The 55,859-nt window shown below is 65.2% G+C and carries 55 protein-coding genes and 1 tRNA gene (1 of these 56 running past the window's edge); 10 read left to right on the top strand and 46 right to left on the bottom strand.

Features of this window, described 5'->3' with window-relative positions:
- The 5 genes in view from EYE42_RS14755 to EYE42_RS14735 are tightly spaced (at most 32 nt apart) and all read left to right on the top strand, a layout consistent with a single transcriptional unit that may run on beyond the window.
- Positions 1-3,137 carry the 3' portion of a DUF6079 family protein gene (locus tag EYE42_RS14755; protein ID WP_211657955.1) on the top strand. Its footprint begins 595 nt before the window's first position, so the window shows 3,137 of its 3,732 coding nt (coding positions 596-3,732); its start codon lies beyond the left edge, outside the window; its stop codon occupies positions 3,135-3,137.
- 32 nt (positions 3,138-3,169) lie between these two features.
- Positions 3,170-5,965 carry a DNA methyltransferase gene (locus EYE42_RS14750; RefSeq protein ID WP_130992082.1) on the top strand — a complete coding sequence of 932 codons (2,796 nt, stop codon included), beginning with the start codon at positions 3,170-3,172 and terminating at the stop codon, positions 5,963-5,965.
- A complete protein-coding gene (locus EYE42_RS14745) occupies positions 5,962-8,775 on the top strand; it encodes a DEAD/DEAH box helicase (protein ID WP_130992081.1) in 2,814 nt (937 codons plus the stop codon). Before EYE42_RS14750 ends, EYE42_RS14745 begins: the two co-directional genes overlap by 4 nt.
- Positions 8,772-10,769 (top strand): BREX-3 system phosphatase PglZ, encoded by a 1,998-nt coding sequence (pglZ, locus tag EYE42_RS14740; RefSeq protein ID WP_130992080.1) that lies wholly within the window; start codon positions 8,772-8,774, stop codon positions 10,767-10,769. Before EYE42_RS14745 ends, pglZ begins: the two co-directional genes overlap by 4 nt.
- Positions 10,766-11,482, top strand: a complete 717-nt coding sequence (locus tag EYE42_RS14735; protein WP_130992079.1) for a hypothetical protein — start codon at positions 10,766-10,768, stop codon at positions 11,480-11,482. The genes pglZ and EYE42_RS14735 overlap by 4 nt, the downstream gene beginning before the upstream one ends.
- Positions 11,483-11,493: 11 nt before the next feature.
- Here EYE42_RS14735 and EYE42_RS14730 read toward each other — a convergent pair whose 3' ends face one another.
- The 19 genes from EYE42_RS14730 to EYE42_RS14650 form a co-directional block, all read right to left on the bottom strand.
- A complete protein-coding gene (locus EYE42_RS14730; protein ID WP_130992078.1) occupies positions 11,494-12,570 on the bottom strand; it encodes a DUF2793 domain-containing protein in 1,077 nt (358 codons plus the stop codon).
- A gap of 10 nt (positions 12,571-12,580) precedes the next feature.
- Entirely contained in the window at positions 12,581-16,546 is a 3,966-nt protein-coding gene (locus EYE42_RS14725) for a baseplate multidomain protein megatron (protein WP_130992077.1), read from the bottom strand.
- 9 nt (positions 16,547-16,555) lie between these two features.
- Positions 16,556-16,990, bottom strand: a complete 435-nt coding sequence (locus EYE42_RS14720; RefSeq protein ID WP_130992076.1) for a C40 family peptidase — start codon at positions 16,988-16,990, stop codon at positions 16,556-16,558.
- Entirely contained in the window at positions 16,987-17,871 is an 885-nt protein-coding gene (locus EYE42_RS14715) for a DUF2163 domain-containing protein (protein ID WP_130992075.1), read from the bottom strand. The genes EYE42_RS14720 and EYE42_RS14715 overlap by 4 nt, the downstream gene beginning before the upstream one ends.
- On the bottom strand, positions 17,868-18,011 hold the full coding sequence (locus tag EYE42_RS16050) for a hypothetical protein (RefSeq protein ID WP_165455809.1): 144 nt from the start codon (positions 18,009-18,011) through the stop codon (positions 17,868-17,870). The genes EYE42_RS14715 and EYE42_RS16050 overlap by 4 nt, the downstream gene beginning before the upstream one ends.
- The gene (locus EYE42_RS14710; protein ID WP_130992074.1) at positions 17,998-18,228 is read right to left on the bottom strand and encodes a hypothetical protein; all 231 of its coding nucleotides are present in this window, start codon (positions 18,226-18,228) and stop codon (positions 17,998-18,000) included. Before EYE42_RS14710 ends, EYE42_RS16050 begins: the two co-directional genes overlap by 14 nt.
- On the bottom strand, positions 18,221-18,322 hold the full coding sequence (locus EYE42_RS16610) for a DUF3789 domain-containing protein (protein ID WP_130992073.1): 102 nt from the start codon (positions 18,320-18,322) through the stop codon (positions 18,221-18,223). Before EYE42_RS16610 ends, EYE42_RS14710 begins: the two co-directional genes overlap by 8 nt.
- Complete coding sequence (locus tag EYE42_RS14700) at positions 18,315-18,545, bottom strand: hypothetical protein (protein WP_115395219.1); 231 nt, start codon at positions 18,543-18,545, stop codon at positions 18,315-18,317. The genes EYE42_RS16610 and EYE42_RS14700 overlap by 8 nt, the downstream gene beginning before the upstream one ends.
- A 3-nt stretch (positions 18,546-18,548) precedes the next feature.
- Positions 18,549-19,208, bottom strand: a complete 660-nt coding sequence (locus tag EYE42_RS14695) for a lysozyme (RefSeq protein ID WP_130992072.1) — start codon at positions 19,206-19,208, stop codon at positions 18,549-18,551.
- A gap of 4 nt (positions 19,209-19,212) precedes the next feature.
- Entirely contained in the window at positions 19,213-19,344 is a 132-nt protein-coding gene (locus EYE42_RS16510; protein WP_281277823.1) for a hypothetical protein, read from the bottom strand.
- Complete coding sequence (locus EYE42_RS14690) at positions 19,337-19,687, bottom strand: hypothetical protein (RefSeq protein WP_028720235.1); 351 nt, start codon at positions 19,685-19,687, stop codon at positions 19,337-19,339. Before EYE42_RS14690 ends, EYE42_RS16510 begins: the two co-directional genes overlap by 8 nt.
- Complete coding sequence (locus tag EYE42_RS14685) at positions 19,684-20,310, bottom strand: DUF2460 domain-containing protein (RefSeq protein WP_130992071.1); 627 nt, start codon at positions 20,308-20,310, stop codon at positions 19,684-19,686. The genes EYE42_RS14690 and EYE42_RS14685 overlap by 4 nt, the downstream gene beginning before the upstream one ends.
- A complete protein-coding gene (locus EYE42_RS14680; protein ID WP_130992070.1) occupies positions 20,310-22,727 on the bottom strand; it encodes a phage tail tape measure C-terminal domain-containing protein in 2,418 nt (805 codons plus the stop codon). The genes EYE42_RS14685 and EYE42_RS14680 overlap by 1 nt, the downstream gene beginning before the upstream one ends.
- Positions 22,720-22,863, bottom strand: coding sequence for a DUF7697 family protein (locus tag EYE42_RS16430; RefSeq protein ID WP_246020835.1), 144 nt, complete (start codon positions 22,861-22,863; stop codon positions 22,720-22,722). Before EYE42_RS16430 ends, EYE42_RS14680 begins: the two co-directional genes overlap by 8 nt.
- Before the next feature lie 83 nt (positions 22,864-22,946).
- Entirely contained in the window at positions 22,947-23,402 is a 456-nt protein-coding gene (locus EYE42_RS14670; protein WP_130992068.1) for a hypothetical protein, read from the bottom strand.
- A gap of 2 nt (positions 23,403-23,404) precedes the next feature.
- Positions 23,405-24,346 (bottom strand): phage tail tube protein, encoded by a 942-nt coding sequence (locus EYE42_RS14665; RefSeq protein ID WP_130992067.1) that lies wholly within the window; start codon positions 24,344-24,346, stop codon positions 23,405-23,407.
- 24 nt (positions 24,347-24,370) lie between these two features.
- A complete protein-coding gene (locus EYE42_RS14660) occupies positions 24,371-24,790 on the bottom strand; it encodes an acyl-CoA transferase (protein WP_130992066.1) in 420 nt (139 codons plus the stop codon).
- A gap of 48 nt (positions 24,791-24,838) precedes the next feature.
- On the bottom strand, positions 24,839-25,249 hold the full coding sequence (locus tag EYE42_RS14655) for a hypothetical protein (RefSeq protein ID WP_130992065.1): 411 nt from the start codon (positions 25,247-25,249) through the stop codon (positions 24,839-24,841).
- A gap of 197 nt (positions 25,250-25,446) precedes the next feature.
- On the bottom strand, positions 25,447-26,091 hold the full coding sequence (locus EYE42_RS14650) for a DUF6441 family protein (RefSeq protein ID WP_130992064.1): 645 nt from the start codon (positions 26,089-26,091) through the stop codon (positions 25,447-25,449).
- 218 nt (positions 26,092-26,309) lie between these two features.
- Between EYE42_RS14650 and EYE42_RS14645 the strand changes: the two genes are divergently transcribed.
- Positions 26,310-27,482: an IS110 family RNA-guided transposase gene (locus tag EYE42_RS14645; RefSeq protein WP_130992063.1), complete on the top strand. Its 1,173-nt coding sequence runs from the start codon at positions 26,310-26,312 to the stop codon at positions 27,480-27,482.
- 65 nt (positions 27,483-27,547) lie between these two features.
- Here the strand turns inward: EYE42_RS14645 and EYE42_RS14640 are convergent, their stop codons facing one another.
- The 7 genes from EYE42_RS14640 to EYE42_RS14610 all read right to left on the bottom strand — a co-directional run bounded on the left by EYE42_RS14640 (position 27,548) and on the right by EYE42_RS14610 (position 34,659).
- Positions 27,548-27,859, bottom strand: a complete 312-nt coding sequence (locus EYE42_RS14640; protein ID WP_130992062.1) for a head-tail joining protein — start codon at positions 27,857-27,859, stop codon at positions 27,548-27,550.
- Positions 27,859-28,194 carry a DUF2190 family protein gene (locus EYE42_RS14635; protein ID WP_130992061.1) on the bottom strand — a complete coding sequence of 112 codons (336 nt, stop codon included), beginning with the start codon at positions 28,192-28,194 and terminating at the stop codon, positions 27,859-27,861. Before EYE42_RS14635 ends, EYE42_RS14640 begins: the two co-directional genes overlap by 1 nt.
- A gap of 77 nt (positions 28,195-28,271) precedes the next feature.
- A complete protein-coding gene (locus tag EYE42_RS14630; protein ID WP_130992060.1) occupies positions 28,272-30,335 on the bottom strand; it encodes a prohead protease/major capsid protein fusion protein in 2,064 nt (687 codons plus the stop codon).
- Positions 30,336-30,340: 5 nt separating this feature from the next.
- Complete coding sequence (locus EYE42_RS14625; protein ID WP_130992059.1) at positions 30,341-31,900, bottom strand: phage portal protein; 1,560 nt, start codon at positions 31,898-31,900, stop codon at positions 30,341-30,343.
- Positions 31,900-32,109: a phage head-tail joining protein gene (locus EYE42_RS14620; protein ID WP_130992058.1), complete on the bottom strand. Its 210-nt coding sequence runs from the start codon at positions 32,107-32,109 to the stop codon at positions 31,900-31,902. The genes EYE42_RS14625 and EYE42_RS14620 overlap by 1 nt, the downstream gene beginning before the upstream one ends.
- Positions 32,110-32,111: 2 nt before the next feature.
- Positions 32,112-34,115 (bottom strand): phage terminase large subunit family protein, encoded by a 2,004-nt coding sequence (locus EYE42_RS14615; protein ID WP_130992057.1) that lies wholly within the window; start codon positions 34,113-34,115, stop codon positions 32,112-32,114.
- On the bottom strand, positions 34,063-34,659 hold the full coding sequence (locus EYE42_RS14610) for a hypothetical protein (RefSeq protein WP_130992056.1): 597 nt from the start codon (positions 34,657-34,659) through the stop codon (positions 34,063-34,065). Before EYE42_RS14610 ends, EYE42_RS14615 begins: the two co-directional genes overlap by 53 nt.
- Before the next feature lie 111 nt (positions 34,660-34,770).
- On the opposite strand from EYE42_RS14610, the gene EYE42_RS14605 reads away from it, so the two are divergent.
- Positions 34,771-35,043, top strand: a complete 273-nt coding sequence (locus EYE42_RS14605; RefSeq protein WP_130992055.1) for a hypothetical protein — start codon at positions 34,771-34,773, stop codon at positions 35,041-35,043.
- Positions 35,044-35,139: 96 nt separating this feature from the next.
- Positions 35,140-35,661, top strand: a complete 522-nt coding sequence (locus EYE42_RS14600; RefSeq protein WP_130992054.1) for a DUF3489 domain-containing protein — start codon at positions 35,140-35,142, stop codon at positions 35,659-35,661.
- Here EYE42_RS14600 and EYE42_RS14595 read toward each other — a convergent pair.
- The 18 genes from EYE42_RS14595 to EYE42_RS14505 all read right to left on the bottom strand — a co-directional run bounded on the left by EYE42_RS14595 (position 35,658) and on the right by EYE42_RS14505 (position 51,331).
- Entirely contained in the window at positions 35,658-36,605 is a 948-nt protein-coding gene (locus EYE42_RS14595; protein ID WP_130992053.1) for a DUF2726 domain-containing protein, read from the bottom strand. The two genes, EYE42_RS14600 and EYE42_RS14595, sit on opposite strands and share 4 nt — an antisense overlap.
- 101 nt (positions 36,606-36,706) lie before the next feature.
- Entirely contained in the window at positions 36,707-36,937 is a 231-nt protein-coding gene (locus tag EYE42_RS14590; RefSeq protein ID WP_130992052.1) for a DUF7220 family protein, read from the bottom strand.
- Positions 36,934-38,298 (bottom strand): site-specific DNA-methyltransferase, encoded by a 1,365-nt coding sequence (locus EYE42_RS14585; protein WP_130992051.1) that lies wholly within the window; start codon positions 38,296-38,298, stop codon positions 36,934-36,936. Before EYE42_RS14585 ends, EYE42_RS14590 begins: the two co-directional genes overlap by 4 nt.
- A gap of 460 nt (positions 38,299-38,758) precedes the next feature.
- On the bottom strand, positions 38,759-39,187 hold the full coding sequence (locus tag EYE42_RS14580; RefSeq protein ID WP_130992050.1) for a DUF6362 family protein: 429 nt from the start codon (positions 39,185-39,187) through the stop codon (positions 38,759-38,761).
- Between the two features lie 189 nt (positions 39,188-39,376).
- Positions 39,377-40,279 carry a crossover junction endodeoxyribonuclease RuvC gene (locus tag EYE42_RS16600; protein WP_425466572.1) on the bottom strand — a complete coding sequence of 301 codons (903 nt, stop codon included), beginning with the start codon at positions 40,277-40,279 and terminating at the stop codon, positions 39,377-39,379.
- An 11-nt stretch (positions 40,280-40,290) separates the two neighbouring features.
- Positions 40,291-42,576 carry a PriCT-2 domain-containing protein gene (locus EYE42_RS14565; protein WP_130992047.1) on the bottom strand — a complete coding sequence of 762 codons (2,286 nt, stop codon included), beginning with the start codon at positions 42,574-42,576 and terminating at the stop codon, positions 40,291-40,293.
- The gene (locus EYE42_RS14560) at positions 42,576-42,800 is read right to left on the bottom strand and encodes a DUF6511 domain-containing protein (RefSeq protein ID WP_028030858.1); all 225 of its coding nucleotides are present in this window, start codon (positions 42,798-42,800) and stop codon (positions 42,576-42,578) included. Before EYE42_RS14560 ends, EYE42_RS14565 begins: the two co-directional genes overlap by 1 nt.
- Positions 42,797-44,536 carry a DEAD/DEAH box helicase gene (locus EYE42_RS14555; RefSeq protein ID WP_130992046.1) on the bottom strand — a complete coding sequence of 580 codons (1,740 nt, stop codon included), beginning with the start codon at positions 44,534-44,536 and terminating at the stop codon, positions 42,797-42,799. Before EYE42_RS14555 ends, EYE42_RS14560 begins: the two co-directional genes overlap by 4 nt.
- Positions 44,530-45,480, bottom strand: coding sequence for a PD-(D/E)XK nuclease family protein (locus EYE42_RS14550; protein ID WP_211657954.1), 951 nt, complete (start codon positions 45,478-45,480; stop codon positions 44,530-44,532). Before EYE42_RS14550 ends, EYE42_RS14555 begins: the two co-directional genes overlap by 7 nt.
- On the bottom strand, positions 45,474-45,839 hold the full coding sequence (locus EYE42_RS14545) for a hypothetical protein (RefSeq protein WP_130992045.1): 366 nt from the start codon (positions 45,837-45,839) through the stop codon (positions 45,474-45,476). Before EYE42_RS14545 ends, EYE42_RS14550 begins: the two co-directional genes overlap by 7 nt.
- Before the next feature lie 67 nt (positions 45,840-45,906).
- Positions 45,907-46,413, bottom strand: coding sequence for a DUF669 domain-containing protein (locus tag EYE42_RS14540; protein ID WP_130992044.1), 507 nt, complete (start codon positions 46,411-46,413; stop codon positions 45,907-45,909).
- 22 nt (positions 46,414-46,435) lie between these two features.
- Positions 46,436-47,182: an ATP-binding protein gene (locus EYE42_RS14535; RefSeq protein WP_130992043.1), complete on the bottom strand. Its 747-nt coding sequence runs from the start codon at positions 47,180-47,182 to the stop codon at positions 46,436-46,438.
- On the bottom strand, positions 47,182-47,667 hold the full coding sequence (locus EYE42_RS14530; RefSeq protein WP_130992042.1) for a hypothetical protein: 486 nt from the start codon (positions 47,665-47,667) through the stop codon (positions 47,182-47,184). The genes EYE42_RS14535 and EYE42_RS14530 overlap by 1 nt, the downstream gene beginning before the upstream one ends.
- A 10-nt stretch (positions 47,668-47,677) precedes the next feature.
- Positions 47,678-47,887: a helix-turn-helix transcriptional regulator gene (locus EYE42_RS14525; protein WP_021096360.1), complete on the bottom strand. Its 210-nt coding sequence runs from the start codon at positions 47,885-47,887 to the stop codon at positions 47,678-47,680.
- Positions 47,888-48,057: 170 nt separating this feature from the next.
- A complete protein-coding gene (locus tag EYE42_RS14520; RefSeq protein WP_130992041.1) occupies positions 48,058-49,002 on the bottom strand; it encodes a hypothetical protein in 945 nt (314 codons plus the stop codon).
- Positions 48,977-50,164 carry a hypothetical protein gene (locus tag EYE42_RS14515; RefSeq protein ID WP_130992040.1) on the bottom strand — a complete coding sequence of 396 codons (1,188 nt, stop codon included), beginning with the start codon at positions 50,162-50,164 and terminating at the stop codon, positions 48,977-48,979. The genes EYE42_RS14520 and EYE42_RS14515 overlap by 26 nt, the downstream gene beginning before the upstream one ends.
- Positions 50,165-50,271: 107 nt before the next feature.
- Positions 50,272-50,994: an ImmA/IrrE family metallo-endopeptidase gene (locus EYE42_RS14510; protein WP_130992039.1), complete on the bottom strand. Its 723-nt coding sequence runs from the start codon at positions 50,992-50,994 to the stop codon at positions 50,272-50,274.
- A 10-nt stretch (positions 50,995-51,004) separates the two neighbouring features.
- On the bottom strand, positions 51,005-51,331 hold the full coding sequence (locus EYE42_RS14505; protein WP_130992038.1) for a helix-turn-helix domain-containing protein: 327 nt from the start codon (positions 51,329-51,331) through the stop codon (positions 51,005-51,007).
- A 332-nt stretch (positions 51,332-51,663) separates the two neighbouring features.
- Here EYE42_RS14505 and EYE42_RS14500 point away from each other — a divergent pair, with 332 nt between their 5' ends.
- Both EYE42_RS14500 and EYE42_RS14495 read left to right on the top strand, forming a co-directional pair.
- Positions 51,664-51,870 carry a hypothetical protein gene (locus tag EYE42_RS14500; RefSeq protein WP_130992037.1) on the top strand — a complete coding sequence of 69 codons (207 nt, stop codon included), beginning with the start codon at positions 51,664-51,666 and terminating at the stop codon, positions 51,868-51,870.
- A gap of 27 nt (positions 51,871-51,897) precedes the next feature.
- A complete protein-coding gene (locus EYE42_RS14495; protein ID WP_130992036.1) occupies positions 51,898-54,651 on the top strand; it encodes a hypothetical protein in 2,754 nt (917 codons plus the stop codon).
- Between the two features lie 55 nt (positions 54,652-54,706).
- On the opposite strand, the gene EYE42_RS14490 is transcribed toward EYE42_RS14495, so the two are convergent.
- Both EYE42_RS14490 and EYE42_RS14485 read right to left on the bottom strand, forming a co-directional pair.
- Positions 54,707-55,327, bottom strand: coding sequence for a hypothetical protein (locus EYE42_RS14490; RefSeq protein WP_130992035.1), 621 nt, complete (start codon positions 55,325-55,327; stop codon positions 54,707-54,709).
- Positions 55,328-55,739: 412 nt separating this feature from the next.
- Positions 55,740-55,816 (bottom strand) — tRNA-Met (locus EYE42_RS14485).
- Positions 55,817-55,859: the final 43 nt, after the last annotated feature.

Raw genomic sequence — 55,859 nt, 5'->3', positions numbered from 1 at the left:
TCCTGCGCGAGATTGGTGAGGTCACCAAGCACCTCCGCTTCCGCTTCGTCGCAGGCGTTCAAGAGGCCATCTTCGACAGCAGCCGCTTCCAGCATGTTGCGGATAGTCTTCGTAGAGTGAAGGATCGGTTCACGCAGGTGCTACTTGCTCGGCAAGACGTCAGCTTCGTCGTGGCCGAACGGCTCCTGAAGAAGACGTCGGATCAGCAAAACAAGATCCGCGCGTACCTCACGCCGTTCTCCAAGTTCTACGGATCCATGAACGAGCGCATGGACGAGTACGTTCGGCTGTTTCCGGTCCATCCTGACTACATCGGAACATTCGAGAGACTTGTCTTCACCGAGAAGCGCGGCGCCCTCGTCACACTCCGAGACCAGATTCAAGCTGTGCTCGATCAGGAAGTTCCTGAGGATCGGCCAGGCCTGATTGGCTACGACAAGTTCTGGGATACAGTAACGTCAAACTCGGTTCTACGAGCTGATGCGAACATCGGACCCGTGCTCAAAGTATCGGAAGTCCTGTCAGAACGGGTGAAGAAGGCTTTCACGCGTCCTGCCTATAAGGCAATGGCCTTGAGGATCATTGATGGTCTCTCAGTCCATCGCTTGACCACAGGCGGTGACATCTACGTGCCTGTCGGCCCAACGGCTGAAGAACTTCGAGACACGTTGTGCTTGTTCCAGCCTGGCATTGAAGACATGGGAGGTGATCCGTCCGATGATCTGTTGACCGCCGTGCAGACCACACTCCGGGAGACGCTGAAAACGGTCAACGGGCAGTTCATCTCGAAGGCTCCCGACACTGAGCAGTACTATCTCGATCTGAAAAAGGACGTCGATTACGACGCTCAGATCGAGAAGCGCGCCGAAGCGCTGTCAGAGGACTCGCTTGATCGTGCCTACTTCGGTGCCATCCGCCAGCTCATGGAGCGGACAGACGAGTCCAGTTATGTGACCGGTCACCAGATCTGGCAGTATCAGATCGAGTGGCAGGAGCACCGGGTCGAGCGTATAGGTTACCTCTTTTTCGGCGCGCCGAATGATCGACCAACGGCCCAGCCAGAACGCGACTTCTACCTCTATTTCATTCAGCCGTTCGATCCGCCCCGCTTCCGTGATGACGACAAAGCGGATGAAGTCTTCTTCCGGCTGAAGGAGCCCGACGACAGCATAAGGCGCCTTCTCAGGTTCTATGCAGCTGCGCAGGAATTGGCGTCGACCGCGAGCGGAGGCGCGAAGTCGGTATATCTCGACAAGGCCCGAGATGCCTTGCGCGACATGAGCAAATGGCTTCAGGAGAAACAGCTCGAAGCCTTCGAGGTCACCTACCAAGGCAAGTCGAAGTCGCTGCGCGACTGGACGAAAGGCATCTCCCTTCGAGAGAAGGCGCGTTTGGGGCCGGACGAGCGCATCAACTTCCGGGATGTGGTCAACGTCATTGCTGGGGTCGCTCTGAATAGCCGCTTTGCCGATATGGCGCCCCAGTATCCGACCTTCTCTGCATTGATCACCGAGGCCAACAGAAAGCAGCTGGTCGGAAACGCGCTTCGTGCGCTGGCCGGCGGCACGAGAACAAAGGACGCCGTCGTCATCCTCGACGGTCTCGAAATGCTCGACGGGGATCGCATCGATCCGACCCAGTCTCGATATGCCCAGGACGTGCTCGCTCGCCTCAAGGCCAAGGGGCATGGGCAGGTACTGAACCGCGGCGAACTCCTGAGCGGCGATGCCGACGTCGAGTACTTTGCGCCGGTCAAATATCGCATGGAATCCGACCTGCTGGTCACCGTGCTTGGCGGGCTCGTCTATTCGGGCGATATCGTGCTCGCGATCACAGGCGATAAGATCGACTCCAGTAAGATCACGCTGCTGGCCGAGCGCCCGCTCGACGATCTGCGGCATTTCAAGCACGTCGAAGCGCCAAAAGAGATCAACGTCGCGGTCCTTCGATCACTGTTCCAGCTCCTGGAACTTCCGCCTGGCCTCGCGCAGCAGGCGACGCAGGGATCCGATGAGCCCGTCAAGGCGCTGCAGGAGGAAGTCAACAAGCTGACAAAGCGCGTCCTCGGCGCGACGACCGACATGGCAAACCGCCTCAGCTTCTGGGGTCAGCCCCTGCTCCGCGAGGAGGAGATCCGTGACTGGCGCACAAAGCTCGACGCGCTCAAGGCATTCTCCGAGAGCCTGGCACCCTACAACACCGTCGGCAAACTGAAAAACCTGCGCATCGGGTCCGACGACATCGCGGCGCAGAAGAAAAACCTCGAGGTGCTGGCCTCGGCCGAGGGCCTGATGACCCTGATCGGCGAACTGGGCAGCACCGCGAGCTATCTCGGCCAAGCGGAGATGGTGCTGCCCGCCGACCATGCGTGGGTGAGGCAGGCGCAGGGAACGCGCAAGCAGGTGCTCGACAAGCTCGCCGCCGAACGAACGGACCAGAACGCGGCCGAGTACCGCCAGACGCTCAACCAGCTGAAGAAGGACTACGTGAAGGCCTACGTCGCGCTGCACAGCAAGGCGCGGCTCGGCGTCTCGGAGGACAAGACCAAGAACGCCATGCGTAAGGATCCGCGCCTCGTCGCGATGCGGGCGCTGGCCGGCATTTCGCTGATGCCGACCAGCCAGCTCACGAGCTTCGAAGAGAAACTCGACAAGCTGAAGAGCTGCGCCTCGCTGGTCGACTCCGAACTCTCGGCGTCACCTGTCTGTCCGCACTGCAACTTCCGCCCGGCGAACGAACAGGGCGACCTGCTTCCGGCAGCCAACATCCTCAAGCAGCTCGACGACGAACTCGACCGGCTGCTCGAAGGCTGGGTGCAGACGCTCGTCGACAACCTCGAGGATCCGATCATCCAGTCGAACTTCGAACTGCTGAAGGACTTGTCGCGCAAGATCGTCACCGGCTTCGCCGAGACAAAGACCCTGCCCGAGATGGTGACGCCCGAGTTCATCGCTGCCGTTCAGGAGGCGCTGTCGGGGCTGGAAAAGATCAGCGTTGCCCAAGAGGACATCAGGAAGGCGCTGCTCCAAGGCGGATCGCCGGCTACGCCCGAGGATTTGCGCAAACGCTTCGAGTCGTTCCTGAACGACCGCTGCAAGGGCAAGGACACCACTAAGCTGCGTTTTGTGGTCGAGTGATGGCCCGCCACCCCTTTTCCGGAGAAGAACCGATGAACGATCAACTGAAGATGGACAGCGGGAAGAGCGGTGGCGCGGTCGAGTGCCTTGGCATCACCTTCCCTAGCGAGGATGCGCGGCGGAAGTACTTTCTGGGGCTGTTGGCCGAGAAGTTGAAGGATCCGGCCTTCCGGAACCAGGAGGGGTTTCCGCAAGGGTCGGATGACGCGATCCTGGCGATGTCAGATCCACCGTACTACACAGCTTGCCCGAACCCTTGGTTCATCGATTACGTTAAGCACTACGGGACCCCCTATAGCCCGGGAGACCGAATGGCTAAGGAGCCTTTTGCATTTGACGTAAGTGAGGGAAGAAGTGGCATTTTCTATGATGCGCACAGCTACCACACAAAAGTTCCACATAAGGCAATCATGCGCTACGTGTTATACTACACAAAGCCCGGTGATTTGGTTGCTGACACCTTTTGTGGCACCGGCATGACTGGGGTGGCAGCGCAACTTTGCGGCAACAGAAAAGCCGTCGAGGAATTGGGTTATCGAGTCGATCAAGCTGGTACGATTTTCGAGCCCACTAAGGTTATGGGACGAGTTGAATGGAGGGAATTTTCGAGGCTCGGAGAAAGAAAGGCCATCTTAAATGATCTTTCTCCAGCCGCGGCATTTATTGCTGCCAACTACAACACCAAAATTGACGTAGTGCGCTTTAAGCAAGAGGCGCTTAGACTGCTCGATGAAGCTGAGCGCGAGTTGGGCTGGATTTATGAAACCAGCCATAAGGGCTCAACGATACGAGGTAAAATCAATTATATCATTTGGTCGGACGTCTTTACATGCCCAGAATGCACCGGCGAAATTACCTTCTGGGAGTCCGCAGTTGATCATGTCGCTGGGTCTGTTCGAGAGCAAATTGAGTGCCCTCATTGCTCTGCAGAAGTCACAAAAAGGACACTTGATCGTTGCTGGACGACCTTCAATGATCAAAAACTCGAACAGCCGGTGCGAATTGCCAAGCAAGTGCCGGTTCTCATAAATTATTCAGTTGGCAAATCGAGATACGAGAAGAAGCCTGACAGCCACGATTTGGCCGTATCTGAGCGCTGCCTTCAAGAACTCATAAAGTACGATTATCCAACCAATAAATTACCTGATGGCGAAAAAACTGGCGAGCCAATTCGCATGGGCATCAACTTTGTCCATCATTTCTACACACATCGCAATCTCTTAGCGCTTGCATTTCTTCGACAGCACGTGAAGAGGAAAAGTCATGGGAAAGCACTTGATTTCTTGATAAACTCCTATGACTTGACCCACAGCACAATGATGAGCCGCGTGATATTCAAAGGCGGCGGAAAGAAGCCAGTCTTGACGGGGTATCAGTCAGGTACGCTATATTTTTCTTCCTTGCCCGTAGAGAAAAACATCTTTGAAGGAATAAGGAAGCAAAAGCTGAAGATAATAGTTGATTCATTGGCATTGGTGTCCTCCTCCCAAGCAATTCAGACGGGAAGCGCCAGTCACGTTAAGGTGCCCGACTCATCAATTGACTATCTTTTCATAGATCCCCCTTTCGGTGCCAACATAATGTATTCTGAGTTAAATTTCCTCGCCGAGATGTGGTCGGGCGTAAAAACAAACACTGCATCAGAGGCTATTGAGAGTAGATCCCAAGGAAAACAACTTGATGACTATCGCCGACTGATGAGCGTAAGTTTTTCTGAGGCATATAGAATACTTAAGCCTGGGCGTTGGATGACAGTTGAGTTTTCAAATACAAAAGCATCAGTTTGGAATAGTATTCAAACCAGTTTGCAGGAGGCGGGTTTTGTCGTCGCTAACGTGTCTGCCCTGAATAAGAAGCAAGGCAGCTTCAATGCGGTGAACAATAAGACTTCAGTCAAGCAGGATCTAGTGATTTCGGCCTATAAGCCGAATGGCGGCCTTGAAGAACGCTTCTTGAAAACTGGTGGAAGCGAGGAATCGGCTTGGGATTTCGTGAGAACCCACCTGAGCTATCTGCCTGTCGTAAAATCCAAATCGGATGAACTTACCTACATACCCGAACGTGATCCAAGAATTATCTTTGACCGGATGGTGGCTTGGTTTGTACGGCATAATGTGCCTGTGCCGCTCTCAAGCCAAGAGTTCCAAGAGGGACTTCGCTTGCGATTTTCAGAGCGCGACGGCATGGCGTTTCTACCTGAGCAAGTCGCGGAGTACGACCGAAAGCGGGCCCAAGCCGCGCAGGCACCGCAAATGGAGCTGTTCGTCTCGGACGAACGCTCGGCCATCGACTGGCTGACGGACTTCCTGCGCAAGCGACCCTCAACCTATCAGGAGGTGCATCCGGAGTTCACGACCCAGCTTGGCGCCGGCTGGCGGAAGCACGAAGAAAAGCCAGAGCTCTCGGCGCTACTCGCCGACAACTTCCTCCGCTACGATGGCAACGGCGACGTGCCCAGCCAGATCCACAGCTACCTGTCCACGAATTTCAAGGATCTGCGCGGGCTGGAGAAGGACGACCTGCGGCTGAAGGCCAAGGCGAAGGACCGTTGGTTCGTGCCTGATCCGAGCAAGGCAAAGGACCTGGAGCAGAAGCGCGAGCGGTCGCTGCTGAAGGAGTTCGAGAGCTACAAGTCCGCACCCGGCCGGAAGCTCAAGGAGTTCCGGCTCGAAGTGCTGCGCGCAGGCTTCAAGACCGCGTGGGGTGCGAAGGACTACAAGACCATCATCAGTATCGCCCAGAAGATCCCCGAGGAGGCGTTGCAGGAGGATGAGAAGCTGCTGCTCTGGTACGACCAGGCGCTCACCCGCATGGAGGCCAATGCGTGACGCATGCAGACGGCGGACATGGCATCGGCGCGTGGTGCTGGCATGAGAGGCATGCCGCGCCCTGCCGTGTCGTTGATCGGGAGGAGATCTGGGGCGAGACCGCCTATCGGGTCTGGCTGCCCGGTAAGGACGCTGTCGTCCGCGCCCGCGCGCGCGATCTGAGCCCGCTCGACGCCGTCCAGCCGACGGTCGAGCACATCCTGCACACTGCCGCGGCGGCGAAGCTTCTGGACGCGCTGGAGGACAACCTCCTGCTGGCGCCGATCCAGTCGAGCGTCGTGCCGCTTCCCCACCAGCTCTACGCGCTCAACCGCGCCATGAGCCGGGACCGGATCCGTTATCTGCTCGCGGACGAGGTAGGACTCGGCAAGACGATCGAGGCTGGCCTCATCCTTCGCGAGCTGAAGCTGCGCGGGATGGCCAAGCGGATCCTCGTCGTGGCGCCGAAGGGGCTGGTCCGGCAATGGCAGGCCGAGATGCGGCTGCATTTCGGCGAGAACTTCCAGTTCATCGAGCCCGCCGAACTCTCCGCCTTCCGCCAATGGCGAAGCGACGAGGAAAACCTCTGGCGACTGCATGATCAGGTGATCTGCTCGCTCGACTCCGTGAAGCCGCTTGATGGGCGTCGCGGCTGGAGCCTCGAGCAGCTCAGCACCTACAACCGCGAGCGTTTCGAGGACCTGATTTCGGCATCTTGGGATCTGGTCATCATCGACGAGGCGCACCGCATGGGCGGGAGCACGGACCAGGTCGCGCGTTACAAGCTGGGCGCCGCACTGGCGGAGGCGGCGCCATACCTGCTTCTGCTGTCCGCGACACCCCACCAGGGCAAGACCGACCAGTTCCATCGGCTGATGCAGCTGCTCGACCGGGATTCCTTCCCCGACGAGAGCAGCGTGTCGAGCGAGCGGGTTCGCCCCTTCGTCGTACGGACGGAAAAACGCGTCTCCATCGACGCCGAAGGCAAACCGCTGTTCAAGCCGCGCATGACCCGGCTGCATCCGGTGGCATGGCAGGACCGCCATGCAAGCCAGCAAAAGCTATACGAAGCCGTCACCGACTATGTCCGCCACGGGTACAACCAGGCCATGGCGGCGAAGCAGCGCCACATCGGGTTTCTGATGATCCTGATGCAAAGGCTTGTCACATCCAGCACGGCCGCCATCCGGGCGACCCTCGAAAAGCGTCAAGCGCTCCTGGATGAGCCCCAACTACAGCCATCCCTCTTCGAAAAGGCGGACGTTGACGCATGGGCCGAGCTGGACGGACAGACCCAGGTGGATATCGCGGTCCAGGCCAAGGGCTGGGAGTTGGAGAAGGCCGAAGTCGACACGCTTCTCGAGCTTGCCCGATCGACAGAGGCACAGGGAACCGATGCCAAGGCCGAGGCGCTTCTGGAGCTGATCTACAAGCTGCAGCAGGAGGAGAACGATCCCGAGCTGAAGGTTCTCGTCTTCACTGAATTTGTGCCCACGCAGGCAATGCTCGCGGATTTCCTCGAAGGCCGCGGCTTCTCGGTCGCTACACTGAACGGGAGCATGGATCTCGAAGCACGCGCGCGGGCCCAAGGAGTTTTCTCCCGCGATGTCCGCATTCTGATCTCGACCGATGCAGGTGGCGAGGGCCTGAACCTTCAATTCTGCCACGTTATCGTCAACTTCGACATGCCGTGGAATCCCATGCGCGTCGAACAGCGCATCGGCCGCGTCGACCGGATCGGGCAGCCGCACATCGTGCGCGCGATCAACTTCGTCTTGGAAGATACGGTCGAGCATCGTGTGCGTGAGGTTCTCGAAACCAAGCTGGCCGTCATCGCAGAAGAGTTCGGCGTGGACAAGGCCGCCGACGTGATGGACTCCGTCGAGACGGAGCCGCTGTTCGATGAACTGTTCGTTCAAGGGCTCCAGAACCCTGACACGATCGAAAATGAATGCGACGCGGTTGTATCGCAGCTTCGGTCGACCATCGCGGAAAGCCGAAAGAGCAGCGAGCTCTTGTCCGATGGCCACGATTTGGATGCGGACGAGGCGCGGAAATGGAGAGATCATCCCGCGCAGTTCTGGTTGGAACGCGCAATCACGACCGGACTACCCGCGCGCGGTGGGGAAGCTGTAAAGGAAGCCGATGTTTGGCGGGTTCGTTGGGCGGACGGCAGTGAGTCAGCCAAGGTCTGCTTCGACGCTAGAACGGCCGAGGAGCGGCCCGACGTCGAATGGGTGACGCTTGAAGATCCACGCGCTCGGGCGGTTATCAGCGATCTGCCGCGCTGCGTTTCGGGCCAACCCCTCCCCACTGCGCGGATAACCGGACTTCCCGCGAGTGTCCGGGGCGTATGGTCGCTCTGGGAGATTAGCCTGTCCGCCGATGATTTTAGCCGGCGGCGATTCCTTTCCGTCTTTGTGAACGACGAAGGGCGGACCTTCCTGCCGACAGCCAAGCGGGTCTGGGATCTTCTCCTGACAGAACGTGTCGAGACGGTCGGAGCAGTTACTGCCGACGATGCCAGCTACTGCTTTGATCGCTCAAGAAATGCTGCTCTCGCTCAAGGAGAACGCATTTTTGCAGATCTGGTTGAGGAGCACAGGGCCCGAATTGAGGAAGAGCGCGAACGAGCCAAGTACGCCTACGATGCGCGACATCAGGCTATTGGACGGGTTGGGCTCCAGACAGTCCGGGACTACCGTCGCAAGCGTCTGCGTGCCGACCATGACGCCCGCATGGCGCGTCTGGATGCCGCGGAAGCATACACGCCCGATCTGAACGCCGTTCTCATATTGCGAGTCGGCGAACCGGGACCGGCTGCATCATGAGTGCCTGGACCGATCGCATCCTGCAGGAGTTTCCTGCCGATCTTTCCCGCTTCTGGATCGCCTGCGATCCGGATGATCTCCTGTTGGATGAGCGCATCTTGCACGGTCTTCGGGAACGAGGTTTCGAAGTACTGCCCTTCGAGGACCCTGTCGCCTTTAGAACAGAGTACGAAGAGCGCTACCGGGCGGCTTGGGATCGCGGCGAGGAAGGAACGTCGAAGGCGCTCGTCCTTCAACTGCGTGGAACTGATCTGAACACGCTGCCATGGGACTATGTCCGCATGGGACGCAAGGTCAGCCTGAGCCTGGCCGACCTGTTTCCGAGGTTGAGCTATGGCGTAATCCGGCAAGTGGACTCGGAGCACCACGAAGCCCTCTTTCTGGCGCACAACAAGCACGCCACTCAGCCGCTCGGGGAAGGCGCGACCAAGGACTTCATCCTGACCCACATCTTCCGCATCAGCCCTTACCTGCTCGGTGGGTCGGAGGACTTCTGGCGAGAGGTTTTGCGGCTCCATTACCGCGGGGCTGGGCTGCCCAATCTGCTCGCAAAGCATGTTGCGGCGATCTTGAATGACACGCCCCTTGGAGATCTGCCCATCGCAGAGCTGCTGTCGTCCAAGAATTACACGGTGCGCGCCGTGCAGGATGCTTGGGGCCGTTTCCTTGCGCAGTATGGGATTCAGAGCGATCGCACTTCGAACGACGACAGCGCAGAAGCATTGCCAGAGGTTTCAGTACCGTTTGAACATCCTGATGTGAGGCTCATCACCGACACGATGTTCCTTGAAGGCACCCTTCAGCCCGTCGCTACATCAAGTTCCGCGGCTGACCTGCCCGACTGGGTCAGGGTCGGTGTTGTGGCTGATCCTCAATCCTTTGGAACCCTCGTATCTGAAGGTGCCAAGAAGATAGCCGCCGACCTGCCGACAGTAGAAGCGACGCACCGTGACTGGGTGGAAACAGCTCGCCGGCTGGGAGAGGTCATTTCCCGACTCAACGGTCTGAGCACTGCGCTCGCCGAGCCCATACAGCCCCAGGTGCGCGCTTTGCAGCGCGAGGCGGATGAGAGGCTGAAGGACTGGATAGTCCGACATTATGCGGATCTGTCGTCTCTTCCGGCTGCGAAAGGGCCGGTAATGGTCCATCACGTTCCCCGTTATCTCGCTCTGCGGCGAAGCGCCGGTGAGGATCGAGTGGCGCTTCTTGTATTCGATGGCCTTGCAATGGATCAGTGGGTTCAGATCCGAGAGCATCTCGCCGACAGCATTCCCAGCTTCTCCTCTGATGACAGCGGGTGCTTCGCTTGGCTGCCCACACTCACGTCTGTCTCACGCCAAGCTCTATTCTCCGGCCTCAAGCCCCGCGAGTTCGCCAACTCAATCGAGGTGACATCAAAAGAGCCATCCCTCTGGGCGCGCTTCTGGCAAGATCACGGCCTTCGCCCATCGGAAATCTATTTCCAGAAAGGCTTGAAGAATACGGGTCAGCTGATCGAGCTTGAGGAAGTGATATCAAGACCGTCGACGAAGGTCGTCGGCCTGGTCGTAGACATGATCGATGAAATCGTCCACGGGGCCATGTTGGGAAAGCGTGGAATTGCCGGGCAGATCAAGGCATGGTGCGAAACTGGTTTCGTTGAAAAGCTTGTGCGGCTCTTCGCCGATCACGGGTATCAAATTTACCTTACAGCGGACCACGGGAACGTTGACGCCGAAGGGATCGGACGCCTCAACCAAGGCGCAGTCTCCGAGGTCCGGGGCGAACGGGTACGAACCTATCGCAGCGAAAGCTTGGCAGCGTCTGTTCCTGCCGAGATTGACGCGTTTCGGTTCGATAGTGCTGGACTACCGCCCGACTTCCTCCCGGTATATGCCGACACGCGCGGTGCGTTCGTTCCGAAAGGAGATCAGATCGTTGCACACGGTGGGGCTTCTGTCGAAGAATTGATCGTTCCGTTCGTAAAAATTACGATGACGAGAACGGCAACATGAAATCTCTATCCCCTCAGATTGGCTTTGACCGCTTCATTCAACTTGAGTGGGCAAGGGTAGCGCTGCGCGTCAGAGCTGGCATGGCGAGTATTGAGGAGCTGACAGAGCTCCTCGACGCTGCTCACTCAGGGTCCGCCGCCAAGAAGAAGACCCGCACTGTGCTTAATCGCCTGTGGCTGGAACCGCTCCCGGAATTGGTCAGTCTCGCGGATCGTGGCGTTCGGATTTACCGGGATGCGCCTGAGTCTTCTGTTTCCGCTCTCACTTGGGGCATGGCACTGGCGTGCTATCCATTCTTTGGACGGGTTGCGGAAATTGTTGGCCGATTGACGGCACTGCAGGGCGAATGCACCTCGGCCGAAGTGCATAGACGGATGGCGGAGGTCTATGGGGAGCGAGAGGGAACGCGCCGCATGACCAATATGGTTTTGCAATCACAAGCAGATTGGGGCGCCATCGACAGACCGAGTAAGGGGAAGCAGATTGTTCGAAAGTCGCCCATTGATCTCGAAGGATCATCAGTGGTTTCGTGGCTAGTTGAGGCCTGTCTCCGCCACGCAGGTCGAGCCCTATCCGTCGCGACCATTGAGGCCAACCCTCTGCTTTTTCCATTCCGGCTGGGAGGATCTCTTTCGTATATTTTGTCCGGATGCGAAACGCTAGACATTCGCGTTGACAGCGCAGGCAACCAAGTCGTTACGATTTCAGGCTGAACTAAAGCCGCTCAGCCGATCTTGCAGCCCCAGAAGGACGTGTGATCGGCGGCGAAGTAGCCGTCCGCGACCCGGAAGTATCCCTGCAGCTCCACGGTATCGCCCGCGGTGAGCGGCACCATGGTCTGCAGCCAGATGGCGGTGGCGAGCGAGACGTGGGTGGCGGAGATTTCGCCGAGGGAGCCGCGGATTTCGGTCGTGCCGTTCAGGACGAGCCGCCCGCGCATGCGGGCCGTGGCGCTGGCGTTGATCTTGTAGAGCAGCGTCGCGCCGAAGATGTAGGTGCCGTCGACCGGGGCCACGAAATGGTTGTTCGCGGCGTCGAACGCGCCTTGATCGTTATAGTCGGTGTTGTTCAGACCGATCTTCGTCCAGGTCCCGACGCCGACATAGTTGTCGTAGTTGGTGTACGCCTTGAAGCGCGGCAGCCGGGGCTGATCGACGATGCCGTTGGCGTTGTCGACGCTCAGCCCGTCGAAGAAGGTGCTGCCGTCGGCCGAGACCGCGAGCCGGAAGCGGTCGGAGCCGAAGAGCCCGACCAGCGCCTTGGTCACGAAGCCGGTCTGCAGCGTCAGCCCGAGATCGTCGCCCGCAGCCTCCTTGTTCATGGTGTAGAACAGATCGCCGGTCCCACCCTCGACCACGGTCTTCGCGGTCCAGAGCGCAGCGTTGAGTTTGGCGGAGAATGGGTTCGAGGCATCCGCCGTCGTGCCGAGCCCGAGCAGCGCCATATTCTGCAACTCGCTGGGCGTGGTGCCGACCCAGCCCGCGCCATCGTAGACCAGCAGCAGGCCCTCGTCCTCGACCCAAGCCCGCCACCCGGTGCGTGGCGGCAGACGCAGCCAGGCGCCATCGGTCCAGAGCGCGACGTTCAGGTCCCAGCCCGCCCAGTCGCCGGTCGCGCCCGAGGCGACGATGTAGCGGTCGCCATCCGCGGGGCTGCTAGGCGGCGCAGTCAGGTCCCGGTCGAGGACGGAGAGCTGGACAAGCCCGTCGAGGATCCGCAGCGCCTCGTTGTGAGTGACATGCTTCTGGGCCTGCGCCGCCAGGATGTAGGGCAGCAGAAGATGGGTCGTGGCGTCGGACATGGGATGGCCTTCAGAGTATCAGCGTGACGGTTTTCGGCGCACCTCGCCCCACAAGGGCGGAGAGCTGGAAGATGCGGATGTCGAGCATGTCGCCGGGGCCGAGCGGCGCGCCCCAATCGGCGCTCTGCTGGGCGGCGGTGTAGGCCGCGCTGGTCGTGGTCGCGCTCAGCACCCGCTTCACGGTGGCGCCGTCCAGGATCTCGACCTCGTAGGCCTCCAGTTCCTCGGCCAGCGGCACTTCGAGCCCGCCCCAGCTGTCGGCGGACAGCGCGCGTGACCGGCGCGTCCAGCGGATGGTGAGATCGCCGGGCGAGCGCGGCCTGCGCCAAGGCTGCTCGACATGGGCGACCGAGAACGGCCGCAGCCCGACGCCTGCTGGCGTGATGGCTTGCGCGACAAAGGTCTCGTCGGTGACCGGTCGGCTGGCAGGGCCGATGCGCCAGTTCCACGGGATGCCGAGATCGGCCTCGGCGATCGGCAGGGACGCCAGCGCGGTGTCCAGCACCACGACCCGCGCCCCCGCAGGCGCCGGATTGCCCATGGCGCCCTCGGTCCCGCGCTGGCCCCGCAGCAAGTGGGTCAGTTTATAGCGGCCGGGTGCCATTAGCTCGGCCGCGCCCGCCTGCACGATCTCCCAGACACCGGGCGAGGTTTCCACCGCCAGTGCGTTGGCGCCGCCGAACAGGGTCAGGTCCGTTACGCTTTCCAGCGTGCCGGTCAGCAGATCGACGACCAGCGCATTGCCGAGGTCGAAGCGAGAGGTGGGGCCCGCGTAGAGGTCGGAGACCAGCGTGCCGATCCGGGCGCGGCTGCCGAGCATGGTCAGCAGCTCGAAGCCATCGGTCGAGGGGCTGCGGAAGACCGCCATCTCGCCGGGCCAGGGAACCGCGTGCGCGGCGACCAGCGGCCGGTGCGCGGGCTGATCCTCGGTCAGCTGCGGCAGGTCCATCAGCACCGCATCCGGCGCGCCGAACACGACCGCCCGCGTCAGCGACGCCGCGCGAGGGTCTCCGGGCGGTAGGTCGTAGGTCGCCCTGTCCTGCCGGATCGTCTCGATACCGCGCGCCTCGGCGTCGGCAATGGAGATGAGCCGCAGGTCGACCAGCCGCCCGTCATGCGCGAGGCGGATCGCGTCAGCCGGGTCCAGCGCCAACCGCGAGGGCGGCAGACGGAACGCCGCCGTCTCGCGCCCCACCCACGCCTCCATCAGCGCGCGGCGGCAGCGGCGCTCGGCTTCCTCGGGCGGCACGGCCATGGGGAAGGACTCCGAGGCGATCCGTGTCGTGTCCACGGTGATGCGTCGCGCCTCGACGAGGGCCGCGTCGTAGTCCTCGTCGGCGCGGGCGATCTGCCATTTCAAGGCCTGCGGCAGTTCGGTCTCCTGGCCGCGCGTGAGCTCGATAATGTCGCCTTCACGACCGGCCACCAGATCGTCGGGTGCGAGGGTGGCGACGGAGGCCCGACCACGCATGATGAAACGGATCACGCCCTCGGTCTCCACGGCGTCGAAGCCGAAGTGGCGCGACAGCGTGGTGATCGACGCGCGCGGACTCTCCAGCGCCGTGATGGCGTAGCCCTCGACCGCGCCCCAGAGGCCGATGACGTCGATCCGCGCCTCGGGCAGCCCGGCGCGCAGGCAGAGGTGCCGCACGAGGGCCGCCAGCGACACAGCGCCGAGCCGCCCCGTCAGCCAGTGGCCGAGCCGCCAGTTCGCGCCGTCCGTCCAGACGTCGGTCAGCGCCGGGAAGAAGGGATAGGGCCGCGCGTCCCAGTTCCATGCGGCGCTTTCGGGGACGTGCACCATCCGGCCGCCGTAGACCGATGACAGCGGGTTGTTCGCGGCCTCGCCCCACCAGAGGTACGTCGCCTCGAGATAGGCGCGCTGGATAGCGTCATCCCGCCAGCCCCGCGAGAAATGCGGCGTGAAGCTTTCCGAGGACTTCGGGTCGAAGAAGACGTTGGGCTGGTTGGTGCCCCGGTCGATGGCGGGACAGCCCAACTCGGTGAACCAGATCGGCTTGGATTGCGGCGCCCACGCCGTCGGCGTCCCGCTCTCCACCCCACCGGGGCGGTCGTAGTGCGGGTTCGACCACCAGGCTCGCAGATCCTTGTAGCGGAAGACCCAAGGCTTGCCCGCAGCACCATCGGTGATCGGGGTGCGGACCTGCGCCGAACGGTCGGCGGCGCTGGCGTAGAACCAGTCGAAGCCTTCGCCGCCCGCGATGTTCGTCTGAAGATAGGCCCGGTCATGGATCGCGGGCCAACCCTCGGTCGCATCCGCGTGCTCGAACCCGTCGCGCCAATCCGACAGCGGCATGTAGTTGTCGATCCCGACGAAATCGATCTCCGGATCGGCCCAGAGCGGATCGAGATGAAAGAACACGTCGCCCGAGCCATCGCCCGGCTGGTGCCCGAAATACTCCGACCAGTCGGCGGCGTAGCCGATCCTGGTCCCCGACCCGAGGATCGAGCGCACGTCCGCGAGCAGGTCCCGATAGGCCTGCACCGCAGGATAGCTGCTGGCACCCGACCGGATGGTGGTCAGCCCCGGCATCTCGGTCCCGATCAGGAACGCATCGACCCCGCCCGCCGCCGCGCAGAGATGGGCATAGTGCAGCACCATGCGCCGCAGGCCCCAGTCTCCGGGCGTGCCGGTCCAGGAGACGGACTGACCCGAAACGCTGAAGCTGGCGGGTGTGGCCGCGCCGAACAGCGCCGCGACCTGCGCAGCCGCCGTGGCGGTCTTGTCCACCGTCCCCGCGAAACCGGCCGCAGGCGAACAGGTGATCCGCCCCCGCCAGGGGAATACGGGCTGGCCCGTCTCCGCGGCGTTTTCGGAATACGGGTTCGGCAGGCTGTTGCCGGGCGGCACGTCCATCAGGATGAAGGGATAGAAGGTCACGCGCAGTCCGCGCGCCTTCATCTCCTGGATCGCCTGTACCACGGCGAAGTCGGACGGCGTGCCGCCATAGACCGGGCGGTCCTGGTCGTCGCGGCTGACGAGGAAAGCACTGGCCCGGCTGACGCCATTCACCGACCAGCTGGCGGGCGTGGTGGATTTGGCGGAGACCTCGACGCCCGGCCGCACCTTGCAGGATCCCGCGCGCAGGTCGTCGCCGAACCAGGCCACGACGAGGCTGACGCTCTCGACCGCCGGGGCCATGGCCCGCAGCCGGTCGAGCGCCTCTACCATGTCGGTGGAGTCGGCGAGCGCATTCAGGTTCTCGGGCACCGTCGCGCCGCCATCGGTCTTGCGGATCGCCTGCGTCGCATAGGTGAACTCGCCCGAGGCCGGGATCATGGTGACAGCGCGGGTCAGCCCCTCGGCGGTGTCGGGGTCAGCCAGCGGCCGGAACACCTCGAAGGACAGCTGCGGCAGGCGGTTGCCATAGGTCGAGAGCGCCAGTTCCTCGAAGACCACATAGGCGGTGCCGCGATATGCGGGCGTGCTGGCCGCGCCCATCCTGGCCGCGATGAACGGGTCCGCCGTCTGCGCCTCGTCGCCGGGATACCAGCGCCAGGTGACGCCGGAGAGGTCCATGGGCTTGCCGTCGGCCCAGATGCGCCCGATGCCGGTGATCAGTCCCTCGCAGAGCGCCACGGCGAAGGAGGCGTAGTAGAGATACTCGGTGGTCTTGACCTTGCCGCCCCCGCCACCCTTGCCGCCGCCCTGCGTGGTGGTCTTCGTCTCCTCGCGGAAATCCGTCGCCCAGATGATGTTGCCGCCCATGCGCATGCGGCCGTAGAGCCGCGGGATGACCGCGCCCTCGGTGGCAGAGGTGATGCGCAGCGTGTCGAGCCGCGCGCCCTCGATGCGCTGCGTGGGCGCCAGCGACGAGATGATCCAGCTGTCGACGACCGAGCCGATGCTGGAGCCGATGAAGCCGCCGATGGTGGCGGCGCTGACGCCGAGGATCGAACCGCCGATCGAACCGCCAATGGCGGCGCCAGCGGCACCGAGAACGAGGGTGGCCATTTCGGAGTCTCAGCGTTGCGGGAACAGGAAGGCGAAGGCGATGCGCCGCCGCCAGGCTTGCGTCAGCGGTTCCTCGATCACGCCGAGCCGCTCGTAGGCATGGAGGAAGCTGTCGGGTGCGGTCAGGATCCCGACATGCTTGGCGATGGCGCGGGGCTTCATGCGGAAGAGCACCAGCGCACCGGGCCCGCCCTCGGCGGGCGACACCTCGATCATCATGCGCCGCGCGCCCTCGGCCAGCACCTCGCGCGGGCCCGTCTCGCCCCAGTCGCGGCTGTAGGGCGGGATCGGGAACGGCTCGGGACCGACGACCTCGCACCAGACCCCTCGGGCGAGACCGAGACAGTCGCAGCCGACGCCGCGCAGGCTGGCCTGGTCGTGATACGGCGTGCCGAGCCAGGAGCGCGCAACGGCGATGACGCGCGTGAGGTCGGCGGCTTTCACAGCACGCCGCCCTCGTGCCCGCCATCCTTCGTGGCGTAGCGCAGCACGGCGTCCTGGCCGGGGATGTGCGGGAAACCGCGGAAGTTCGCGGTGTTCGCGAACTTCGCCCCGCAGGTCTCCATGCGCTTGTCGCAGCCCGCGCGGATGGTGAAGGCATCGCCCTCGGCGATCGCGCGCACCGGTGCCTCGAGCAGGGTCAGGATCGCCACGCCGTCGGTCACCTCATGGCCGAGCACCTCGGTGCGCCGCCCCGCGTTCGCGCCGTTGGTCCATTCGAGTGTGCCGAAGGTGAACCAGCCCGCCTCGAACCCGCCGAGGCCCGAGGCAGTGAAGGCCCGGTCGCGCAAGAGATCGATGACGGCGCCCGTGCCCTTGTAGGCCGGATCCTCGAGATCGACGCTACAGCGCGCGTCCCCGAGCGCGGCGTCGCAGGTCGCCTGGAAGGTCCGTCCCACCGTCTGGCCGAGCACATGGGCAAGCGAGCGGACCTCGGCGACGAAAGCGAGCCGCCCGCGCCGGATCTGGCCGATGGCGCCGCGCCGCATCAGCACGCGCTGGCTCGTGTCGGCCCAGTTCACCCGCCAGACCTCGACCTCGGCGTTGTCCCAGCGGCCGTCTAGGATGTCGGTCTCGGTGATCCGATCCGAGGTCAGCACGCCCTCGGCATCTTGCGCGTCGACGGACAGGTCCGAACCGGAGCGCACCTCGGAGGCCGTCAGCCCGCTTTCCGGCTCAAAATCGGTCCCCTCGAAGCTGAGTGTCCGGTCGTGGTCGGTGAAGCCGAAGGTGACGCCGTCGGCGCGGGCAATCCGCCAGCACCAGGCGAGCGTGGTCGTCCCCTCGTCGAGATGGGCCTGCAGCGAGGGCGAGAGGGATTTCATCGGCAGGTTCCCGTCATCCGGTCATCGAGATCGGCGATCCAGTCCGCCCAGTCCGGCGGAACCCCCGCGACGGTCTCGGCAGCCGGCCGGGCGAGGCGCGCCTCGGCATAGGAGGCGCAGCCGGCGTCACCAGCGCTCATCGTTGCGGCGCAGCCGGTCAGCGAGATCGCCAGCGCGGCGGCCGTCACGAACCGCGTCGCGACCGCGCTCGACGCGCTCGCTCTTGTCTTCGATCGCATCGTGTTCCGCCTCCTTTTTGCCCACGTGCTCCCCTTCCACGCGCCCCCAGACCCGGCCGAGGATGACACCCCCGGCGGCGCCCAGAGCCGCGACCAGCCAGATCAGGAGATCAGCCATCGTCCCGCTCCCCGTGCGCGGCGGCGACGCAGAGGGCGACGACGAAGACCCCGAGGCAGCCGCCCACGACCACACCTGCAAAGAACTCAAGCATCGCCGCGGAACCCGCGCTCGATACGGTCGCGCAGGCCGATCAGGCCGAGACCGAGGAACATGAGGCCAGCGGGAGAGGCATCGCCCGAGCCAGCAAGCAGTGCGACGAGGCGGGAGAGTTCCCCAAGCGGCCCGGTGGAAGGCAATGCGAGGGAGGCGATGCCAGTGAGCATGGCGAGCAGTCCCGCCCACCAGGTGAGCGAGTTGGGTCGGACGTAGCGCATGAGTCAGGCCCTCCGGATCAGGGTGGAGAAGAAGGCGGCAAGCCGGGCGAGCCAGCCGGTCGGCACGTCGGGCACAGGATCGAGGGCCAGTGGCCTCGGCAACGGCGACGGCCGCAGCAGCGCCAGAGCCTCATCCTCGGTCAGGCGACGGATCGGCCGCGAAAAGTCCACGCGGCCCGTGCGGTCCACGGACCAGACCGGGATCGTGCCGCCGGGATAGCGGCCATGGCGGAACAGGTCGCGCTCGGCTTCTCGCCGCGGGATGATCGAGGCCGGTCGCCGCCAGTTTAGAAACGCGTCGGCGGCTGCAACGCGATTGCCGGCGTTGAGGTGTCGCGTCAGCGCAGCCTTCGCGATGCCGCCGGTATTGTAGTGGAAGCTGACCAGCGCATCGAACTCGTGCAGCGCCAGCGGCACCTTTATGGCGCGCAGCACAGTGGCCTCGTAGCGCGCGAGATCGGCCCGGAAAACTCGGAACGCCTCAAGGAGCCCGGCCTCGAGATCGGCGGGCATGCCGCGCGGCATGGTGGCGGGATCGGGCGGCCCGGCCGCGGCCGTGTGGCCGATGCCGAAGGTCCAGACCTGTTTCACATCGAGATAGGGTCCGGGCACGATTCCTTCGTGCCGGACGAGGGCCAGAAGGCCCCGGTCGGTCATGTGCATGGGATTACCTCAGAAGCGAGAGGATCAGGATCAGTGCTGCGATGGCGAGGCCGATGCGCAGGCGATGGGCGAAGGCCTGCCGAGGGTCGGCAGGGTCGCAGCGGAAGGAGCGCGCGAGGCGGAGAAGTTCATTCATCGCCGGCGCCTTCGTTAGCGCGGCGCAGGCGGGCGAGCAGCATCTCGATGAAGGCCGGGCCGAAGACGCCGACGAGATAGGCCGCCGATCCTGCCGCCCCGCCCGCCGGGATCGCCTCGGGCGGCAGGCTGAGCCAGGCGGTGATCACGGCCATGGAAAGGCTGCCCATCCCGGCTGCGATCAGGCCGCCGAGGAGGATGTGCCGGAGCGCGTCGCGCAGGCGCATCTTCGTGGTCAGCGCGTTGGTCGCGCCGCCGAGCGCGCCCCAGGCGGCGAGGATCACCGCCGTCGAGGCCGCGAGTTCGCGCAGCACGGCCGCAACGAAGCTGCCGGTGTCGTTCATCGCCGGATCTCCAGAAGCGGAATGGAAGTGATCGAGCCGAGCCGCTCGAGATCGAGCGTCACGTCGAGCACGTCGGTGTCGAAGCGGACGGGCACATCGAAATCGAACCCTGCGGTGATGGCGACGCCGGAGCCCGGCGCGGCGCTGAAGGTGACGACACCAGTGGCGGTGTCGACCGACCAGCCGGAGGGCTGCTCGATCCCGGCCAGCGCGATGCGCACGGTGCCCGTCACCGGCTTTGTGATGGCGCGCGTCCAGGATTGCGCCCCCGAGGCGTAGCGCTTGACCAGCTGGAAGGTGGTCGCAGCCCCGTCGCCTATGCCGATCGCCTGGTCTGTGGGCGATGGCACGCCCGAAGGCTGGCAGGACTTGTGGTCGCCCCAGTCCTTGAACCGGAATCCATGCAGGCGGCCGTTGCGCGCCTCGAAGAAGGCGACGACCGCCGCGAGATCGTCGGCGCGGCGGATGCCGTAGGCGACGTCGTAGCGGCGGCGCGAGTTAGCCCAGCTGGCGTTGCGCTCCTCGTCGCCCGAGGCGAGCTCGACGATCTGGGTGCGCCGCTCCGGGCCGCCCCGCGCGCCGCGGCTGATGTTGTCGGGAAAGCGGACTTCGTGAAACGCCATCACATGCCTCTCCGCCCGAGCGAGACGGCGCGGGCGATATCCGCCGCGACCTGCGTGCGGGATTGCCGGAAGCTTTCGGCGTCGCGCGCCATGATCGTGACGTTGACCCCGCCGCCTCCGCCGTAGCTCTGCGCCTCGCGCCGCGACAGCACGCGCTCGCCGCGTTGCAGGATCGCGGGCACCTCGTCGTGGCGAAGTCCGGCCATGCCGCCGCCATGCATCCGGGGCGCAGCGGCGAAGGCCATCGCCGGGACCATGCGCGAGGGCCCCGCGGACCCCACCATCCCGCCCGCATGCAGGACGTTGGCGAAGATGCCGCCCGCGCCGGAGAACACGCCCGAGAGCGCATTGGCGATCGGCCCGAGGATAAACCGCCGCGCCGCCAGCTGGGCGAGGTCGGCCAGCAGCGAGGTGACCAGATCGCGAAAGTTCAGCTTGCCGGTCTTCACGAACTCGCCCACGGCGTTCTCGGCCGACTGGAAGGCGCCGACAAGGCTCTGGCCGATATCGCCGCCAATCTCGCGGGCCTTGCTGGCGTAGTCCGACAGCGCTGCCGTGACCGCCTGCCAACCGGTGACGGCAGCCTCGGTCGCGGGCTCCGCCGCAGCGGCGGCGGCTCCGGCCGCCGCACCAGCGCCTGTTGCGGCGCGCCCGGCATCGCTAAGCGCCGTCTCCAGCCGCTCGGCCGCGCCGGTGGCCTCGGTCAGCGCATCCGCGCTCGCCTCGTCGGTGCCGCGCACCGCAGCGCGCAGCGCCTGCCAGCTTTCGAGGGGCGCGCGGGCACCTTCCGCCAGATCGCGCGCCGCGCCACGATAGAGGTTCGCGGACTCGAGTGCCCGGTTTGCCGCCTCTGTCAGGCCGAGATCGGGCGCGGTCAGAGGATTGTCCTCTAAGGCCCGCTCGAACGCCGCCTGCGCGGCGGTGGTTGCGGCGGTCGCCGCCCCCTCGAAGCGATTCTCGATCTCGCCCAGATCCAGATCGGGTATGACGGAAATCCGCCGCTCCGACCCGAGGGCTTCGAGCCCCTGGTTGATGCCGCCGATGAAGCCGTTGATGCGCGAGACCACGCCGTTCAGCATCGCCTCGACACCGTCGACCAGGCTGTTGGCCGCCTGGAACGCGAGATCGCCGATGGCGGCCGGCAGCAGGCCCCAGATCGACTTGATCGCCTCGTAGGCGCCTTCGAACGTGTTCGCGGCCGTGTTGCCGAAACCGACGACACTCTCGATGGCGCTCTGCATCCCTGAGGCTGCGTCCGCCTTCAGGTCGAAGAACATCGCCGTGGCGGCTGCGCCCGCCGCAGCCGCACCCATCCGGATCCGCTCCCAGACCTCGACCGCGACGTCCTTCAGGAGCGACATGGCTTCACCGAAGCCACCCGCACCGGAGACGAGACGGGTGAACTGGTAGACGAGCTCGCCCGCGCCGACGACGAGCGCGCCGATGCCGGTCCGGATCAACGCGCCCCTCAGCACGACGAGAGCGGTGGCGAGGCCACGGACCGAGAGCGCGGCGGCGGCTATGCCGGCCACCCAGCGGCCTGCGAGGAAGGCGGCGAAGGTCGCGGCATAGGTGGTCAGGCGACCGATGTTGTCGAAGAGACCGCGGATCGCGATGCCGAGCGGGCCCGTGCGGCTGGCGACCGCCGCCATGGCGTTGGCGACGGCTTCCAGCGCGGGGGCTGCGGCGACAGCGAGCTGGTTCGAGAGGCCGCGCCAGATCAGCCCGAGCCGGGAGATCGCATCGTTCGTCCGCTCGATCTGGTCGGCGTCCTGCTCGGAGACGACAACGCCGAAGGCGAGGACGTCCTCGGTCGCCTGGCGCAGCGTCGCGGTGTCGATCCGCGACATGGCGATGGAGCCTTCCTCGCCGAAGAGCTGGCCCGCGACCGCCGCGCGCTCGGCGGCAGGCACGAAGCTCTCGATCGCCGCGTTGATCGCGCCCACGCGCTGGTCCAGCGGCAAGGCGATCAGCTCACTTGCTGAGAGCCCCAGCCGGTCGAGCGCGTCGGCAGCGGGGCCGGTCCCGGCGGCCGCCTGACTGAGACGGCGCGTCAGATCCTTGGTGGCCTGCTCGATGCCGGACATCGACACGCCCGCCAGCTCGCCCGCGCGCTCAAGCGTCTGGATCGAGGCCACCGTGGTGCCGAGGGACTGCGCGAGCTTGGCCTGCGCATCGACAGTCTGCAGCCCAGACCGGATCATCGCCACACCCGCGGCGGCAGCGGCGGCCACGGCAGCGGCGGCTGCTACCGCAACACGTCGCGAGAAGGCCGCCAGCCGGGTGTTCGCCGCTTCCATCTCCCGGCTCAGCCGTCCGAAGCCGCGCGACCCGGCCTCGCCGACGCCTTCCAGCTCGGCGCGCACCTGTCGGCCTCCGACCGCGGCGAGGCGGACGGATACACGCTTTTCAGCCATCGGGGCGTTCCATCTGTTCGTTGAGTTTGGCCACCATCACCGCCTCGATGACGGGCAGCAGTTCGGCCGTGACGAGCGGCGGCACGCCGAGGGCGTCGCCGAGTGCCAGCGCCGACAACATGTCCCAGCCGATCACCGCGCCCGGCAGTACGCGGAGCTGGCCGCCAAGACGACCGACGAGATCCCAGACCTGCCAACCCTCTGGAGTTTCCGGACGGTTCAGCCGCGCCGGGCAGTCCGGGCAGGCTTGCTCGCGGCCCTCGTAGGGTGCGCAGGCTTGGCAGTATCGCTCGCCCCCGCCGAAGGACCATTCGGCGAGGGCGCGGAGGCGTTTTTTTCCTGTTCCAGCAGCAGGCCCTTGGAGACGTAGGTCAGCTGGAAGGCCTCGAAGATCGGCCAGACGTCGAGCAGCGCGTCGATGGCCTCGGAGTTGGGATCGATCGCGTTACCGTCGGCATCGCCGATGCCCTCCCAGGCGAGCACGGCCCGCCGCGCCAGTGTCTTGGCGAAGGCGACGGCGCGCTCCTCGTCGGAAGCCTCCTCGGGCACGGCCTCGACGGCCGGGTCGCTGCGTGTCGCCACCATCAGCGCGGTCGTCAGCGGTCGCAGCTGCACCCGGACGCCGGGCGCGAGGTCATGCCAGCGGGGCGCGTTCGTCAGGTCGAGCGTGAGCATCGTCAGTACACCTCGATATCGTTGATCAGGGTTGCGGTGCACATCCGGCCGACAGTGCTGTCGCGGGCGGCCTGCCAGTCGAAGGTCGCCTGGACGCCCTGCGGCCCGGCGATCTCGATCCGCGGGCGCGGCAGGTAGACAGCGTGCACTGTGAAGGTGAAGCTCTCGCCCGAGGGCAGGACGTAGGCGAATTCCATCTCGCAGGCCTCGCCGTTGATCGCCTGCGTCACCAGCGTCTGGTCGGCGAAGCGCACCTCGATCCGGCCGGTCAGCGCGGCGATTGACGGGTCCGCCCCGTCGATGCGGCCGTCCGAGCGGATCGTCTCGATCCGGTCGAGGTTGTTGGCATAGGTGATCTCGGCCGAGACCACATTGCCGAGAGCCGAGCCGTTGCGCGTGATCGCCCCGTTGAAATGGCCGAAACGCTTCAGTTCCAGCGCGGCGGGTGTCCCGGCGCTGGTCGTGGTCCCGACCGTCTCGCCCTGCGCCACCAGCCGCGCCGTCGCCGTCAGCAGGCCGGACCGCTGCATCTGCCAGGTGATCTGGTCGAGCACGCAGCCGGAATACATCGCGTAGCGCGGGACCTCCGGCATGCCGGTCTCGATCGACATGCTGGGCAGCGTCCAGGACCCCGACTGGAACTCGTGGCTGTACGGGGCTTCCGCGCCGGTGGTCGTGGGCGCGCCGAAGGCCGCCTTCAGCCAGAAGCCGAAGGCCTCGGCGTCGAGTGGCACGACGACGTCGCCGTCGGCCGTGACCGCATCCTTGATCGGCGCCAGCGGATCGCGGCCGTAGCCGAGCAGCTCCGAGTTCAGCAGCGGCTGTTCCGCGCCGAGCGAGGTGCTGGCGAAGGGCATCTTCGTGAAGCCGCTCGCGGGCGGCGTGCCATAGACGGTCTCGAACGCAAGCGCCATCTGCGCCCGCGCCCCCTGGGCTCGTGCCATCGTGTTCTCCTGTTGTCGGTGGGGTCAGGCCAGCGGGTCGGCCGTGGTGTAGTGCAGCACCACCGGGATCACGGCGGCCTTCAGGCTCGCCGCGCCCTCGACCGGCAGATCGACCGCTCGCGGCGCTTCCGCCTCGACCCAGTCGCAGAGCCCGCCCAGCGTGCGGTCGTCAGCAAGCGTGGCGCCGATGCTGGCGGTCAGCGTGTCGAAAGCGGTGTCACGGTCGGCGCCCTGCACGACCGCCTCGATCTCGGCGCGGTGCTGGTAGTGGTAGCGCAGGGGCGACAACGTCACCTCCGGCTCCCCGGGCTCGCCATCGCGCAGGATCAGCAATCCCTCGGCCGACACGCGCTCGGGCAGCACCTCGCCGCGCAGGACCGTGGCGGGCAGCGCCGAAAGCCGCGCGTGTAGCGCGGCGAGGATGGTTTCGCGAGGGGTGGGCATGTTGAGGTCACTTACCGGGGTTGCCTGCAATAGGGCGACCAATCGGTCCTATGACACCGATGCCCAGCCCAGATTTGCCTCTATCGCACGTCGATAGTTGGTATCAATTTGAATTGGAGTTCGGCGTATGTATTGTTCTGCAGTATCTCGGGCCGCTCCTCGCAATCCTGCGAGATAGCCTATGACTTGAGGCTCGGTCGGAAATTCTTCGATCTCGCCGAACTTGGGTGGAAGCGCAGTCCAGACAACTGCATCCAGTTGCTTACTCTCCAACCATTCCGCGCAGCCTGCCAAGTGTGCTGGAGCATCGCCACCGCGTTCTAGGCATCCGATAAACTCGGTTCTCTTCTTCGGCACACCTTCACGAGCACGAAGCGCTTCCCGAGCGTCGTCAATTTCCGCACAATCCATTAATGCCCATAGAGAGCGAACAAGCGTACCGCGGTCGGTAAGGACCAACGTTATGCGTCCATCCTGTGACTGGCGCGCGAACTCAACACAGACCAGCGGTCCGTCCTCGAACCAAGAACCTCTAATCGGCAATTCACGCGGATCCCAGACTAACGAACCCCATCCAAGACACGCGATCCGCATTGGGATCCTCCTCGCTGTCGTCTGGCTACGTGTTGTAGTTCTCTCGTTGCCCGTCGAATAGCTCAAATACGATCATCTACCCAGTTCGCCACAATCAGCCCCGGCACGCCGTCCAAAGCCCGGTCCGCGTCCCGCGCCAGATCCAGCCGCTTCGGCAGCTTGACCTGCGGCACCAGCAGGAAGATCGGCGCGGTAACCTTGCCGCGCCCGGTCTTCGAACGCGACACCACCGCCTGGCCCTTCGTGTTCAGCCGTCCCTCCGCCACCAGCAGGCTCGGCCCCGTACGGCGATAGACGAAGCGCAGGCGCAGACCGCGTCGCCGCTCCCATTCACCGGGCGTGATCCGGCCGCCACGCAGGGATTTGCCTGCGGCAGGCAGCGGGATCGCCAGCCAGAACCCGTTTTTCGAGCGGATCAGAGGCCCCGTGTCATGCGCACCCACGATGACGGGTGCCTTCGACCAGACCAGTACCGCGGCGTCGAGGCTCTCGCCCGATCTCGGGAAGTTCTGGCTGCGGATCGAGTTGGCGAGCCGGGGCCCGAGCCCCGCGCCGGTGATCTGCAGCCGCCACGCCGATTTCAGCCCGGTCCCGGCCTCGCGCATGGCGGCGGTCACGGCGCGTTCGCCCGCCGCGACCTCCGCCGCCATCATCGCGACGATGTCGGGATCGATGTCGAGCTTCAGTTTTGTAACTCCTCCACTCATCGAACGTCGCCTTTGCTATGGTGGGGTTTCGATAGCCGGGAGAGGGTCGCCGTTTTAGTTTCGAGGCATTGTCCTCGTGCGTGAGGTTGGCGCCCTCGACCGGCGTTCCGGGCTCGAACGGTATCCTGGGGCTGGCGCGCTTTTCCTGTCCCCGCTTGTACAAGGCTGAGCGTGGACGTCGGTTTCGAGGCTCCCCGGCCCATAGGGAGGAGGGAAGGATGTTTGCCGGGATCGATGTTGCCTCCGAGCGCCATGTGCTGGCGCGGCTGGACGGTACGGGACGGCCGCTGGGCCGACCGATCGGAATTGACGAGGATGCGGGCGGCTACCGCATGCTGCTCGAGGCGCTGGGACCGCCTCCGGCGCTTGTCGTGATGGAAGCGACGGGCCACTACTGGAAGAACCTCTATGCGACGCTTGTCGCCGAGGGCCATGACGTGGTGCTCCTGAACCCGATCGTGGCGCGCCGGTTCCAGCAGGCCCAGCTGGAGCGCACCAAGACCGATGCCATCGACGCTGCGGCGCTCGCGCGCTTCGCCTTCGAGAAGCGTCCGGCCCCGAGCTACATTCCCGACGCCGCCGCCGAAGCGTTGCGGGAACTGGTGCGTCACCGCGACCGGCTGCAGCAGGATTTCGAGGATCGCGTCCTGCAGTTGCACCGCTTGGTTGATCTCGGGTTTCCGGAATTCACACGTTACGTCAAGGGCATGCATACGATGCTCGCGACCGCGCTGCTCTCGGAATGCCCGACTGCGGCGGCCTTCGCACGTACCCCGCCCCGCCGTTTGGCCAAGCTGCGTTACGACGGCCGTCACAGGGTCGGCGAGGACCTTGCCGAACGGCTGGTCGAGGCGGCCAGACGGTCTGTCGGTCAGCATCACGGGCCGGTCTACGATTTGCAGGTCCGCCACATCTGCCAGGATCTCGACCTCTGGCGCCGCCGCCTGAAGGAACTCGACAGCGATATCGGCGGACTGCTCGACGCCCATGAGGTCGGCCGCCTGCTGACCAGCATCGACGGCATCGGCCCCAATTCGGCCGCGCGCATCATCGCCATCGTCGGTGACCCGGCCCGATTCCGGTCTGCAGGGGCCTTCGCCGCCTATGTCGGTGTCGTGCCCGCCCTCCGGCAATCGGGCAAGCGCACAGGAACCCGAGCGGCAACCGGGTTCGGCAATGCCAAGCTGCGACGCGCGCTCTGGATGACCATGCTTGCCGCCGTCCGGCTGAACGACTGGCTGCGCCCGTTCTACGAACGGTTGCGCGCCGCCGGAAAGCCGCCAAAGCTTGCCCTCATCGCGGCCATGCGCAAGCTGCTCCACGCAGTCTACAGCGTCGCCAAGAACCGCAAACCGTTCGTTCCCATCACGGAGCAGGCGCGAGCGGCGTAGACGCCAAATATCGAAGCCGATCGCGCCTGCGGCATCAGAAAACACTTGATCAACGTCACGGTATCTCACGCGGGCCTCAGATCCACGGTCCAGACCAGCCGCTCGCGGTCGCGGACGGGCTCGCCCTGGATGAGGAAAGCGTCCCCGTCGATCTCGATCCGGTCGCCGGGGCGCGGGTTCGCCACCTCGGCCACGCGCAGGTCGATCCGCGTGGTCTCGGACCAGAGGCGCGCATCGCCGAAGTCCGATACGGCATCCGCACGCCGGGCAACGACGCGCACCAGCACGGGCGCGCCGCCGTCGGCGATGTAGACCGCGTCCCGGCCGATGTTCGGATCGCCGAAGAGCGCGCCCACGGCGGCGGCGAAGGCGCTCATCAGAAGGCCGCGTTCAGGCGCACCCGGCCGATGGTGTCGCCCGCGCCGCTCGCCACCGCCTCGACGGCCACGCCGATGAGGGTGTTGTCGGTCGCGACCGTGGTGCAGCGCTTGTTGGTGTCGTCCCAATAGACCTTCGCGCCGACGGTCCAGGCCTGGGAGCCGACCTTGATGATGTCGAAGACGCCGACGAGCGCGGCCTCGACGGGCTCGCCGAGGGCGGCCGCTCCGGCGGCGATGCCGAAGATGGAGCCGACGAGCAGGCCGTCGCCCGAGGCGACGGCATAGGGCGCGGTCAGGGTGATGGTCTTGCCGGGCTGGACGTAGTTTTTCATGGGGAGGATCCTCGTGGAATGACGACGGGCGGCCCGTCTGGACCGCCCGCGTGTCAGGGTTCATCATGGGGTGCAGGTTAAGCGCCCGGGTTTTTGTAGAGACCGCGCCAGTCGATCGCCTTGGCGCCGAAGTCGAGGCGGCACTTGATCTCGACGCCGTCGACATCGAAGCCGTTGCGGGTCTCGATGTAGGCGCCCTGCTGGCCTTCGAGATAGGCATACTCGATGGTGTCGATCTGGTTCGGGCTCGCCGCCAGATACCAGGCGGTCTCGCTGGCGGCGTCGAGCCGCGGCTCGCTGATCGGCGCGAGGGTGCGGATCGACTGCGGCACGACGCTGGACGTCGCGGCGGGCACCAGGTTCTGCGCGACCAGCTGCTCGGCCTTCAGTTCCAGCGAGGCAGGCACGATCAGGAAGGCCGGGCGGACGTTGAGCACCGTCTTCTTGTCGAGGCCGGTCTGCTTGGCCATCGCCGCGCGGGCCGCACCCACCGCATCGACCGCCAGCGCCGTGCCGGTGCCAGCCAGGTTCTTGTGGGTGGTGTGGAACAGCGCGTTGCCATCGGCCATCGCCGGGTTGGCGGTGATGATGCCCCAGACCACGTCGGACTCCAGCTGAGCGATGGAGTTGCCGTACATCGCCGGGATCCGGGTGAAGGCGTCGAGATCGTCGTTGATCAGCGTCTGGCGGGTGATGGCGACCACCCGGCCATAGGTCTTGACCTTGTAGCTCTCCTTCGACTCTCCGAGCATCCCGCGCTTGAACTCGCCGCTCTCGCCAACCTCCAGCAGCTGCGGCGCATCGCCGAGCTGCACCCGGTGCATCGCCTTGAAGTCGGTGGCGAGCACCTGGCGGCAGAACAGCATGAAGGTGCGGGGATAGGCCTCGTAGGCCTGCCGCAGGGTCTTGTTGGTGACGGCCGACAGGATTTCGGGGAAGTCCGAGGTCGAGTGCAGCGCGCGGGTCGCCACCTCGTCGCGCGAGAGGCCCCGCGTGTTTACCCCGGCGTTGCCGAGGCTTTCGCGGGCCAGTTCCAGCAGCGTCATGCCGCGATACTGGCGCGCGGCGTCCTCCAGCTGGAACAGCGTCGGGCTGTAGCGGTGCAGCAGCGCGTTCGCTACCGCGTCGCGGCGGGTGATGCGCTCGTCCCGGCCGCCGAGCGGGACGGACACATGCGGGAAGGTCCGGGTCTCGTCCGACTTCGCCGCGACCTGATCGAGGATCAGGCGGCGGGACTCGTCGACGCTGACGCCGCGTTTCACCAGGCCCTCGGCGAAGCCGCGCTCGAGGTTCAGGCGGCCCGCGAGATCGTAGATGGTGGAGACGCGGTCGCGCTCGGCCTCGCGGGCGCGGGTGGCAACCGCTTCGGTGTCGGTCGCAGCGGGGGCATCGGTATTCTGAAGCTTCGGCTGGGTGCGGGTTTCCACCGCTGCGACCTTCGTTTCGGGCGCAGCCGCTTTCGTCTCAGTCATAGAAGTGTCCTCGGTTTCGACCGGCTCGGTCGGCTGGGTAGTGGCGGGGGTTGCGGCGTCGCTCGCCGGGGTGTGGGTCTTGTCCGTCATCGGGGATGCTCCTTGCGGTGTGGGGGCGTCCCGGCGGTGAAGGACGCAGTCGTGAAGGGGATGCTGGGCCCGGAAACCGGCGGCGGGGTCGGCGCCGACGGCGACCGCGGAGACCTCGAACGGCGTCCAGTCCACCGCGCGCCAGAGTTCGCGGGCGGCCTCGGGCTTCGAGACCTCGAAGCGGTGGACCTGGTAGCCGATGGAGACCGCGCGGATGTGGCCTGCCTGAATGTCGCGCCAGATCGGCTCGACATCGGCGCGCTCCGAGATCCGCACCAGCGCGATGCCCCGGCCGTTTTCGATCCGGGCGGAACCGGGGACGACAGAGCCGATCACCGCGTCGAGCGTGTCGAGCTCGTGCACCTTCAGGAAGGGCGCACCCGCGTTCAGCCGGTCGAGGCGGACATGGGCGGGATCGAGGCTCAGTTCCTCGTCATAGGGCTCACCGAAGAAAGTGGCGCGACGGACGCGGGCCCCGGCCGACCAGACCACCTCGACGGTGCGGCTGTCGGCATCGGCCGTGTTCGGCGCAAGCTCCGCCGACCGGCGCATGGCCGGCAGTTGGATCATCGTGTCCATAAGGGTCAGTCCTGTTGGTCGGCCTGCGCCGAGTCGGTCTCATCCGCTTCGGCGGCCGGGTCGTCGGTGTCCGGCTCGTCGTCGGCCGGATCGGTCGCCGGATCGCTCGTCTGCGCGCTGCCGGTCTTGGTGACGCGGCGCGGATCGCTGTCGAGCACCAGCCCCAGCGCATCGAGCTTGGCGTTGGTGGCGGCGATCTCCCCCAGCACGGCGTCGGGATTGCGGCCCTGCTTCGCGATCACCTCGGCCAGCGTCATGGTGCCGGAGCGGATCGAGAGCAGGTTCGCCATCGCGTCCTTCTGCGGATCGACCGCCTCGAACTTCGGCGGCGACCACTCGACCGGCACGGTCGGCGACGGGATCTGCCCCGCCGCCCATGCGGCCTCGGTGAACCAGCGCCACACGGGCGCGCAGAACATCGGAATGAACAGCTGCCACTGCACGGCGTCGATCTGGCGACGGAACTCGACAAGCCCCGCCCGGATCGAGGAATAGTTGACCTGCGACAGGTCTCCGGTCAGCAGCTCGTAGGGCACCCGGAAGCCCGCCGAGATCGTGTGCAGGCTGGCGCGCTTGTATTCGCCGTAGCCACCGGTAGCGGAGGGCTGGTTGAAGCGGATGTCCTTGCCGCCGCGGGCATAGGCGATCAGCCCCGGCTCGAACTGCTCGACCCGGTTGCCGTCGGCGTCGACCACGGAGGGCGCGATGCCCTGCTGCGCCTCGTCGTCGCCGAAGACGATGGCGGTGACGCAGGCCTCGGTCTTCTTCCGGACCAGTTCCGCCACCTCGTAGTCGTCGAGATCGCGCAAGGACCGGATCACCGGCGCGCCCCACGGGACGCCGCGCGCCTGCGTGCGCTGCTTCTCATAGATGTGCGCGATCTCGGTGGCCGGGACCGGGCGGCTCTGCAGACCGTTCTGCAAGGCGCCGTACGCATCGCCCGGATGCTCGGCATGCAGCCAGTAGGCCCTGCGCTTGCCGACCGGGTCGAACTCGATCCCCTGCACCAGCCGCCCCGCGCCGAGGGCGCCGGACTTGTTGGCGTCGAGGAAGTCCGCCTCGAGAACCTGCAGTTGCAGCGGCACCGGCAGGCCATCGCTCGCCCGCCGCATACGGCGGCGCACCAGCACCTCGCCCGCCTCGACCATCTCGCGGCAGATCAGCGTCTGCAGACCGTAGAAGTCGAGCTGACCGTCGGCATCGCAGTCGGCTGTCCAGCGTTCGAACAGCGCATCGACCTTCCGGTCGAGCTTGTCGTCGCCGCTGGCGGCGCGCGGCATGATGCCCGCGCCGATGATATTGTTGACCAGCACCGCGACGGCCTTCGCCGCATGGGGGTTGTTGCGCACCAGATCCCGCATCCGGTCGCGCAGCAGCGCCCCGGCCACGCCGATCTCGGTGTCGGCCGAGGATCCCGGTGTGCGCCAGCCCTCGGTCCGCCGTCCACGTGCGGCGCCTTCATACCCCCGCGTCAGGGTCTCGAACGCCTGTCGCGCCAGCACGCGGCGGGCCGCCATGCGCGGCGCCACCGTGGCGATTGCGTGATCGAACCAGGTCGCCGACATCACCGGTCCCCGCGCGAGAAGCCAGCCAGACCTGCGACCGGCAGCGGCCGTGTGGTCCCCGCAATGACGCGCTCGATGGTGCGGATGCGGGCGAGCAGATCCTCGGCCGAGCCGTAGTCGACGGATTTGCCGTCATAGCTGACCCGGGTCGTGCCGCTGGCATAGGCTCGGCGCAGCGCCGAGAGCTCGGTTTCCGTCCAGTCGGTCATGTTCAGAACCATCCTCCGCGCCGTCCGAGCCAATCGGAGCGGCGCTTGCCCTGCGGGGCCTGTCCCGGCCGGTTGATCTGTCCCGCGGGATCGGTGTCGGTTGGCGCCGCCCCGAGCTGATCCTCGAGGTCGCGCCATTTCTCGTCGGGCCAACGGTCCGCGCCTGCGATCCACGCGGCGGCGCGGGCATAGACCCGGCAGTCCAGCGCCTCGTTGCGCTCGCGCAGCTTCTGCCATTCCAGCCGGGCGAAGCCACGCTTCGTGCGCACCGTCACCAGCTGTTCGGCCACGAACTGCTTCAGCCATTCGTTCTCGACCCAATGCGGCAGGTGCACCGAACCGGGCGGGAATGCCGCCCCGTCGGCCGTCTCCTCTTCAGTCGGGCGCGCCAGCCGCAGGAAGCGGTAGGTCTCGGCCTTGAAGGTCGAGACCGCCACGGTCCAGAGCCGCGCCCCGCGCCGGAGGCGCTTGCCGCCCTCAGTCGCGTCCACGAAGGTCGGCCCCGACACCGGGCTCGAGCGGTTGAACCCCTCGACGCCCTTGACCGGCGACACCTGCCCAAACCCCTGCGCCCGCGACCAGGAGTAGACCGCCGGGGCCTCGTAGCCCGTGTCGATGGCGAGCCGCGCGATGCGCAGATGCGCGCCACGTTCATGCGGCCAGCTTCGATCCAGCAGCGCTGTCAGCTCCGACCACGCGTCATGCCGATCCGGCCCGCCCTCGATGACGACGTGATCGACGAGCCAGGACTCAAGTCCGCGGCCCCAGGCCCAGACGTCGACCTCGATGCGGTCCTTCTGCACGTCGGCACCCGCCGTCAGGAACAGCCCGCCCGCAGGCACGATGCCGGACGTCCAGCGCTCACGCCGGTCGTAGAGCCGCTGCCAGTCGGGGGCTTCCCCGGTCTCGACCCATGTCTCGCCGAGGATCGTATTGCGGAACGCCTTGATCGCCTCGTCCGAACCCTGCGCCGCGTCCCATGCCCGCACGATCCGCTCCCAACTCAGCCAGCCAATCGGCGAATAGAGCGCCGAGAGGTGATACCCGACCGTGGTCGGATCGGCGGCGACGGCCGTCGCCCGCCATTCGCCACCCTCCAGCATGGCCGTCTTGTGGTGTTCCGCGATGGGCCGCTCGCAGCCCTCGCAGTGATATTCCGCCGTTTCCGGCCGTCCCTTCTGCCAGCGCAGCCGGTCGAACTTCAGCCACTGCATCGCATCGCAATGCGGGCAAGGCACGAAGAAGCGCCGTTGGTCGCTCGCCTCGTATTCCCGCTCGATCCGCGACAGCCCCCGGATGGTAGGGGTCGAGACCAGCAGCACCTTGCGCCGGTGGGCGAAGGTCAGCGACCGGGCCTCGGCCAGCGTGACCGGATCGCCTTCCTCGTCGGCCGAGGCCGGATAGGCGTCGACCTCGTCGAGGAAGATGTACCGCGCGGGAGTCGAGCGCAGCCCGACCGCCGAATTCGCGCCCGTCATGATCAGGATGCCGCCCGCGAACTCCTTCGACAGCATGGTGTTGCCTGCGTCGCGGGACCGCGCGGGCTTCACCCGCTCCCGCAGCTCGGGGCTCTCGTCGATCAGCGGGTCGATCCGCTGGCGCGAGTTGCGCTTGGCCAGCTCCACCGTGGGCTGGACCGCCAGCATCGGGCCCGGCGCCTGGTGGATCGCGAACCCAATCCAGTTGTTCCCGGCCTCGGTCGCGCCGACCTGCGCGGCCTTCATGAACACGATCCGCTGCGTGGGATCGCCGGGCGACAGCCGGTCCATGATCTCGCGCATGTAGGGCGTGCGCACGGTCCGGTACCGCCCAGGCTCGGCCGAGGCGCGTCCCGAGAGCATCCGGTGCCGGTCCGCCCATTCCGAGACGGTCAGGTCCGGGTCGGGCCGCAGCCCGTTGCCCCAGGCGCGCAGGATCTCGCCCGCGCCGTCGAACTCCGTCAGTGCGTCATCATCACCGGAAGTCGGGCCGGACCTCGGCGAGTTCGTCGAGGTGGGCGCGTACATGTTTCTCCAGGACCTTCTGCATCGCGGCTGGCTCCACGGCGATCTGCTGGCCTGTCGCGTCGCTGCACGAGGCCGAGAGCTCGGCCGCCATCAGCGCCGCCGCGCGTGCAGGCCAGGTCACCCATGCGTCGCGTTCCTCCCGCGCCAGCCGGAACACCAGCGCCAGCGCGCGCGCGCGCTCGATCAACTCCCCCTTCAGCTTCTGCAGCCGGATGCGCCGCTCCTGCGCCTTCAGCACCTCGTTCGCGGTCTTGGCCTGCAGGAAGGTCGTGCCGCCGCCCACCGCCGGAACCGCCAGCCCCTGTTCGCGTAGCGTGTCGCCGACAGCGGCCACCGCAGCCTCGGAGACGGGCTTCAGCTTCGGCGCGGGCGGTTTCCTCGTCTTCGACGGGTCTGTCGTTTCCGCCCGCCGCGCGTCGCTGGCGGCTGCGTTGATGCTGCCGTCGGGATAGAGGACCAGCCGTTCGGCGGTCTTCGCCTTCTGGATCGCGCCCCGCGACAGCCCGACATGCGCGGCGTACTGGCGCTCGCTCATGCCCTGCATCGACGGCTCCGATTATCATTCAAGATCATGTGCTTATCGAGTTGATAAGCGTCGCGACCGGAGCGAACGTCCGTTCAGAAGGACGATGCAACTCACCAAGGAGCCACCCCGATGACCACGCGCCTGAACCCGATCACCACCCCGCGCCACGAACTCCGCGCCGAGAAGGCGCGCCGGAACAAGGAAGCCGCGCTCGCGGCCTTCATCGGCAAGAAGGCCGAGATCGACGAGATGCTCGCCCGGCTGCAGGCGCTGAGCGACGACCATTTCAACTGCCACCCCGAAGTGGTGGGCTGGGCCATGGTCGGCACCCTCGAACACTACGCCAGCCTCCTGAAGCGCATTACCGACAGCGCCTTCGGCGAGGGCGAGCACGCCCGCTGATCTCCGGCGCTGCCGGAACTCCCGCCGCGCGCCCTGCGCGGCTCGGGGTCGTAGAAGGCGCCGCATGACGCGGGCCTCGAGCAAGGAGACGACCCCATGACCCAGATTCAGCTTTCCGACGCCCAAGCCGTCATCCTGTCCACCGCCTGCGCGCGCGAAGACGGGGCGGTGTTTCCCGTCACCGCCAGCCTCAAGGGCGGCGCCGTCGGCAACGTCTGCAAGAGCCTCCTCAAGCAGGAGCTGATCGAGGAAATCGCAGCCACGGACCTCAATACCGTCTGGCGGCACGACGATGAGCGCGGCCCGATCACGCTGCGTGCCACCCCGCTGGCCTACAGCACCCTCGGGATCACGGACGAGCAGGACGAGACGCCGCCGGCGGAAGCGCCGACCGCCCCGGTCCAGCGCCGGAAGGGCACCAAGCAGGAAACCCTGATCGAGATGCTCCGCGCAGAGGGCGGCGCGACCATCGACGAGATCGTCGCCCAAACGGGCTGGCAGCCGCACACGGTTCGTGGCGCGATGTCGGGCGCGCTGAAGAAGAAGCTGGGCCTGACGATCACCTCCGAGAAGATCGAGGGGCGCGGGCGGACCTACCGTTTGGCGGGCAAAAACTAGAACAGCTTACCGCCTTTGCCCTGAGCGAATGCTCCCATGAGGTCGGCGGTGGTGCGGCTTCCGCCGCCGCCCATCACCAATGTGTAGCCCAAGGGTCCCAAAGTCCGGATTTCCGCGAGCACTTCGTCTGCGCTGGTAACTACATGTCCAAAGCCATCTGAGATGAGACGAATGTTCTCAAGCAGGTCGTCGGCCGCCATTCCGTTTGCAAACTCAGCAATCTCTGCTGCGATAGTCCCAATGTTGGAAAGAAACCCCGGTGATGACAAAGTCACGCGCAGGCTGGCGCTGCCGACAATTGCCCCCTTTGACGAGTTTATGCTGACGAAAGATCGAATGCGCCCATCTGGTGCCCGCAACGTTATCCGACTTATACTCAAGTGCGGCAGTGGCTCGGACGCCAACCCGCCCCTCTGCAGCGCTCTTGTGAGCTTCCCATTCGCATTTGCAACGAAATCGAACTCGCTGTCGAATATGTGTTTGGCATCAGCTTTTAGGAAGCCGCTTAGCATGAAAGGCTCGTCCCGTGCGATCACGCCTTCCTCTTTCATCCTCAGGAATGCACGGGCGTGGAATACCAGTTCGACCAGATACCGGGTGATCGTTATCTCATTGATGTCCCGAACCTGCTCGAAGCCATACACGCGAATGAGAGGCAGGTCCGCTTGGAGGCATATCGAGTCCTTCTTGCTATCGTTGGCTGGGTTGTGCCCCGGCCCGTCGAACTCGATGGCAACGACCGCTTCATAGTCCTCGTCGATCAATACGAAGTCGAAGTGAGCCTGCAATGCGTATGTGCCGAGGCTTCGCAGATCTAGTGCATTGATATCGATAATATCAGCAATTCGAACCTTTTCGTGCAGTTCGGCTCCATGCCGCTCAGTTGCAGCACGGATTTGCCTTTGCATCTGGTCTTCACTCTGATTGCGAAATTTCCGGAGCATGCCACATATCTACGCAGAGATGGGTGCCCTGTCATCTTTGGAGACGTGAACATTAGCATAGGGCGTCGGTCGGGCGATGCCTCCCAAGGCAGAGGGAGACGTCAGGATCGATGGTGGGTCCGACTCCGGATTTCCTCGAACAGCCGCCGCAGCGCGAAGGAGCGCGCGATGCTCACCACGGTGAAGACCGCGCCCATCTTCAGCTTCTGCGCCAGCGTCGTGTGCAGGCCGAAGATCGGGAAGATCAGGATCTGCGTGACGACCGCGACGCCGTAGCCGACGATCACGTTGGCGACGGACTCGACCAGCGACATGAGGCGGGACTGCTTCATGCTGCGGTCTTGCGCTTTCGCGCGGTTTCTGGGGCGGCGTCCGTGGCCGGGGGCTCGGTGTCGTCGCCCAGCCGCTCGGTCCTCACCTGCGCGAAGGTCCGGCCATCCCCATCGAGGATCGCGTCGCCGCTTGTTTCGGCCTGCCAGCGTTCCACGGCGACGTCGATGTAAGCCGGGCTGATCTCCATCGCGAAGACGCGGCGGCCGTTGGCTTCGCCCGCCATGATCTGCGAACCCGAGCCCGAGAATGGCTCGTAGCAGAGCCCGCCGCGGGCGACGTGCTGGCGCATGGGGATCCCGAAAGCATCGAGCGGTTTCGGCGTCGGGTGGTCGGGGCGCTCGTCCTTCGCTAAGGACGGCATCTCCCAGGTCGACGGCAGCGTTTCCTCCGCCACCTTCGGCGGCCGGTTCGGGCGGCGCCAGCCCATGAAGCAGGGCTCGTGCTTCCAGAGGTAGTGGGACCGGGTCAGGACACCGCGGTCTTTCACCCAGATGATCTGCTGGTGGACGAAGGCGCCGGCCTTCTCCCAGCAGGCCTCCAGCATCGCCTGGCGGCGCGAGGCGTGCCAGCAGTACCAGGCGGCGTCGTCCGTGATGGCCTCCGCAACCGCAGCCGCGATGAAGCCGTCGTAGAGTTCGGCGCCCTGCGAGGAGTCGTCCCACGTGGTGCCATAGGACGCGGACCAGTCCTTGTTGCGGGTCGGATGGTTGGACCCGTCGTAATCAACCAGATACGGCGGGTCGGTCGCAAACAGGATCGCCCGCTCGCCGTTCATCAGGCGGCGCACGTCGACCGCGCTGGTGCTGTCGCCGCACAGGAGGCGATGGTCGCCGAGGATCCAGAGATCCCCGGTTCGTGATGCTGGATTGCGCGGTGGCTCCGGGATGGTTACCGGCGGCACGGAGCCCCCAGCGCCACCTTCTTGCCCGTCATCTTCCGCGACGTAGGCCAGCAGCTTGTCCAACTCGCCGTCGGAGAAGCCGACCAGCGACAGGTCGAAGTCGTCGGCCAGCAGGTCGTTCAGTTCCGCCGACAGCAGCGCCTCGTCCCAGGTGCCGAGTTCCGTGAGCTTGTTGTCCGCGATGCGATAGGCCCGGCGCTGCGCCTCGGTCAGGTGGCCCAGCACGATCACCGGCGCCTCGGTCAGCCCGAGCTGCGTCGCGGCCAGCACCCGGCCGTGGCCCGCAATCAGCTCACCGTCCTCTGCGACGAGGCAGGGCACGGTCCAGCCGAACTCGGCCATGCTGGCGGCGATCTTGGCGACCTGGTTCGGCCCGTGCGCCTTCGCGTTCTTCGCGTAGGGCTGGAGCTTGGCCAGCGGCCACGTCTCGATCGCGTGCGGGGCGAAGCTCAGCGTCATGGTGGGCAAGGTTCCTCGGTCGGGTGGATGCCGGTGGCTTCCGGACTCCGGATGCCGGGCTGGACTCCAAGCGGGGTCCAGCGGGCACCAGCGGTGTCCGGTCGGAAGGCCAGCGTTCATTGGTGTTTGCGCGGGGCGCGAGCGGGCCCGGCTTCCGGGTGGCTTCCCAAAAATCCGACCCTGTCGCTGGCGATGTCCCGCGCTTCGCCCGCCAGCATACGAATATCGCCAGGAAGGAACCGCGAAGTCGGCTGAGGGGGCTTGGCGGAGGCGGACAGCGGCCCGCAAGGAAAGGATCAGCGCCTTTCCTTTTCCAACAGACCTGCCAACGAAAGGATGGTTTCGCTCGGGACCGCGCCGCGCGCGCCTCTCCCGAGCTTATCCCGAACCTAGCCCCTGAACCGGTTTTCTGTCCCGTCGAAAACTGTCCGCCGCACACCTTCCCCTGTGGCGCGCAGAGCTACGCGCCACCGGCCAGTTCGATCACGCGCCGCTTCGACAGGTTGCGGTTGAACCGCCGCCGGTTGAGCCTCAGCGAGATCACGCAGAGCCCGTAGAGCCAGTGCTGGTGGGCGGCCGAGCGCTGCAGTCCGACCGTCCAGCAGATGGTCTTCCACCGCTCGCCATGGGCGCGCATCCAGACGATCTTGCCGTCGACGGGGTCGAGGCACGCGGTCCAGGTCAGCGTCTCCTCCATCCGGCTGATCGCCTGCGGCGAGGGCAGCACCCGCATGGGCTTCGGCTCCTGGCCCACCTTGTCGGCGAAGCTGTGGACGATCTCGGGCCATGTGCTGAAGTAGCCCTGCCGTCGCGGCTCGGGCAGGCGCTTGAGCACGAAGGCCGCCTCAGCGAGACGGGCCTCGACGAGGGACGGGGTCCACTTATCCATGGCGCCCTCCCTCGTCGGAGGGGCGCGGGCCGTAAAGCTTTTCACCCAGCTGGCGGACGAGTTCCCGCTCCGGCCAGGTCAGACGCGCGTCCTCGAGCAAGACGGCGAGCAGACCCTGCTCACGCCAGCCCTCACGCTTCACCTGGTCCGGATCCCAGCGATGGCCGCCGTAGCCCTTGGGGTGCCACCTCATGCGACACCCCCGTTCGTCTCGATCGCCCAGAGCAGGAGCGCGATGGCGTCGGCCTCATTGTCGTCGGCAGGGCTGAAGCCTCGGGCGCGGGCCGCCGCGATCATCGCCTCCTTCGGCGCGTTGCCCTTTCCGGTGGCGTAACGCTTGATCGTGCCGACCGGAACGCCGGCATATGGCACGCCGCGCAGTTCGGCCCAAGCTGTCAGCGTGGCCATGAGCCCGCCATAGACATGGGCCGCATCGGTTCCGGCGTGGCGGCGCACCTCCTCGAACCAGATCGCGGCGATCGGCCCGGACAGGCGATCGATCTCGGTCAGCCAGTTGGTGAAGCGCAGATAGCGCATACCGCCACCGTCATAGCGGCCGGGCCTGAAGCTCGCGGACCCGCTGGTGATCAGCCCTTCGGCCGAGCGCAACGCCCAGCCGGTGCTGGTGCCGAGATCCAGCGCGAGAATGCAGCGGTCGAGATTGCCGGCAGCCGTGAGAGGCGCCGGGGCGATGTGTGGGGAGCGGTCCATGACGACCTCCTCTTCGAGTGAGAGGCCGAGGCGGCACGGCTGCCTGGTGAGGGCAGCACGCGCGCCCGGACCGGGATCGCGAGGTCTGGTCACGGTCACGTTGTCGATGCCGGGAGCGCCCGGCGCTTCCTTCAATGGCTTCACTCCGTCCGCTTGAAGGAAGTGGGGACGCAAGCCATTGGCAGAATGAGGATAAATCTCTTTTTTCAATATTTCAGTTATTTCATGGGGTATGTGTGTGGCGTCGCTCCCCATCCACGCGCGCGAGGGTCTCTGCGTGAAATATTGAAAGAAGTCCGCCGCGCCGGATTTCCGTTCCAGGACGGAGGCTTGGGCGGGTACTTCCTTCAAATGAAGGATGGGGGCCGTTGAAGGAAGCATCGTCCCGGCCCTCAACGCAGCGCCCGGAAGCGCATGGCCTTCCGACCCCCGGTCTCCTGCTCCACCGTGACGATGTCACCGCTCTCGACCAGCGTGAGCAGGATGTCATCGCGGTCGCGCGCCCGGAGCCATTGCGAGGCGCGGGTCAGCTCGGACTTGGTGACGCCTGCCGACCCGGCCTTGCGGATGATCTCGCGCACGCGTTTCAGATGCGCCTCTGTCTCGGTGTCGGCGACGTGGCGCTCGACGGCGTCGATGGTGCGCCGGGCGAAATGGCGCACGAAATCGATGGCCCAGAGGGCATCCTCGACACGGATGACGGGGTGGACCGCATCCCGCCCCACGGCCAGGACGAGCGCGACCTTGGCCGCGTTCTCCCCGATCCGGGCGAGGATCGGCGTCTGAAATGTGCCGGCCGCGGCCCTGAGCTCGGCTGTGATCTCCTCACCCAGCGCGTCGAAGCGCGCCTGCGCGTCGCCGTCCATCGGCACGGTCATCGGATCGACCGCGGTCGCTGGTCCGGATGTCCGGCCGGCGAGGTTGCCGCTGGCCTGGCTGCCGCCTTCGGCGAGCCGCTGCAGCCCCTCGATCAGCGGCCGGGGCGATCTCCGGAGCCCGGCACGGCGGTTCTCGTCCGGGTAGTCCTCCTCGCTCGGGAGGATGATGAGCCGGGCGAGCGAGCCGTCCACCACATTGGCGCCCTGCAGCGCCCCCCAGAAATGCAGCGGCGTCGTAGTGCCGTAGACGCAGAGGCAGGGCTGCACGATGTCGCGGCGCTCGTTCGAGCCGTCCCGGTTCGCGTATTCCGCGCCGAGAAAGACCCCGCTGGCCGCAGTGTAGAGCTCGGTCATGTTGTCGAGGATCTCGGTGATGTGGCGCGGGCTGCGCTTGCGGTCAGCCGCCGCCGAGAGGAACATCCCGAACTCGTCGATCTGGAAGAGGATCGCGGGCTGACGGTGGAGCGCGGTCAGGAGCCCCGCGCCGGAGGCGATCTTGTTGCCGCCGAGGTGGTGCGCGAGCCCGGCCTCGAAGAACAGCTCGTTGACGACCTCGCGGGCGTGGTTCTTGCCCGACCCGCTGTCCGCAATGCCGACGATGTAGAGATTCGTGCGCAGGTCGGTCATCGTGCGGTAGCGCCGCCCCATCAGCGCGCCGAGAGCGCATAGGCTGGCGCCCACCGCGAGAAGCGGCTGCGGTCTGCGTGCGGTGTCGATCATGTACCGCGCGAGATCGCCCACGAGCCCGCCCGGGATCGTCAGCGTGAACGATGGCGCAGGCGGGAGGATCGGCATCGGGGCATCGGGCTGGGCGAGCCGCGCGAGGAGGCCCGCCGCGGGATGTTCGTCGCCCGCGCAGACCTTCTGGCTGCCGTCTAGCAGCAGGTCGGGGTCGGGGCGCCAGCCCTTCTCCATCGCGAGGTGATAGATCGTGCCGGCGCCGATCCGCGCGGGCTTGAAGCTCGCCCATGCCTTCGCCGTCGCGGCCGGGTCGTTCTTGGCCGCCTGCGCCGACCACTCGGCGAAGAGAGCAGCACCCTCCTCGCCCAGCGCGCCCTTCAGCGCCATGCCGATGCGCATCCAGCTGTCGTAGTCGAGCTCGGCGTTCGGCAACCAGGCGAGCGCGCTCCGGATCGCGGCCAGCGTACCGGCCTGCGCGTGCGCCGGCAGACACTGATGCCCGGCCCCGTTCGCCCCCTTCGCACCGAGGCTCTTCGGGCGCAGCTCGGGCGGGATCAGCGCCAGCGCCTCGTCGAGGAAGGCCGCCGCCTTTTCCGCGTCGATTTCGGGCAGGCTCTCGATGTCGAGATCCGCGAGCCCCTCGTCCGGCCAGGCATAGGGCTGGCCGGTATCGGGATGCTTGGCATAGGCCACGAACTGCTGTCCGAGGCAGAGCACCTCGAGCGGCGTGCGCCGGATCCCGGCGAAGGGCTCTCGCGAGCGATAGACCAGCAGCCGCTTCGGTGCCTTGCCGATCCTGAGCGCGGGCGTGTCGCCCAGCCGCTCGCGGGCCAGCCGCTCGATGCGGAGCGCCAGCTCGCCATCCTCGGCAATATCGATGTCGAGCGCGGCGACCGCACCGCCGACGATCCCGACGCCGCAGTTGGGCCAGCTGGACCAGGTCGCGACCTCAAGCTCAGTCGTGGCGCGGCTCGCATGCCGGTTCCACTGCGGGTAGTCGTGCCAGCCCGCGCGGGCGAACTGGCCGGGCTTCTTGGTGCCGGGCGCGATCGGCAGGATCGCGTAGCCGTTGGTCACGAGACGCGCGCCGACGCGCGCCATCCACGAGGTGTCCGCCATCAGAAGGGCACCTCCGGGATCATGCCGTCGAGCCGTGCACGGTCCTTCGCCGCCAGGTCGCGCAGGTGGTCGCAGTAGCCGGTGACGATCACCTCGACGAAGGTGTCCCACTCCTCCTCGCTGAGTTGGGCGAGATCGGTCCGGCCGAGGCTGTCGAGATAGGCGCCGCCGGCCTTTCCGCCCTCGACCATGGCCGCCGTCTCATTGGGGGTCGGATCGATCATGCCCGACCTCCGCTGGCAGATGTCCTGGCAAAACCGGCTGCAGAGTTCTCTGCGGCTCGTGTCGCGCCGCGGGTCGGAGACGCGGAAGCGCGCGTCGAACCAGCCCCAGCCGCGGGGTTCTCGATGGCAGACGGCGCAGAGCCCGGCACGGACGTAAGGCATGGGGCGAACCTGTAGGCGGTGATTTCGGTGAAGCGGCCCGCGGGGCGGACGGCGATCTCGGTCGGGCGACGCAGCCGGTTGGCCAGCAGGAGCGCCTCGTCGACAGACTCGGGCACCTCCAACTCGGGCGCCCGCTCGCGCCACCAGCTCGCGGCCTTTCGGCGCGGATAGCCCTCGTGCTCGAAGCAGACCCATTCCGTGTGGAAGGCGAGCCCGCAGCGGTAGGTGACCTTCAGCGAGACCCGCCCGCCGCGTTTCTCGTGGCGGCTGAAGGTGACGTCGGTGACGCCGACCCACTGCGGCTTGCCGGTGGACAGCACCTCCAGCGTCGAGGCGGTCGGCTCGAGCTTCACCTCGCGGCCGGGGAACTCGAAACCGCAGTCGGGGCATTCGAGCGCCGCGATGGCCACGATGGTCCCGCATTTCGGGCAGATCTTCGTGGGTGGCGGCCCGTCGCCCGGTCCCCCCGGCCGTTTTGGCCGCACCAGATCGATGGGGCCATGCCGCCGGACATTGCCCGCGAAATCGAGAACGAGGCAGTTCTCCTTGCCCTCGGCGAGCCGCGTGCCCCGACCGGCCATCTGGACATAAAGCCCGGCCGACTTCGTGGGCCGGAGCATGGCGATCAGGTCAACGGCCGGCGCGTTGAAGCCCGTCGTCAGCACGCCCATCGAGGCCAGCGCCCTGATCTCGCCGCGCTTGAAGGCGGCAATGATCCGGTCGCGCTCGTCCTTGGGCGTCTTGCCGAAGATGGTCGCGCAGCTCACCCCGCGGCGGCGGAACTCCTCGGCGACATGGGTTGCGTGGCGAACGCCGGAACAGAAGGCGAGCCAGGACCGGCGCGTCTCGCCATGGGCGATCACCTCGGCCACGCCCGCGCGCGTGATCGCGTCCTGGTCGACCGCGTCCTCGAGATCGCGCGCGATGAACTCGCCGCCGCGCGATCCCACGCCGGTCACGTCGAGGCGGGTCTTGGTCTGCTTCGAGATGAGCGGGGAGAGATAGCCCTGATCGATCAGGTCCCGGACCGACACCTCGTAGGCGATGTCGGTGAAGAGCGCGTTCTCGCCCTCGTGCAGCATGCCGCTGTCGAGCCGGAATGGCGTCGCGGTCAGACCGATCACCTTGAGCGCGGGGTTGATCGCCTGCAGGTCGGTGAGGAAGCGGCGATACATGGTGTTCGACCGGCCCGGAATGAGATGGGCCTCGTCGATCAGCACCAGATCGGCATGGCCGATGCGCGTCGCCTTGTCGTGGATCGACTGGATGCCGGCGAAGAGGATCCGGGCCCGCGCGTCGCGGCGGCCGAGCCCGGCCGAGTAGATGCCCGCAGGCGCCTCGGGCCAGAGCCCCAGCATCTCGGCATGGTTCTGCGCGATCAGCTCGCGCACATGGGTGACGACCAGCACGCGCTGATCGGGCCAGGCCTTGAGAACGCCGTCGATGAAGGCGGCCATGACGAGGCTCTTGCCGCCGGCCGTGGGGATCACGACGAGCGGGTTGCCGCTCTCCTTCTCGAAATAGCCGTAGATCGAGGCGATCGCGGCCTGCTGGTAGGGGCGCAGGGTCAGCATGCGGCGGCCTCCTCTTTGCGGGCGTCGTTGGTCCAGGCCGAGCCGTCGCGCATGCGGTAGGAGACGAAGTCCTCGCCTGCGTCGCTCACCTCGCCGGGGACGAGATCTGGGATGAACAGGTGCCGGGCGCAGGCGCGGCGCTGGTCGGCAGGGTCGAGTTGCCGACCGTGACGTGCGCAGTGCCAACCGCCCTCGACCTGTGTCGAATGCAGGCAGGACCGACAGGTGACAGCCGCGGCGTCCTCGCCGTGGCAGAGCCCGTGGTGGTCGCAGAACCGGCACTCGAACCAGGCGGGATCCGCGCTGATCCGCTCGGGCGGATGCTGGGCGAAGATGATCCGCCGCGCCTTTTCCAGCAGGCGCTCGCCCGTCTCGGGGTCGGCCGGAACACACTCGATGTGCAGCGCGTCGGTGTCCTTGCAGACCGCGACGTAGAGCGCCCGCGTGATGCCGGTCAGGTGCATGTACACCTGCATCTGCGCGGCGTGCTGGGGCTTGGCGAGCACGACACCCTTGGCGACCAGCTCGGCGAAGCTCTTCGCCGAATGCGTCTTGAACTCGACGACGTGCCAGGTCTTCGGCGCCTCGAGCAGACCGAGGGCGACCGCATCGAGCGAGCCGCCGAAATGCCCGCCATGGGCCTCGACGCGGAACTGTCGCCCGGTCTCGGGATCGACCTCCAGCACCGTCGCACCGGTGGCGCGCAGGTCGCGGACGAGCCTGGCCTCTTCCAGCTGGCCGGTCTCGAACAGCCGCAGGATGCGGCCCGCGTGCCGCGCGGGCGTCGCCCAGCGGAAGTCATACCAGAGCGCGCGAGCGCAGGACTTGCCGATCAGCGAGGCGCCGAGGTGGTCGCGGAAACCGTCGCCCTGCCGGGCCTCGTAGGAGGCATAGATCGCGGAAAGGGTCGGCGTCGGGGGTTCGGGAAGCTCTGCCATCAGCATGCCTCCTCCCGCTCGAGCCGCACCCGCGCCTCCGCCAGCACCGCGGTCCAGGCGGCGCTGTCATGGCGTTCGCGCAGGACGGCGATGATCATGTCCTTGAGCCGTTCGCGCCGGCGGCGGCCGCCCTGACGGGCGACGATCTCGGCGCGCTCGCGATTGAGGTGGCGCAGCGCCGTGCGCGCGCGGTGAAACCAGTCGGGGTCGATCGGCTTCGCCGTCCGCTGCCGCGTCAGATCGGCGGTCGCGATCTGCGTGCGGATCTTCGCGATGGCGTCCTCGATCTCGATCAGGCGCCGGGTGTCGTCAGGCAAGCCGGGGGCGTTCGCGGCCACGCAGGCCGCGTCGGTGGTGTTGGTCATGGTCTGTCTCTCGGTCTGGCGATGTCCGGGCCGCGAGCCAAGTCTCAGCCCGCGGCGGCCGAGGGCGTCAGCTCTTGCGGTTCCAGGGTGCGGTGGCCGGGCGGGCGGGCGCCGACTGCGCGGGCGCGCTGGTCGGCTGCGTGGCGGCGGGCTTCGGCGGGGTCGCCTGCGCCGGGGCCTCCGGCACCAGGTAGCGGATCGTGTTGCGCTCGCCGTAGCCGTCCTTCGGGGGCTTCACCCCGACCTGGATCGTCATCGGGATCAGGTGCAGCTCCTCGCTGTCGTTCACCTGCAGCTTGCCCGTGGCGTGGCAGATCGCCGACAGCGTGCGCTGCGCGATCTCGACCGTGGTCGGGTTGGCGTTCACGAGGTTCAGCTGGTCGAAGACCTTGCGGCCCTGCTGCGGCCCCTCGAGGATGTCGAGCATCAGCCAGAGATACTTCCCCATCCCGTTCTTCGTGACGCGCATCTCGCTCTCGACGATCTGGGCGCGGTACTTGCCCGCGGGCAGGATCTCGTGGGCGGTGGTGGGCTCGATGCCGGCGGCGTCAAAGGCGGTGTCGAAACGTGCCATCGTGTTGTCCTTTCAGTCGTAATCAGGCGGATTGGGGCATGGCGGCCAGGAACTCCGACCACTCGAGCGGGAGGGTTTCCGGCAGGCCGTAGCGGTTCTTGGCGAGGAAGGCGGGGCGCTCTTCGGTGTGCATGACGCGCGCGCCGGACCCGAGCGCCCGGGTCACCTTCTTGTTGAAGCCCACGTCGGACTTGCTCACCGAGATCCGGTAGTTGGCGAAGAGCACGACGTCCGAGTGCTCCTGCAGCAGCGCGGAGGCGCGGGCCTGCAGCTTGATCACGTACCGGTCGTAGGGTTCGTGCTCGGGGCTGTCGAAGCGCTTGATGTCGGTGTGGGCGATCTGGATGACCGCCATGCCCTTCCGGTCGCGGAGCGCGTTCAGCTTGTCGATGTACTCGCGCCAGATGGTCAGCGCCTCGGCATAGCCTTTGCCGAAGCCGGGGCTTTCGATCGACTGCCAACCGTTGCGCCGGCAGGCCTCGGCCCAGATCAGCGGCTCCAGCCAGTCCACGCTATCGACGACCACCGTTGAATAGGCATGGTCTTCGTCGAGCAGGGCGTCGAGCGCCTCGGCGACTTCGGCGTAGCTCGTCGCCAGCGGGAAATGCGGCACCTGCAGCTTGCCGAGGCCGTCCTCGGTGAGGACGAACACCGGCGCGTCGGCGGACGCGGCGAAGGTGGACTTGCCGATGCCGGCGACGCCATGGATCAGCACGCGCGGCGGGCGCAGCACCGTCGATGTTTGCAGGGATGCGAGCGAGATGGCCATCAGCGCGCCTCCTCGCCGAGCAGCAGCCGGAATTTCGGCTTGGCCGTCCGGACCGTGCGCGCGGGCTCGAACTCCTGGCGGATGTCCTTGGGCCAAGCGGTGTACTTGCGCTCGGGGACGCTGAACGCGATGTCGACGTACTCGGCGGGATCGGCGCCATCGGCCCGGATGCGCTCGACCAGGTTGGCGAGCGTCGCCTGGTTCCAATCGACTCGCTTGGCGAGCTCCGCGACCACGGTGACCGGGCCGTCCTGCAGCCGGACCGTGCCGGTATCCTTGCCCTCGGCGCGGCGAGCAGCCTGCGCCTGATCGCCGTACTTCAGCGCGATGGCGCCATCGAGCCAGTCGCCGAGGGTCTTCGCGGCGCGCAGCCGCTCGTCGGCTTCCTGCTTCAGGAGCGCCAGCTGGTCGCCCGGCAGAGCGGCGATTTCGCCGACCGGCATGGTGGGAAGGTCGTCGAGGGTGATGCGGTTGGGGATCGTCATGGCAGCCCCCTCACGCCAGCTTCACGGCGGGCTTGTCGGCCGTGCTCGAGCAGTGCCGGTTGGCCTCGTAGGCCTCGACATCCTCGAGCCGGTAAACGACCCGGCCGCCGATCTTGATGAAGGCGGGGCCCTCACCGGTCCAACGCCAGCGCTCCAGCGTGCGCGGGCTGATCTTCCATCGAGCCGCCAGCTCGACCTGGTTGAGATGCGTGACTGACATCGTCGTCTCCTTCGCGATTGGCCGAATGCCTGCGAACGAGACTGGGGTGTGCGAGGGGAGGAGATCGGGAGGGCGGAGGGAGGGGAGACGGGAGGAATGCAGATCGGGGCCCGCAAAAAGGAAAAAGGCCGCCCCGAAGGACGGCCTGATCGTCGTGATTCTTGGTGGCGTCACACCTCGAGCCAAGCGCTGGAGCCGCTCTCCCGGATGACCTCCTGCCACGTGGGGTGGCCGTCGAAGAGATTCTTCAGTCGCTTCACGGAGGGGCCGCACTCGGCCTCCTCGAGGATGCGCGCGACGGGCAGCACCGGATCCCCGTCAAGCTTGGCCTCCGCAAGCATGGCGACGGCGATCTTCTGCTTGCCGCCGGTGAACTCGTGCCACCTGCCGTGCACGATCAGCACGCCGCCGTCGCCGGAGACCCATACAGGTCCTCTATGCGACGGTCCCTTCAGCAGGCGTGCGCTCAGGACTTCCGGGGCGACGGCGAGCCCATCTTCATGATCGACCACATCCGCCAGCGCGACGAACTCGTGGCCCCGGATGAAGCGGAAGCGGTTCCGGGCCGGAGGGTCGAGAACGAGGACCACCCGAAGCCCATCGGCCGGCCGGCGCGCAACGAGCTGGCGGAACTCCTCGAACACGGCCGGCGTCGTCAGACCGCGGGCGACCCAGATCCCTACACGTGCCCTTCGCTTCGGCAGCCGCGCCGTCCCGAAATCCAGCACAGCGCCGTCGAGGTAAGGCACCGGGTCTTCGCCGAGCGAACAATCGAGCCGGGCGACCACCCGTCGAGCTGATGCTGCCATGTCCAGCGCATAGACCCGGCGGCGGGCGCTCGCCTGTTCGTTATGCCAGGCCGCATTGCCGAGATGCCCATGTTGCCCCGTGATCGGGTGGGCGATGACGGACGTCGGGGTGTCGTCCAGATCGTCCTCGGCAACGACAGACATTGCGCTGCCGCGCTGCACGAGCAGTCCGGCATCCATCAGCGTCTTGCCGGCGCCGCGCATATGCGCCAGCGCCATGGCCGAAACCCGCGCATCGCGGGTTCCGGCGATCGACGAGAGCAGTCGGCGGGCGGCGGGATCAATCCTCGAAGAGCTGCAGGTCATCGACCAGGATCCCCCAGCGCCGCAGGTACTTCTCGCCGATCATCTGCTCGGTCGCGGTGCGATCCTTCAGATCGCAGCCATGCGGCCAGGTGATCGTCAGGGTCAGCGTGCGCCGCCTGTCGCCTCCCGGGCGGCGGGCGAGCTTCACGGCGATCTTGGCCCGCGTGACCACATACCCCTCGCTCAGGGGCGTGCGATCTCCGAACCGCTCCTCCGCCTTTGTCCAGATCTTCTCGTCGGCGCGAGCGGGCTTCTCCAGCGTCACCCTCAAGTCGCTGTCGTCGATCGGCATCAGCCGCATTTCGCGCACGTCGACGCCCTCGATCCCGTCCTCCGGATCGACCGGGAAATCATACGGGTTCAGAAGCACCGAGAGATCATAGCAGCGCAGCGGCAGGCGGTTCTCCTTGAACTCGATGCCGAGGAGGTGCGTGACCGTCGCCTTCACGATCTCGCTTCGTGTCGCCTTGTCGTTGGCGATCACCTCAATGCCGCCGGTCGCGGGCTCGTAGGTCACTGCGGCCTCGAACACGGGACGATAGGCCTGCCGGACAAGCAACCCCTTGTCGTCGAAGCGGAGCAGATCGTCGGGCCGTCCCTCGCGGTAGATCGTCACCTGCACCAGGTCGCATTCGTCGCCCTCATGGGGCGTCCTCACCCGGTCGAAGATGTCGACATGGGCATGGGCAGCGCCCGAGAACTGCTTGATCGCGGAGACGAAGGCGTGGCGGGCCGACGCGTCGCGCTGCACGACGCATCCGGCGTCGGTCATGTAGCCGGCCCACATCCGCCCGCGACGGCGGTCCACCGTGAAGCGAACTTCCTCGGCATGACGAAAGCGGTCCTGCGCGTTCAGGAACATCCAGAGCGACCGCGCGTGCGGGTTCGCGAGCCCGTCGAGGAGGGCGGGATCCTCGGCCACGCTGTAGATCGCGGCCTGCCCCGGCTCGTCGGACAGGGTATGGACGCGCTCGGCGTCGTTCGAGATCCGGTCGCGCTGGAAGCGGGACATCTGCTCGATGGCGCCGAGAAGCGGCCCGGAGAGGTCGGCGTCCGATGCGGGCCAGTCGAACTCGGTGGGCAAGCCGATCTCCGGCCGGTCGAAGTATTCGCGCAGCGCCTCGCCGGGCGTCTTGCGAAGGAAGGCGGACAGTGCAGTCACAGCGATCTCCTTTCTGGCGATTCCATTTATCGGCTGATCTGCTAATCAGCGTATATCGTGCCGGAGGGGAGTCAATCGAAAAAATACGCACTTCCGCGGATTCGCGATCAGCGGCCGAAGAGCGATGGCTGTCCGCGTGCCGAAGTGATCAGGTTCAGCTTCAGAAGCCTGATGCGCGCGGCCTCTTCGGAAACCGCGAAACGCTCCATGACCATCTGGATCAGCCGCGCGGCATGCTCGGTCGAAACATGGATATCGCCATGCAGCTCGCGCGGACTGCAGTAGTCGGACACGAGGCGACGGACCGGCGTGGCCGGCATCAGCAGCGCGCCGCTGATATAGCCGGCCTGCCATTCCATCCAGTCGGATTGCGGGGCGTCCAAGATGTTGTCGCGCTTGGAGATCGCCTTGTTCGCATTCACGCCGCGCTCGAGCAGGTCGCCGTTGGCGAACTTCTGCGCCCAGAGAGGCCCGTGGAACTTCACGTGCCCGAACTCGTGGGTGAGCGTGGTGCGGAAGCGATTCTCGCGCCGATCATCGGCGGCGATGCCTTCCGAGATGGAGACTTTCGGCCCGCGGTCGGGGAAAAACTCGGTCACCCCTTCTACGTCGGCACCGTACGCTGACAGGTCTGTGCAGCTGTCGAGCTCCGCATCGTTCATCTCGATCAGCACGGTCAGATCCTCGGTCGAAACCGGATACTCGACCTTCTTCTTGCGCTTCAGGAGGAGATCGCGGATCAGCCGCTCGCATTCATCGTCGAGATCCCGCTCGCGGTAGAAGGGTCGCTCGGCAAAGCGGCCCGTGTTGTCACGGATCATCTTCACCATGCGAACCTCCTTACTCTTTCAACGTCTTCCTGAAATTGGCGAAGGCCTCGACGACCTTGTCCGGGGTTGACGCATCCGGTCGTAGATCATCCGGCAGCCGGCCTGCGAGTGCGTACAAGTAATCCTCCGGTATGTTCAGGATGCCGGAGAATTGGCGGATCAGGTGCCCCGAGCTGGGGCTGCGCCGATCGTGCTCGATGTCGTTGAGGTACTGCGGGGATATCGACCCGCCGCCCTCTTCCTTCATCACGCGCGCTGCGAGCTCCTTCTGGCTGAGACCGAGCCCCTTGCGGGCCTTCGAAATCGCCTGGCCGAAGGTCACACCGTCGGCGGACATGGCCGGTTCATCGCTTGCACTCCCTGTCAATCCGCTTGTTCGCGGATATGCGAACACATACGCGTCACACTCGAGTTGATCAACGGAAAGATTCGTGTGCCCTCGGAGCTACGTGGACAGGGTGACGGCGTAACATCGGACGCACGCCCCCTACGGGACGCGCCCGGGCGTCTTTCTCCACAGCAAGTACGTCAGCTACGAACTTGTTGACAGACCGAGCGAGCTTGAACGACCATCTGAGTTGGAGGTCGCCAATGCCACGGATCATATCTGCATACGCACCACCGCTCACGTATGGAGCAAAGGTAGTAGTGGCTTCGCACCTGGGCTCAGTGAGCTACACGATCAGCTACGAACCGGTGGGCGACGCAATTGTCTTGGGCCGAGTGCACTATTTCTCATCACCGAACGGTGAGAAGACCACAGAAGCTCTTCCGAGCGGCGCGACCATTACCACAGCCAATGTCGTAGCGAACGTAGAAGTGGACTTCAAAGGTGCCGCTACCGGCTCAAGCGTTCGCGTAATGATCGATCCGTGACTACAGAATGCCGCTGAGGAATTTTCCATGCCAAACTCCAATTTGAGACAAGCACTTCTGATCACAACGTTTCTCGCCGGGGCCTACGGAAGTCCTGCTGTCGCACAAGAACCTCGAACTTGCTCAAACTTCCAAACAAGTGCTTTCGGCATTGAAGCGCCTTCCTTCAACGAAGAGAGCGCATTTGATCTGCAAATTCGTCAGGAGGCGGATGGCTACCACCTCCGCATTACCGGCGACAATGTCATCTTGTCGGAAGCAACGGCGAGCTCACTCATAGCAGACAGTGCCAACGCCAAGACTGGCCTGAAGTCTCTTACCATTGACGCTCGCCGACTGCGTTTAGAAAGCCCTCTTTCTTTTGTCGATGCAAATATCCGGATAATTGGCGATGAAATCGTTGTGGCTGGAGATGCTCAGATAAACCTCCTTCCCTCAGGCAGTGGCCAACCTCGATCGCTCTCCATCGTTGCCAACACCCTGAAGTTCGAAAACTCGCGACGCCGACCATTTGACTTACAATTCACGCAAGGTAGCGGTGCCATTGTTGAGTTCGTATTGCTGACAGCCCTCTCAAACTCTACGCCGATAGACAGTGCGGACGCTATCTGGCGACGCTTCACCGATTCCGTGGAAATTGAAACAGCCCCCTCAGGATTTAGTTCTACGATTGGCGAGGGCGCGACAGAGACAGTTGCTCAAACATTCAACCAAGAAATGGAGTGGCCGCTATTTTATGCCTCAAAGGTAAAGCGCACCTTTTCTCGCGCGCCTTTTTTGCGTGACGAAGATGGAATCAAGCATAGTGAGTTGGTAGAGATTATCGATGCATATGTTGACTCACTCGCAGAATGGCGTGATCCGTATCCATTGCTTACCGTCCAGACTGTATTGTCCGCCATCGATAACGATGTCGATTTCCAGGGGCGAAGCTCATCCTTTGTCCCGAAGCAGGACGCTTGGAGTCAAGCCACAAATATCGAAGAACTTGCCAACAAGGAAGTCTTTGATCGACTAATTAATATCATCGTCGCAACTGCTTCAAAAAAGGATCAAGCGGAGAAAGCCGTTACCGCTCTTCGCCAACAGTTGACGTTAGCCAGGGACGAGCAGCGCCAAATAGAACGCCGCATGGCAGACGCAAATATCCGATTGCAGGTGCTGGCTCAAAGCATTCAGCGCCTAGACACACTAATTGGTCAGCGCACTGAGACCCTTGCAGAGATGTCCAGAAGGGAGTTTGAACGGCTCAAAGACGCTCAGTCTGTTCAACAGTGGACAACTGTAGCGGCGGCGGCGGTGGTGGTGGCCGCTTCCTTTGGAGCGGCCACTCCCGCAGTCGCCGGAGCAGCAGCAGCTGGCCTCTCCCTAACAGGCGATCAGATTTATCGTCATAATGTAGGCGAACCTTTTCGGCTCCCCGACCTTCTTGCGACAGGCGCGAAAACTTATCAAGCGATCGGAGCATTTCAGTCTTCCTGGCAAAGTTTTCTGGCTGCTCAAGATGTTGCCAAGCAGGTCGTTTACGATGGTCAGACCGTGCTCGAAGGCGATCCTCCAAAAGAGGGCGAGCCCGATAACCGGAAGCCGATCTCCAAGTTTACCGCGACTAAGAATCTTGTTGCCAGCCTCGCCGATCTAGTGGGCAAGGCAGATGGCCTGAGCTCGGGACAGCCGCCTGGCCCGACCCCGATTTCGTTAACGGATCGTGAGAACGAAGACGAGGTGATGAAAGGCTACCTCGCGGAGCGTGCGTCGGCGAACGGAGAGATCAACTCATTGTCGGCACAGCTCCAGTCAGACGTGAGACTTCTTGAAGGCCTTGAAGCAACAATTGCTGACATATCGATAAATATCTCTGAGCTTCTCCAAGTCGATCCAATCAATGACCAGCAGAACGCAAGATGGAATAGCAATGCGTATGAAGTCTGGCAGCTGGAAGTGCGGAGCATCGCCGAGAGGGTAGAGCTGCTGAAGAAGAGTGTATTGTTTGAAACGGGTCGCCCACTCACAGGACCCCTCGACGTCCTAGAGTACCCGAACGAGCTTATCGCAAACATTGATGCTGGAATTTTCGATCCAACAGCGGGCATTGGGAAGGACTATTCAGCTGAGCTGAGAGGCCGCCTTGAGCTGGAGCGTGACAAGTTCCTCAGTTCGGTGCAGACCGTGGTTCGGTCAGCCCGCCGTGAGCTTCAGGACTACTTGGATACTCGCACAGAAGCAGACACCTATCGTCGAACTTTCACACTGAGCTTGGATTCTATTGATCCGATCGAGCGCGCCTTTATGGAAACGCTCAATGGCCAAATAGCTCAGCAGATTGTTTCCGGCGTAGGCACGGAGGAGGTCGATCCAGCGTACATCCCAATCACGCTCACGTCACTGCCGTCTCCAGTTCCCGAACGTGTCACTGACGTTAAGGTTGTTTCGGCAAGTTTCTCTGTACCGTCATCGGCCATTGGCAACAATGCCATCTCGTTTAGCGTAGTTCATCCAGGATATGGCGAAATGCGCCGGCGAAGTGGATGCGCTATTGGAGACTTCAGGAGTCGCCCAGATGACTGGCGTTTCTTTACTACGTTTTTCGAGCAGATTGATCCGGTTTGGTCAAGAGAAGAACCGAGGGCGCTCGAATTGAGTACGGAAACAAGAGGAAGATATTATGCATTTCTTCCGGCCCAGACAATGTACCATATGGTCGTTGGGGTGCACTCAAAAAATTGGCGGCGCATTCCCCGCCTAACTAACATTACCGTGGGCTTCGAGATAATGGAATAGCGAGGGCAAGCTGATGCCGGATTTCCTAGAAGAGTATGAAAAGAACAAAACGCCATCAAGCGTCAACATCGACATCGCTGGCGATGAGGCATTGGAGTTTCCGGCTGATGGTGAAGTGGTGCTGCACGGTCGACGGCTTATTATAGCGAGCAGAAAACTTCATCTGGTTGGCAACTTTAGGATCGTCCAATTTAACGATTCCGACATCGCAGACCCGATCACTGAAGTTGCTCCAAAAGGTTCTGACGGATTGCCAGGAAAAAGGCCAAGCGGTCGCAACGGCTATCCTGGAAAGCCGGGTGAGCCTGGAAAGACCGGCAAGACCGGTCTCGGCGGTTCCGACGCCCCTCTCATCTTCATTGAAGCTGACGAAATCACAGGTGACGGAGCACTTACAATTGTCAATCAAGGGGCGTCTGGCGGAAAGGGTGGTCAGGGCGGACTGGGGGGGACGGGTGGCCGAGGTGAGAATGGCGCGAATGGATCCGACTCGCTGGTTGATTGCAAAGCGGGTGGGGGTGACGGAGGTGACGGGGGGCGCGGCGGCAATGGTGGCCGCGGCGGTATAGGGGGTAAGGGCGGCAAGGGCGGTAGAGTTCGCCTTGGTGGCGCAGCTTGGCAAGCTTACGAGGACAAAGTGTTTGTTGTGGACATTTCCGGAGGCACGGGTGGCCAAGGCGGAGATCCTGGAGTGAAAGGTTCAGGAGGCGAGCCGGGATTGGGAGGAGCGGGCAGCACCTATTGCAGCGGTGGCCGCGGAGGCACAAAGGGGCCGGATGGAGCTGACGGCTCCACGGGCGCCCGTGGTCAGAGCGGGCAGCCAGGGTCGGTTGAGAGAACCTAGTCGCTTTGCTGCCCCGCAAATGGGTTGCTGTGCAGGAGCTCGCCTTCGGCAGCGGGATCCCGGCCGGTATCGACGAATGATCCCAGTCGAGCGGCACTGGAACCAACGCTCATCGCAGGCAAGGATTTTCGCAGCGATATGAAGGACTTCGGCCCCTCTTGCTTCCACAGTGCTTCCACGGTGGCTGGAAACGCAAACGCCGCCCCGGAGGGCGGCGCATAAGCGTTTGATAACGCGGAAAGATTGGTTGCGGGGGTAGGATTTGAACCTACGACCTTCAGGTTATGAGCCTGACGAGCTACCGGGCTGCTCTACCCCGCGCCATGGTTGTCCTGATCGGGGGTTATCGTTTCAGAGAGGGTTG

The organism is Paracoccus subflavus, from assembly GCF_004310345.1.
Taxonomy (GTDB): domain Bacteria; phylum Pseudomonadota; class Alphaproteobacteria; order Rhodobacterales; family Rhodobacteraceae; genus Paracoccus; species Paracoccus subflavus.
Note: the sequence above shows the minus strand (reverse complement) of the source record. Positions and strands in the feature narration are given on the sequence as shown.

Excerpts from the sequence above, each read along its gene's own strand:
- EYE42_RS14750 (WP_130992082.1), top strand. The coding sequence starts at position 3,170 with ATGAACGATCAACTGAAGATGGACAGCGGGAAGAGCGGTGGCGCGGTC.
- pglZ (WP_130992080.1), top strand. The coding sequence starts at position 8,772 with ATGAGTGCCTGGACCGATCGCATCCTGCAGGAGTTTCCTGCCGATCTT.
- EYE42_RS14735 (WP_130992079.1), top strand. The coding sequence starts at position 10,766 with ATGAAATCTCTATCCCCTCAGATTGGCTTTGACCGCTTCATTCAACTT.
- EYE42_RS14730 (WP_130992078.1), bottom strand. The coding sequence starts at position 12,570 with ATGTCCGACGCCACGACCCATCTTCTGCTGCCCTACATCCTGGCGGCG.
- EYE42_RS14725 (WP_130992077.1), bottom strand. The coding sequence starts at position 16,546 with ATGGCCACCCTCGTTCTCGGTGCCGCTGGCGCCGCCATTGGCGGTTCG.
- EYE42_RS14715 (WP_130992075.1), bottom strand. The coding sequence starts at position 17,871 with ATGAAATCCCTCTCGCCCTCGCTGCAGGCCCATCTCGACGAGGGGACG.
- EYE42_RS16050 (WP_165455809.1), bottom strand. The coding sequence starts at position 18,011 with ATGAGCGCTGGTGACGCCGGCTGCGCCTCCTATGCCGAGGCGCGCCTC.
- EYE42_RS14710 (WP_130992074.1), bottom strand. The coding sequence starts at position 18,228 with ATGGCTGATCTCCTGATCTGGCTGGTCGCGGCTCTGGGCGCCGCCGGG.
- EYE42_RS16610 (WP_130992073.1), bottom strand. The coding sequence starts at position 18,322 with ATGCTTGAGTTCTTTGCAGGTGTGGTCGTGGGCGGCTGCCTCGGGGTC.
- EYE42_RS14700 (WP_115395219.1), bottom strand. The coding sequence starts at position 18,545 with ATGCGCTACGTCCGACCCAACTCGCTCACCTGGTGGGCGGGACTGCTC.
- EYE42_RS14695 (WP_130992072.1), bottom strand. The coding sequence starts at position 19,208 with ATGCACATGACCGACCGGGGCCTTCTGGCCCTCGTCCGGCACGAAGGA.
- EYE42_RS16510 (WP_281277823.1), bottom strand. The coding sequence starts at position 19,344 with ATGAATGAACTTCTCCGCCTCGCGCGCTCCTTCCGCTGCGACCCTGCC.
- EYE42_RS14690 (WP_028720235.1), bottom strand. The coding sequence starts at position 19,687 with ATGAACGACACCGGCAGCTTCGTTGCGGCCGTGCTGCGCGAACTCGCG.
- EYE42_RS14685 (WP_130992071.1), bottom strand. The coding sequence starts at position 20,310 with ATGGCGTTTCACGAAGTCCGCTTTCCCGACAACATCAGCCGCGGCGCG.
- EYE42_RS14680 (WP_130992070.1), bottom strand. The coding sequence starts at position 22,727 with ATGGCTGAAAAGCGTGTATCCGTCCGCCTCGCCGCGGTCGGAGGCCGA.
- EYE42_RS14670 (WP_130992068.1), bottom strand. The coding sequence starts at position 23,402 with ATGCTCACGCTCGACCTGACGAACGCGCCCCGCTGGCATGACCTCGCG.
- EYE42_RS14665 (WP_130992067.1), bottom strand. The coding sequence starts at position 24,346 with ATGGCACGAGCCCAGGGGGCGCGGGCGCAGATGGCGCTTGCGTTCGAG.
- EYE42_RS14660 (WP_130992066.1), bottom strand. The coding sequence starts at position 24,790 with ATGCCCACCCCTCGCGAAACCATCCTCGCCGCGCTACACGCGCGGCTT.
- EYE42_RS14650 (WP_130992064.1), bottom strand. The coding sequence starts at position 26,091 with ATGAGTGGAGGAGTTACAAAACTGAAGCTCGACATCGATCCCGACATC.
- EYE42_RS14645 (WP_130992063.1), top strand. The coding sequence starts at position 26,310 with ATGTTTGCCGGGATCGATGTTGCCTCCGAGCGCCATGTGCTGGCGCGG.
- EYE42_RS14640 (WP_130992062.1), bottom strand. The coding sequence starts at position 27,859 with ATGAGCGCCTTCGCCGCCGCCGTGGGCGCGCTCTTCGGCGATCCGAAC.
- EYE42_RS14635 (WP_130992061.1), bottom strand. The coding sequence starts at position 28,194 with ATGAAAAACTACGTCCAGCCCGGCAAGACCATCACCCTGACCGCGCCC.
- EYE42_RS14630 (WP_130992060.1), bottom strand. The coding sequence starts at position 30,335 with ATGGACACGATGATCCAACTGCCGGCCATGCGCCGGTCGGCGGAGCTT.
- EYE42_RS14625 (WP_130992059.1), bottom strand. The coding sequence starts at position 31,900 with ATGTCGGCGACCTGGTTCGATCACGCAATCGCCACGGTGGCGCCGCGC.
- EYE42_RS14620 (WP_130992058.1), bottom strand. The coding sequence starts at position 32,109 with ATGACCGACTGGACGGAAACCGAGCTCTCGGCGCTGCGCCGAGCCTAT.
- EYE42_RS14615 (WP_130992057.1), bottom strand. The coding sequence starts at position 34,115 with ATGTACGCGCCCACCTCGACGAACTCGCCGAGGTCCGGCCCGACTTCC.
- EYE42_RS14610 (WP_130992056.1), bottom strand. The coding sequence starts at position 34,659 with ATGCAGGGCATGAGCGAGCGCCAGTACGCCGCGCATGTCGGGCTGTCG.
- EYE42_RS14605 (WP_130992055.1), top strand. The coding sequence starts at position 34,771 with ATGACCACGCGCCTGAACCCGATCACCACCCCGCGCCACGAACTCCGC.
- EYE42_RS14600 (WP_130992054.1), top strand. The coding sequence starts at position 35,140 with ATGACCCAGATTCAGCTTTCCGACGCCCAAGCCGTCATCCTGTCCACC.
- EYE42_RS14595 (WP_130992053.1), bottom strand. The coding sequence starts at position 36,605 with ATGCTCCGGAAATTTCGCAATCAGAGTGAAGACCAGATGCAAAGGCAA.
- EYE42_RS14590 (WP_130992052.1), bottom strand. The coding sequence starts at position 36,937 with ATGAAGCAGTCCCGCCTCATGTCGCTGGTCGAGTCCGTCGCCAACGTG.
- EYE42_RS14585 (WP_130992051.1), bottom strand. The coding sequence starts at position 38,298 with ATGACGCTGAGCTTCGCCCCGCACGCGATCGAGACGTGGCCGCTGGCC.
- EYE42_RS14580 (WP_130992050.1), bottom strand. The coding sequence starts at position 39,187 with ATGGATAAGTGGACCCCGTCCCTCGTCGAGGCCCGTCTCGCTGAGGCG.
- EYE42_RS16600 (WP_425466572.1), bottom strand. The coding sequence starts at position 40,279 with ATGCTTCCTTCAACGGCCCCCATCCTTCATTTGAAGGAAGTACCCGCC.
- EYE42_RS14565 (WP_130992047.1), bottom strand. The coding sequence starts at position 42,576 with ATGGCGGACACCTCGTGGATGGCGCGCGTCGGCGCGCGTCTCGTGACC.
- EYE42_RS14560 (WP_028030858.1), bottom strand. The coding sequence starts at position 42,800 with ATGATCGATCCGACCCCCAATGAGACGGCGGCCATGGTCGAGGGCGGA.
- EYE42_RS14555 (WP_130992046.1), bottom strand. The coding sequence starts at position 44,536 with ATGCTGACCCTGCGCCCCTACCAGCAGGCCGCGATCGCCTCGATCTAC.
- EYE42_RS14550 (WP_211657954.1), bottom strand. The coding sequence starts at position 45,480 with ATGCTGATGGCAGAGCTTCCCGAACCCCCGACGCCGACCCTTTCCGCG.
- EYE42_RS14545 (WP_130992045.1), bottom strand. The coding sequence starts at position 45,839 with ATGACCAACACCACCGACGCGGCCTGCGTGGCCGCGAACGCCCCCGGC.
- EYE42_RS14540 (WP_130992044.1), bottom strand. The coding sequence starts at position 46,413 with ATGGCACGTTTCGACACCGCCTTTGACGCCGCCGGCATCGAGCCCACC.
- EYE42_RS14535 (WP_130992043.1), bottom strand. The coding sequence starts at position 47,182 with ATGGCCATCTCGCTCGCATCCCTGCAAACATCGACGGTGCTGCGCCCG.
- EYE42_RS14530 (WP_130992042.1), bottom strand. The coding sequence starts at position 47,667 with ATGACGATCCCCAACCGCATCACCCTCGACGACCTTCCCACCATGCCG.
- EYE42_RS14525 (WP_021096360.1), bottom strand. The coding sequence starts at position 47,887 with ATGTCAGTCACGCATCTCAACCAGGTCGAGCTGGCGGCTCGATGGAAG.
- EYE42_RS14520 (WP_130992041.1), bottom strand. The coding sequence starts at position 49,002 with ATGACCTGCAGCTCTTCGAGGATTGATCCCGCCGCCCGCCGACTGCTC.
- EYE42_RS14510 (WP_130992039.1), bottom strand. The coding sequence starts at position 50,994 with ATGGTGAAGATGATCCGTGACAACACGGGCCGCTTTGCCGAGCGACCC.
- EYE42_RS14505 (WP_130992038.1), bottom strand. The coding sequence starts at position 51,331 with ATGTCCGCCGACGGTGTGACCTTCGGCCAGGCGATTTCGAAGGCCCGC.
- EYE42_RS14495 (WP_130992036.1), top strand. The coding sequence starts at position 51,898 with ATGCCAAACTCCAATTTGAGACAAGCACTTCTGATCACAACGTTTCTC.